This window comes from Carboxylicivirga linearis (assembly GCF_018271995.1).
Lineage (GTDB): Bacteria > Bacteroidota > Bacteroidia > Bacteroidales > Marinilabiliaceae > Carboxylicivirga > Carboxylicivirga linearis.
This window is the reverse complement of record NZ_JAGUCO010000001.1, coordinates 288,358-346,028: the sequence shown is the minus strand read 5'-3', so window position 1 is coordinate 346,028 and position 57,671 is coordinate 288,358. Positions and strand designations below refer to the sequence as shown.

Here is a 57,671-nt window from a genome sequence, read left to right as displayed (position 1 = left end):
TGATACTTATGAAATGCCTTTAGAAAGAAAAGCCCCACAGGTAATTTATCGTCAACCGGTAAAAGAACCCCTTCAAACGGGCCTAAGGGCTGTAGATGCAATGACTCCAATTGGTAGAGGTCAGCGAGAATTAATCATTGGTGACCGACAAACCGGAAAAACAGCCATTGCAATTGATACCATCATTAATCAACGCTCTTTTTACGAAGCAGACGAACCAGTATATTGTATTTATGTTGCTATCGGGCAAAAAGGAAGTACAGTAGCACAAATTGTTAACACGCTTCAGAAACATGGAGCAATGGAATATACAGTGGTTGTTTCGGCGCCAGCTGCAGATCCATCGGCTATGCAATTTTATGCTCCATTTGCAGGTACGGCAATCGGTGAGTTCTTTCGTGATACCGGCCGATCAGCTTTAATTGTATATGACGATTTGTCAAAGCAGGCAGTATCGTACCGCGAAGTTAGTTTGTTGCTTCGTCGACCACCAGGCCGAGAAGCTTATCCAGGTGATGTGTTCTATTTACATAGTCGTTTGTTAGAACGTGCTGCTAAAATCATTGAGTCAGATGAGATTGCTTCTCAGATGAACGATTTACCTGAATCATTAAAACCCATTGTAAAAGGAGGTGGTTCATTAACGGCATTACCCATTATTGAAACACAGGCAGGTGATGTATCAGCATATATTCCAACCAATGTAATTTCCATTACCGACGGACAGATTTTTCTTGAAAGCGATTTGTTCCTTTCTGGTGTACGACCTGCTATCAATGTTGGTATTTCAGTATCTCGTGTGGGTGGTAGCGCACAAATCAAACCCATGAAAAAGGTTGCCGGTACATTAAAACTTGATCAGGCTCAGTATAGGGAACTGGAAGCTTTTGCAAAATTTGGTTCTGATCTTGATCCGGCCACAATGTTAGTTTTAGACAAAGGGCGTAAAAACGTTGAACTTCTAAAACAACCACAGTATAACCCAACCAGAGTTGGTCATCAAGTAGCTATTATTTATTGTGGTACAAAAGGATTACTTAGAAATGTTCCGGCTGAAAAAATCAAAGAATGGGAAAAAGAATTCATAGAATCATTGGATTTAGGCCATGCTCAATTGATTGAAGACCTTGAGAAAGGAGCATACAGTGATGATATTACAAAAAAAATAGAAGAGATTGCTGCTGATGTAGTAGCACAGGTAATAAAGGAATAATAGCCTTTTGGTAAAACTTAAAAAATAGATAGGTACTTATGCCAAATTTAAAGGATATACGAATCAGGATAAATTCTGTTAAAACAACAAGACAGGTTACCAGTGCCATGAAAATGGTATCGGCAGCTAAGTTTAAGAAAGCACAGGATGACATTTCGCATATCCGCCCTTATGTTGATCGTTTGGCAGGAATTATATTTGATCTTAGTCAGTCGCTTGATGAAGGTGTTGAATTTGAATGGTCCTCTCAACGAGATCCTGAAAAGGTGCTGCTAGTTGTTGTATCTTCAAACCGTGGGTTATGTGGAGCATTTAACAGCAATGTTATAAAGGAAACGGAAAAGGTTATTCGAACAAAATTCGCACAACAGTTTAAGCAAGGGACCCTTGATATTTTTGCAATCGGTAAGCAGGCACAAAAACTTCTGAAGTCTCATGGTTATCCTGTAACAAAAGACTTTAATGACTTATATAGCCATTTAACATTTGAAGCTGTTAAAGATATTGCTAAAGAAGTAATGGACGCCTTCCAGAATGGCACTTATGACAATATAGTACTTATTTACAACGAGTTTAAGAATGCCGCTGTGCAAATTGTCAGATCATATCAGTTTTTGCCGTTGCAATTGCCAGAAATAAATGAAGATTACACATCTGAGGTTGATTATATTATAGAGCCAGACAATGTTTCTTTCATTAAAAAAGTTATTCCAAATGCATTACAAACGATGTTCTATAGGGTAATACTCGAGTCAATGGCATCGGAACATGGAGCCAGAATGACTTCGATGCACAAAGCTACTGATAATGCAACCGAGATGCTTTCCGATTTACAATTAGCTTACAACAAAGCCCGTCAAGGAGCTATTACAACTGAAATACTCGAAATTGTGGGCGGAGCCGAAGCTTTGAAAAAATAATTCTATAACAAAATATTTTAGGCTGCAGAGAGTATTCTTTGCAGCTTTTTTTGTTTATATAAATCTGTGGATTGAATCTAAATTAGTTAATAATTAGATAAATATTTCTTTATTAACTACTTTTAGTAAATCTGGAGTCCAGAAACCAGCTAAACGGGGCGTAACCGAAAAGCCAGATGAGTAGGAATTAACCAACCTAAGTATGAACAACAATTGTCCAAATGTTGAGAAATGCCCAATTTTTAATGGTGTCCTCAAGGACCGTAAAATGACCACAAAATCTTATCAGATGCAGTATTGCTCGGGAGGTGAGCCTCAATATTCAAAATGCAAGCGCTACCAATCAAAAGTTAAGTTTGGAGTTTGCCCATCTGATTTATTACCGAACTCTTTAATGACATTAGATCAGATTGCCTTAAAATATGGCCTGAAGTAAAAAATTAAAATTCAGAAAAACGCTCCCATTAATAGCAAACACTTCTAACGAAAGCTGCTATTAGTGGGTTCGTTCTTTTATTTAAAAGGATAACCAATACTTAAATAACCTCTTAATTTATAATCTGAGGCATTCGTTCCAACACCAAAAGTTATTGGTCCAATTACACTGTTGATAGCCAGTCCGGCACTTCCACCCAGGATAAATTCACCTGGATTCATAACATAGTTAGCTGAATTGAACTGACTATTTCCATAATCAGTGGCGTAAATAGCATTTACAGTTACATTACCAAAAAGAAACTTACCAATCTTATAGTTAAATTCTGAACGGGCCAACAAGAAATTCTCAACGATTTTTTCTCTGAAATTCAAACCGGCAAAAGAAACACCTTCCACTCCCTGATTATACATGTTACCTCCAATATAAAATTGCTCGAGAAATGGTGCATCGTGAAAGAAGCCCCCCCCTGTTAACTGTGTAGCAAAATGGATATCTTCTGACACAGGAAAATGCTGTTGAAAGGTTGCGGTTCCTGATAAATAAAATTTAGAAGGAACATTTATATACGGTTCAACTAAAACACGATTTTCTTCCAACCCTTTATATAACTCGTAACTTTTTATATTTGAATTAATGCCAATTCTAATCAAATGACCATGAGTAGCAAAAAAGCGCTTATTTAAGGTGTTAACATCTAACAGAGCCTGAGCTCTAAAAAATCCATTACCGAACCGTTCTATCCCATATTCAAAAAGTTCAGGAATACCACTTCTCTCAGTTATTCTTACTTCTTTCCAGTTCGCCTTAATGGCCAGCATCGATCTTCGCTTTAAGGTAAAGGAGGCCCCCAATGATGCGCGCGTTGTATAGTAGTTAAATGTTCCGTATTTATTAGCATCTTCTCTATAAATGGGCAAAGGAGTGCTTTCTAAATAAAAGTCGGTTAAATAGCCGACCTTTTGCTTATCTCCCAGGTACGTGATTAAGTTGGTTGAGAGTCTTGGATCCTCTGAAATATCTGTTGTCAAACTCAAACGACTGTTTTTTGAAACTAAGTTTCGTAAAGTAACATTGGCAACAATACCCGCTTTTAGCTCATTATCGTACCGAAGCGAAAACTTGGCTTTTGCCTTAGTGGCTTCTGTTGTATTGAATATTAAATGATATTCACCGTCTGCGTTATCAATCTGGTAAGTTATCTTATCATAAAAGCGTGTTCCAATTAACCGACGCATACCACTGTTAATATCATCTACTGAAATAGAGTCACCAGCACTAAAACCAAGATTACTATAGAAATAGCTTTTAGAGATATCCTTTCTATTAAGTATACTGATTTTACTAACCAGTATTTTGCTTTCTTTTTTAATCTCATTCGGAGTTGGATTTGGTGAAATTGCATTTAACGAATCGGCTAATTGTTTAAAAGCATCAAATTGAAGCCGGGCTGCAGTTTCTCCTCTTTCCATGATAGCAATACCATCAAAGAAGCTGGAAGCTGTGAATGGATCGAGCTTTGGAGTAATCAGATAATGACAGCTACCAATAGATTCCATTACTGCCTGATTACTTCCAATCATGGCCGAGTTAAGTAATACTTTTGTAATACTGTTTAAGTCTTCCATCGTTGGCAGATCCTCATTTCCCACATTTACACCAATAATAATGTCAGCACCCATATTAAGAGCAGTCTTAACTGGAAAATTATCCAAAACGCCACCATCCACAAGGTACATCGAGTCGAGTAAAACAGGAGTAAAAACAGTTGGGATAGCCATACTTGATCGCATAGCCAGCATCATATCGCCACTATCAAACACATGTGTCTGGCCTCGGATTAAATCTGCAGCCACACATCTGTAGGGGATAGGGAGATCATCAAAACTTTCGATATCTGATACATGCCAGGTAAGTTCTGAAAGAAGTTCTGATATTCGTTGTCCCCTAACCATACCAGAAGGCATTCGTAAACCGTTCCTGCTAATATCAAACTCCAATTGAAATCTATTATAGTCACCCTTTTCAATTGGCACCACATCGGTTAGGGGCACCATATCACTTAAAATAACAGACCAATCAATATTTCTTACAATGGAGTCCATTTCTTGCGGGCTATAACCACAAGCATACAAACCACCAATTATACTTCCCATACTGGTGCCACTTATATAATCAGGTTTAATTCCGGCTTCTTCCAGCACTTTAATAACGCCAATATGCGCCAAGCCTTTTGCTCCTCCTCCGCTAAGTACCAAACCTACTTTTGGGCGAGTGGCAACAGTTTCCTTTTCTTGCCCTGATAAATGAAGGCAAAACAATGTGAAAAATATAAGTAGAAAGGGTTTGGTCATTTAATTTTATTTGTTTTTAATTAATACAACTGAGCCATACATATCAGGCAATGCAATAAAACACTCAGGGATAGTGGCTTCAAATTCATCAACAGCTTTCTTAACCCCTTCCCAATTGTGGTTATAATCGTGTACAATAATACAACCTTCAGGAGTAAGACGTTGATAAAAGAAATGTAAGGCGTCGACTGTTGATTGATATAAATCGGCATCAATATGTACGAAAGCAAACTTATTATTTTCTAAACCTATTGCTGTTTCTGGGAAAACACCTTCTTTTATTTCAACATTTTGATTTCCTCCAATGTATTGAAGCACTTCACCGGGTGTTGTATTATCAAACTTTACTGTCTGAGGTCGTACTGTACCATCACAATCTTCTCTGATTACTTGTTTGGGTAACCCACTAAAACTATCAAATAAATATAGCGCCCTATCTGGCATCATATGATGAATCAACTTAGCAGTTTCGCCTTTATAAACACCTAATTCTGCTAAATCACCTTCTATATTTTTCGCTTTAATTCGCTTTAATTGTAACCAATGACTGTAAAAACGAATTTTATCTTTATCTGCTTTTTCCTGTTTTAAAGTCAGTTTAGTTAGCAAATCCTTTTTTTGATCATCTAGCCAAACAAAAGGTTTAAATAATTTATGGGTATAAAAACTCCAGAAATAACTTAATCCAAAAGAGGCAGCTAATACAATCAAAACAAGATTTAGGAACTGGATCGTATTCATTATTACTGATTTATATTGTAAAAATATTTTTTATATCTTTCTATCTTGTGAATTTATGAACGAATAGGTTAATTATAAGTTTCGAATGGAATAAACCGGAATCAATTTTTTCTTTAATCAACAGCGTAATTTACTATTTTTGATACTACCTAAAAATACAATCCTATTTTATTATGGCTAAATATTCGTTACTTCTTCTCTTTTTAACTTTGCTGTTGTCTTGCGGACCCAAAGTAGAAAAAACTAAATGGGCAATTGCAATACATGGAGGAGCTGGAAATATTACGAGAGATTTAATTGATGAAAAGCTAGTTCAAGAATATAACCATGCTTTACAAGAAGCCCTTGAAACAGGATCATCAATGCTGCAAGAAGGAGCAAAAGCAGTAGATGTAGTTGAGAAGGTAGTAACTGTACTTGAAGACAACCCTCTTTTTAATGCCGGTAAAGGAGCTGTATTTACGCACAATGGAAGAAATGAATTAGATGCAGCCATCATGGACGGTAGAAATTTGAATGCTGGAACCATTGCGGGAGTGGGAGATATTAAAAATCCTATTAGGGCTGCCCGGGCAGTAATGGATCAATCACCTCATGTTATGATGGTTGGAAAAGGAGCCTCCAAGTTTGCTGCTGAAAATGGCATTGAAATAGTTGACAGTAGTTACTTTTATACTGATAAAAGATGGAAAAGCCTGCAACGTGTTCTGCAAAAATCAGAAAAAAACGGAACAGTAGGCTGCGTGGTTATGGATGTAGAAGGAAATCTGGCTGCCGCCACATCAACTGGCGGCATGACCAACAAAAGATATGGCAGAGTTGGAGATGTGCCGATTATTGGTGCTGGAACATACGCCAATAATAAAACGTGTGCCGTTTCAGCAACCGGCCATGGTGAATATTTTATTCGTTATACGGTGGCTCACGATATTTCGGCCTTGATGGAATACAAAGAATTAAGTCTTGCCAAAGCTGCAAACCTTGTTGTAAATGGTAAACTTAACAGTAAAGCTGGTAATGGCGGAGTGATAGCAGTAGATCAAAAAGGAAATCTGGTATTGGAGATGAATTCCTCCGGTATGTTTAGAGCTTGGGCCAATTCTAAAGGTGAAAAAGGAGTAGCTATTTTTAAAGACTAATATTAAAAAATTATGAGTGTTAAAAGCAGACTTTACGATGCATTTGGTGAAATGCTTTATGTGGTGGCAATGGCAGACGGCATTATTCAACCTGAAGAAATTGAAGTTTTGCACAATGCTTTGCAAAAACATCCGGCAGGTAAAGATATAGAATGGTCGTTTGATTACGAACGGCTACATCAGAGCAATGTGGAAGATTTGTATCAAAAGGTTTTAAACATCTGCCAGGACAACGGACCTGATCCTGAATACCAAATGATGGTAGATGTGATGGAAGAAGTAGCGCATTCGAGCAACGGCATCAATGAGGATGAACAAAAAGTGATCGATCGTTTTATTCATGAATTAACAGATCGATTTAAAAAAGACATTAAACAGATTGAATAATCTGTATTTAAGTACATAAGAGTAAAGGTATTAATGCGGAAAGAAAAATTTCAACCCCGAAAACCATACTTTTACCCTTAAAACCCTTATAATAGCCGAAAAAGATCGAACTATTCATCATTTTTCCCGTAAGAGCAATTCGATACCTACATATTTTTATGTAGCAACGAACGCAATAGGTTGATATTTTGGACTTAAACCCCAAATTTCACCATTTAATCGGAAAATTATTAGCATATTTAAATGCTAATATTAGAAATGAATGATTGGGTATATATATGGTTCTTTCTATTTTTGCTTTTGAGAGGTAAAGCATAGGTAGAATTAAGAACCTTTATAGACAGTATAATACACATGTAGACATGGATAAAAAAAGTGAAAATCAAGGTTTTCTGGACTTTGCCTACCAGATGTACAAAAGCATGAAAACCAATGAGATTAATTTGGTTTACGAAGGTGAAGTGACTCAAGAAATTACGAAAACCTTCACATCATTAACAGAAAAAAATCTGGCAAAATCTGAAGAGTCGAACACTGTTCAGCGCAAAGTATTTAATGTTATGGTGGAATGCCTTCAGAACATTAGTAAACATGCCGATTCATTATCTGATGAAGATGAAGATCGAAGAGGAATCGTAATGGTTAGTCATGGTGAAGAAAGCTATAACATCATTACCGGCAACGTCATCAAAAACGAAAAAGTAGATGACTTAAAGAAAAATCTTGAGCACGTAAACAGCCTTGATAAAAAGGGGTTATCAGACCTTTACAAACAACAAATGCGTGAAGGCCGAATTTCTGAAAAAGGAGGTGCCGGTTTAGGATTTATCGATATCGCCAAGAAAACAGGTAGTAAACTTGGATTTCAGTTCAAAGAGCTGAATGAAGAAGTTAGCTTTTTTATTTTAACATCAACTATTAAACGTACTTAAATAATACATATATGGAACTTATAAACATTAAGGGGACTGATGATACCCCCAATGTAATTCTTGATAAAGACAACGCTAAATTTGAAATTTCAGGCCGATCTCTTCCAGAGGATGTAAATATGTTCTATGAACCTATTCTTGAATGGATTGATTCATATGCAGAAGCTCCATGTGAAAAAACTGAATTTAATTTTAAATTAGAATATTTCAATACAGCTTCTTCGAAAGTTATCCTTGATATACTTTTAAAATTTGAAGAAATTGTTGAAAATGGTCATGAAGTATTAATCAACTGGCATTACCACGAAGAGGAAGAAGATATGTTGGAAGCTGGTGAGGAATATGCTGACATCGTTGAAATTCCATTTGAATACATTGCTTACACCGACTAATTAAAAAACAAAACACCCCTACATTTAAACAATGAGTGAAGAAATTCTAAGAGCACTGATGCAATTGTTTGGTTTGATTGCCAAACAAGATGGCGGAGTTGAAGCGAATGAGACTGAATATGTAAAAACATTTCTAAAGCAACAGCTGAGTTCAGATGCTGTAGAGGAATATTTCTCTCTTTTTTTAAAGTTTTCAAAGGATTCGAAGTTAGGTAAGGACGAGCCAGAAGGCAAGGTCAAACTAACCTCTATGAAGGATTCTGTGAAGATTCTGGGGATATGTAAAAAGATTAATAAGAAACTAAATAAAGAACAGAAGGTAGTTGTTCTTTTACGTTTGTACGAATTGGTAAACGCCGACCGTAAGTTCACTGACCAACGGATGGCTATTATCAACACTGTTGCAGATGTTTTTAAACTACCAAAGGAAGAAATAGATGCAATTGAATCCTACACTGTCAACGACGATCTGTCAAAGCTAGATTTGGCAAATACAATGATTGTTAATGACAGTGAGCAGAATTTTACAAATGCCAAACATATTCAGTGCGGAACACTTGATGGTAATGTAATTATTCTAAGGATTAAAAGTGCTGGATTATACTTCCTAAGATATACTGGTCAGCAAGAAATATTTTTGAATAGCTTGCTGATTAGTAACCGTAGAATCTACCTATTTTCTAAAGGTAGTTTCATTAAACTTCCCAAAGGACCTCCGGTATACTATACCGATGTGGTTTCGCACTTTCTATCTGATTCTACAGGTTCTAAAATTTCATATGAAGTTAAAGATGTTAAGTATCAGTTTAAATCAGGTGGAATTGGTCTACGCGATGTTAACATCTCAGAGGAACAAGGGAAGTTAATCGGAATAATGGGAGCAAGTGGAGCTGGTAAAACCACTCTGCTTAATGTACTTTCTGGTATTGAATCTCCTACTGAAGGTGAAGTCTTGATTAACGGATACAACCTTCATAAAGACAGAGATAATGTTGAAGGTGTTATTGGTTATATTCCACAAGATGATCTTCTAATTGAAGAGTTATCTGTTTTTGATAACCTATACTACAATGCCAAACTCTGTTTTAAAGATAAAAAAGAAGATGAGATAAAGGAGTTGGTTGACAATACGCTTATCAATCTGGGTTTATATGAACGTCGCCATCTTAAGGTAGGTTCGCCCTTGAATAAAATGATAAGTGGTGGTCAACGAAAAAGGCTAAATATTGCTCTGGAATTAATTCGAGAACCGGGAATATTGTTTGTTGACGAACCAACATCCGGTCTTTCTTCACGTGACTCTGAGAATGTGATGAACCTACTTCGTGAGTTGGCACTTAAAGGCAAACTCATTTTTGTAGTTATTCATCAGCCATCATCCGACATCTATAAGATGTTTGATAAGATGTATATTCTAGACACAGGTGGCTATCCTGTATTCTATGGTAACCCAAGCGAATCGCTTATCTACTTTAAACGCCTAGATGCGCAAATCAATAGTGATCAAGGAGAATGTGCTGTTTGTGGTAATTTAAATCCAGAACAAATCTTCAATATTATTGACGCCAATGTTATTGATGAATACGGAAATTACACCAATAAGCGAAAAACAAAACCGGAAGAGTGGCATGAGCATTACAAAGAGAATATTGAGATACCAACGGTAGATCAGGTAAATTCAGCTCCTCCAAAATCATTGAATATTCCTTCATGGCTTAATCAGTTTAAGATATATACCATCAGAGACTTCTTTGCGAAGGTTAGTAACAAACAATATATTTTACTGAATTTATTGGAAGCTCCTTTATTAGGATTTATACTGGCATACCTAATTCATTACATTGTAGATCCGGAATCGAACGTTTATATCTTTCGAGAAAACGACAATATACCTCCCTATTTTTTCATGGGAATTATTGTTGCGCTGTTTTTTGGTTTGATTGTGAGTGCGGAAGAAATATTTAAGGATGCTAAAATTCTTAAGCGAGAGTCGTTCTTGAATCTAAGCCGATCGAGTTATCTGGTTTCCAAAATCTTGATCCTATTTACAATTTCGGCTATTCAAATGGTACTATTTGTGGTAGTTGGTAACTTTATTCTAGGTATCAAAGGGATGACATTTGAGTTTTGGCTGGCACTATTTTCTATCTCAGCCTTCGCTAATATTTTAGGCCTCATTTTGTCTGCTTCATTTAATTCAATTGTAACTATATACATCTTAATCCCACTGGTTATGATTCCTCAGATGGTATTGGGTGGCGCAATGTTTACTTTTGATAAATTAAATAAGGATTTTACAAGTATTGACAAAGTACCAATAGTTGCTGAAGTAATGCCTTCAAGATACATATATGAAGGTTTAATGGTACATCAATACAAGCACAACAACTACAGAAAAAATATTTTTGATACTGAATTAGTAAATAGTAAATCGGACTTTAAACAGGTTTATTACATTCCTGAATTAGAGGAAATACTAAACAATTGCAGACAGCATTTTCAATTATCATCAGACAACGAAGACAAAGCCTTTATTGCCGATTTAGACCTTTTACACAACGAAATATCCAAAGAACTAAAACGAGTTCCAACAATAGGATTTGATAAATTAGATCAAATAAATCCACAAGGCTTTACTCCTGAATTGGCATCAGAGGTAGAAACATATCTAAAAACTCTTAAAAGCCATTATAGCAGTCAGTTTTTTGAGGCCAATAATAAAATTGATTTATTCATTACTCAAAATCTGAAGAACAATAAGGAAAAATTCAATCGCATAAAAGACGATTACATGAATGAAAGTATTGCCGATATTGTTCGAAAAACCTTTGATAAGAATAAAATCTTGAGAGATGGCAATAAACTAGTACAGGTTGTGGACCCAATTTACCAAATGCCTGAACCTGAGAATATTTTAGACTTCAGAACTCACTTTTTTGCCCCACAAAAACATTTTGCAGGTAAATATTTCGATACACTATGGTTTAATATTTCCATCGTTTGGTTATTGACCATTGTTATGTATATTGCGTTATACTTTGATTGGTTAAAGAAATCTTTAGATTATCTGGGAGAATTAAAACTCTTCAAAAAGTAACCTTTTCAAGGTCTACAGTGTATAACAAACCTAAAATGAATTTAAAATTTATAAATATGTTAAAAAAATTCACTTACTTAACCCTTACACTAGCAGGTGTATTTTTAATGACTGCTTGTGGAGGATCATCGAATAAGAAATCGTCATCTGACGAATTGACTTTTAATGATTCATTAGCTAATGCAGCACCACTTGAGCTTTCAGAAGAGGTAATGAGTGATGTGATTCAAAATATCTCGTCGCCTGTTGAAATGGCCTCATTGATTAAATCAACTGGAGTAGAATTCTCACAGAAAATATTAAACAGCACTAATCAAATTGACAATTACAATACCAGCTTTAAAAGAGCTTTAAATCTAGGTGTATACAGTGCTGATTTAGGTTACATCAACACATTTGACAAAAACACCATTGTAATTGATTATTTGGTTTCAATTAAATCATTAGCTGAAGGAATTAAAGTAGGTCAGTTTTTCGATTTTAATTCGCTAAAAAGATTAGCCACTAACAGCAACAATCTTGATTCATTGATGCAGATTTCAATTTCAAGTTTCAATAAAATGGATTCATACCTACGTAGTCAGAACCGTAGTAATGTTTCTTCATTGATTGTTACCGGAGCATGGATTGAAGGCTTGTACATTGCTGGAAAAGTTGTTGAGCAAACCAACAACGAAGGCTTAATCAAGCGTATAGCCGAACAAAAAGACATTATCAATATTTTGGAGATCATTCTTCAGAACTATAACAAACAACCTAGTTTCTCTGAATTAGCTGAGCAATTAGCCAAATTAAAGGCGTCATATAAAGGTGTAACGATTACTACAGAAATTGGTGATCCAAAAACTATTGAGCAAGACGGCAAATTAGTTATCGTACAAGATGAGATTAGCCACGTTGATATTACGCCAGAACAAGTTAGTGCCATCATTGCAGAAATTAATGCTCTACGTGAATTCATTGTGTCATAATTTGAATAATCTTTAAAAAGCTTATTTTTGTCACATTAATTTTTCTGATTCACATAAATATACGAATATGAAGAAGTCATTATATAGTCTACTATTTCTTTTAACAGCTTTTGTTTTTACCAGCCATGCTCAATGTGGGGATGACTTATTGAAGCAGGCCCTTAAGGAAATGGGAAGCAGTCAGTATATCAAAGATTTTACTGTTGAGTTAATTAAAGAGAAGAAAGATGTTAAAACAGGATACGTTAAATTTTCTATCTTCTTAAACAGTAATACACAATATAAATTCAATGTTGCAAACGGTGCATCAAACATCGATAAGGTAGTGATGCAATTGAAAGATAAAGAAGCAACCAGAGTTCTTGCCAGTAACTTATACAATGGGAAAACTTTTGATGAATTTAGCTTTGTTTGTAGAAAAGCAGGTGTTTACAATCTATCATTCTCATTTAAAGGAGGACAAGAAGGTTGTGCCAAAGCTGTGATGTCGCTGGTTAAACAGATACAATAAACTTAATTGAAGATATAGAAGAAGGCCGTTGAGTTACTCAACGGTCTTTTTTTTGCCTTTTTTAATAAATTCATAGAGCTGAATATTCATTAAAACTAACAAAAAGCCATAAACACTATCTTCTATGGGAATCGTACCTATTCTCAATCCCATATTTTCAGCATTATTATACCACACAATTGGTTCATCAATCCAGGAACCTGTTAGAACCCCATTACTCGCTAAAAAAAAGGGAATTATTAACAGATAAGAAAAATAAATCCAGCTGATATCTTTCCGCTTAACAAGCAAAACTAAGAGATAAATGCCTGTTGATATTAATGTTATTGTGGTATAAAGTCTATTATAAAAATACAGGCCAATAGAAATAAATACTACAACCAACAATCCAGTTATAAAGTGAACCTTTGGTGTTAACCAATTCTTAGCAAAGAGATATTGTATTGCGAAATAGGTAAAAACAACGGCATATGGAATACATATAAAAAATAAGATCTCCTCAATGGGTAGGTTGCCCAAATATATACCCGTTAAATAGTCAGGATTAAATCCCCAAATACCAGCTTCTGTAAATAAATAATCCCAAATTAAGAAGAAAAATGCAACAGCAAGATTAGCTGGCAGAAAATATTTCCATTCTTTATAAAAAGAATGTTTAGGGTAAAAACTGGCAATAAATGGTACTAGAATACAAAATAAATCAACCAACAAATATGTATAATTCTGGAAACTCAAATCAAACTGCCTTTAAGTTCCTTATCCGTCATAGACTTTGCTTCCTTAATAAACTTGTAGGGAACATATAACATACCAAAGCACTTGCCCCCTTTATGATGACTCTTATGCGCCAGCCATAAACCTCGCATATATGGATGACTAACATTATTCAACCAATTAAACCGATGATGAATAAATACATCATGTACAAGAAAGTAAGCCATACCATAAAAGAAGATTCCTAAACCAATGAAGAACATAAAATTCAATGCTGGATTAATACCATAGTAAAACAGCAAAATACTTGGTGTGGCAAAAATAATGAAGAAGGCATCGTTTTTTTCAAAGGTAGTTTCATTAACTAAATCATGGTGATCTTCATGCAATACCCATAAAAATCCGTGCATAACATATTTGTGTGTAAACCATGTAATACCCTCCATTACAACAAACGTTGCTATTACAATTAGAATATAGAAAAGTACCATAACCATCTCTTTTTATTCATTACTTAAATTATCAAGCATCATTTTCTTAAGAGACACTCCAATATCTGCCTCATTAATATTTTCTCTTATAAAGATTTTGTCAGACACCATATCGGAAGAATACCCGAGAAAAGAAGGTGCGTTACTTTGCACCAGATAGCGTACGTATTTACCATCGATATTATTCGGATTTTTAGATATAAACACTTCAAGCATGTCTTTTCCCTTATTAAAGTATTTAAGCTTGCTATATGGCGAGAAAACATATTTAGCCATTTGCATGTATGCCGAAGCAAGATATACCTCAGATACAGGAAGGTCCGATTTTTCAATAATAGAAATAAATGTCTCCAATGATTCCTTGCTATTTACATGATGGTATTGCATTCTTATTGAGTCTTCCTCAGAGAATGAAACCAACAACAAACCAATGAAAACAAATACATTCATTTATAGTATATTAAGCTTATATCTTACGTACGATTTCAATAGTATCTCCAGCTTAAGGAAATTATTCACTCTTATGCGCTCTTTCAATATTTTTTTACTATCGGCTAATTTTAGCTCCCGTAACAAACGCATATAATATCTGTAGGCCAGATAAACCCCTAATCGACCTTCAATAGGCAGTTTAACAATACCTTTATAAGCCTCAGCAAAATCATCTTCAATGTCTTTAATTATTTCTCGCTTTACTGAATCATCCAGATTATAACTCTGAAGGTTTGGAAAATAAGATCTTCCTAGAGTTTCAGTATCATCTTTAAAATCGCGTAAGAAATTCACCTTCTGAAATGCTGAACCCAACCGCCTTGCATACGGCTCTAACTCAGTATAGCGTTTCTCATTGCCTCTAACAAACACTTTTAAACACATCAATCCAACCACATCCGCCGAACCATAAATGTAATCTTTATATTCTTCTACTGATTGATAACTATTTTTGTGTAAATCCATTTTCATGCTATGCATAAATGAATCGACTAAATCGTATAGTTTGTAACTATGCACAATCTCCTGAAAGGCATTTAAAATGGGATTTAAACTAATTTTTCGCTCCAAGGCTTTGTAATAATTCTGTTCAAATTCTTTAAGCAATTCTTCCTGATTATAAGAATGAAAAGAATCCACTATTTCATCGGCATAACGAACAAAGCCATAAATAGCATAAATAGCTGGTCTGACTGATGGAGCCAGAAGTGTTATTGCCTTTGAAAAAGACGTACTGTAGGTTTTGGTAACCAACCTGCTACAGCTATAGCTTGATGTATCAAATAACTGTTTCATGATTTATGGTATTTTTTGATTAATGAACTGACCACTTTACCGGAAATTAATGAAGGCGGAATTCCCGGTCCTGGAACGGTTAGCTGCCCGGTGAAATACAAATTTTTCACTTTCTTGCTTTGCAATTTGGGTCTCAGAACATGTGTTTGCAACAGCGTATTTGCAAGTCCATAAGCATTTCCTTTATATGAGTTGTAATCAGATATAAAGTCATTTACACCATATGACTCTTTAAATAGAACATGTTCTTTCAACTTTTGTTTAGTTAATCGTTCGGCTCTGGAAATAATTTTATCGAATATCTTCTGTCTTTGTTCTTCTGAGTCTGAAAGACCTGCAGCTAAAGGCACTAAAAAAATTCCAGCCTCCTTACCTTCAGGCGCTGCACTTGCATCAGTTATACTAGGAAAACTAGCGTAAAACAAAGGATCTTCGGGCCATTGTTTAGTTTCGTATATTTCTTTCGCATGACGCTCAAAATCTACATCGAAAAATAAGGTATGATGCGACAGATTCTTTAATTTCTTATCAAATGCCACATAAAATAACAAGGCTGATGGCGCAAACGTCTTTTTATCCCAGTATTTTTCTGAGTACTGTCGATAGCTTTCAGGTAATAATTGCTCGGTAAATTGATAATCAGCGCCACTCAATAGAACATCACATTTATATTCCTTACCATTAATAATTGCACCTCTGGATATTCCATTATTTACAACTATCTGCTCAACCCTGCTATTATGATGTATGGTAACGCCCAATTTTAAAGCCAACTTATGCAAAGCCTGAGCAACCTCATACATTCCACCTTTAGGATGCCAGGTACCCAATTTAAAATCGGCATAATTCATAAAATTATAGAATGCAGGAGTATTAGACGGCTTAGCCCCCAGGAATAAAACCGGAAACTCCATTATCTTTCTTAACTCTGCACTTTTTACGACTTTACGAACTGACTGAGAAATAGTAGTAACGAAAGAACCCAGTTTTTTAGCTGTTTGGGGAGTTATTATTTCCCAAATACTTTGCCCAGGTTGATATACCAAATCTTTAATGGCTATCTTATAATTATCCTCCGCTTCATTAATAAACTTCTGAAGGGATTTACCACTGTTAGGCTCAAGTTCTTCAAAAGTCTGTTTTATCGATTCAAAATTATTGGCAATCTTAACAGAGCTATCTGCAAAATAGACCTCATAAGCAGGGTCAAGTCTGTCGAGTTGATAGAAATTTTCTGATGAAAAATTAAAATCATTAAAAAATGATTCAAATACATTCGGCATCCAATAAAAGGTTGGCCCCATATCAAATGTAAATCCATCCTTTTTTAATTGTTGAGCTCTCCCCCCTGAATAGCTGTTTTTTTCGAATACAGTAACATCATATCCTTCTTGTGACAAATAACAGGCGGCTGAAAGGGATGAAAAACCAGCTCCAACAATAATTACTTTTTTAGATGTAGCGGACATAAATGAATGTTTAATTTTATCTTGTAATCTTTAAACATATAAATAAAAGATAAGTTCATCCTCTATTCATATTTCATCAACATCCAAAACAACATTTTGTGTTTGCTTGGAATTTAAATTTGGGTTTTGTTAATTGTCATGCTAACTATTATTTATGAAAGAATTAAACATAAACGGTTCATCAGGAAGTTATACATTTCAAGCTGAGCAGGAAAATCGCATTCATATTGGCGTACGAAATATCGATCAGCTTCCGGTATGCCTTAAAAAGATTAAACATAACAACCAAGCCTATTTAAAATCGTTTGAGAAATTCTCGTCTATTAATCATCCGGCTATTGCAAAATCATTGGAACTTATTAACGAAGACAATGAGATGTATGTTATAAGAGAATACCATTCAGGAACTAGCTTAAAATCTATAATTGAAACCAGATCTTTATACCATAAGGTAACCGAACAGTTTTTCATAAAACTTACCATTGCTCTTCTAAAGGCAGTTGATGTACTTCATCAAGCGCAAATACTTCATCTGGATCTTAAACCGGCTAATATCATCATCAGACATAAAGAAGGTGAATTACCAACACAATGGGACCCGGATAAACTCCTGCTTATCGATTTGGAACAATCACTTTGCTTCCCGGTTGAAAAGGGTTTCAGAAACCGTTTTACTCTAATTTATAGTCCTCCTGAACAATTATTAAACCGTTTACATCTGTTAAATCCATCAAGTGATATATCAGCTATTGGAATTCTCTTATACGAAATGATATCGGGAAGCGCCCCGTATTGCGATTGCAATCCTGAAATGCTATTACATCTGCAATTAACTTATCCAATCAAAAAAAGACCCACTATGCGGGATGATTTTTTCTTGATTATTCAAAAAGCATCTTATAAAGCTTCGTTTCCCAAACCACCACGCATGCTTGATTACGATACTATTGATTCAATACTTATAGAGGGTATGAATAATAGGTACCAGACCTGTGACGAAATGATTAAACCATTAAATGATTATCTTGAGATAATTAAGAATGAACCATCATGGTGGCTTAAGTTATTACGCAGAATGGGATTTTAATCGAATAATTATAAAAGTATTCCGAAGAAAACCACAATAAATCCAAGAAAAAAACCAACATGTACCTGAAGCGGAGTGTGAGCGTTCAGATATAAACGAGAAGTTCCAACTAATCCGGAAATAATCACTACCGCTGAAAAGATAAGCCAGATATCAAGACCAAACCGTTGGGACAAAGCAAACAGCGCACCTGCCAATCCGCCTATACCAATCATATGCATACTAATCTTCCAAAAGAATGTTATAAACATAGTCACTAAAATGGTAATTAAGGTAGCCAGCATAAATCCCTGAATAAAATAAGGTACCACAGGAAACCTCACCAAAAAATAATATCCCAGAAGATAAAACAAGCCGGTAAAAGCAACAGGTAAGAGTCTTTCTTTCCTTTCTTTCATATATACACTCTTAATTATTCCTAACAGTAAAAAAAGAGGAATCAAACTAAGAGGTAAGATACTCGTACTTAAAAATACGATAAGATAAACTATTCGTTTATGCTCAAAAGGCATATATGCAAAATGCCCACCTACATTAAAAATAAGTATCAGCCCTATTGTAGGAATTAATAAAGGATGAAAAACAGTTGAAATAACTTTGGAAAAGGTCTTCATTATTACCTATAGCTCTTTACGAAGTCGCGCTACCGGAATTCCCAATTGCTCTCTGTATTTAGCAACTGTACGACGTGCGATATTATATGATTTTTCTTTTAAAATATTGGCTAACTTATCATCAGTCAAAGGCTTACGCTTATCTTCATTAGCTATACATTCTTCCAATATCTTTTTAATCTCTCTGGTACTAACCTCTTCACCCGAGTCGGTCTGCATACCTTCAGAGAAAAAGTACTTAAGAGCAAAAATGCCAAAGTGTGTTTGTATATACTTACTATTCGAAACTCTTGATATCGTAGAGATATCTAAATTTGTAACATCTGCAATATCTTTCAGAATCATAGGACGCAATTTTGTTTCATCACCTTCTATGAAGTATTCTTTCTGATAATCAAGAATCGCTTCCATCACTGTCATCAATGTATTTTGACGTTGCTTTATTGCATCAATAAACCACTTTGCCGAGTCAAGCTTTTGCTTAACAAACATCACAGCATTTTTCTTTTCCTCCGTCTGATTTTTTTTGTTGGCACTGTAGTCTTCCAACATGTCGGAATAAGTGTTACTAATGCGAAGTTCAGGAACATTTCTATTGTTTAGACTCAATTGAAACTTCTCATCCTCAACATCCAAAATAAAATCAGGAATGATGTGCTGTACCGTTTTTGTCATCGTATTACTGTACGAGCTTCCTGGCTTTGGATTTAATTTTAAAACCTCAGCAAGGGCATCCTTCAACTCTTCTTCATCAATGTGAAGACGCTTCGTAATTTTATCGTAGTGTTTACGCGTAAATTCTTCGAAATGATATTTCAGTACCTGAAAGGCATTTTCTACGTCAGGTATTGTTCGGTCTTTGCGGCCAATTTGTAATAATAAGCATTCTTGTAGATCACGTGCAGCTACTCCAGCCGGATCAAAATCCTGAACAATCTCCAATACATCAAGCGCTTCCCTTTCATCCACTTCAATATTTTGCGAGAAAGCTAAATCATCAATAATCTCATCCACTTCGCGACGCAAATATCCATCTTCATCGATATTGCCAATAATATATTCTGCAATCTCATGCTGACGTTCAGTTAGTCTACGTAATCCTAATTGGGCAATCAGATGTTCGTGAAAAGTGGTTCCGTTAGAGAAAGGAATATCTTCGTGTTTATCGTCTTTCGAAAAATTACGTTGTTGTAGCTTATACGCAGGTATATCTTCATCGCTGATGTAGTCGTCTATCGACATCTCATCCCGCTCATTCTCCGGCTCTCTTGTATCCTGATCATCACTATCCGGATCAGGCTGTTCTCGATCTAACTCTAGTATGGGATTTTCTTCTATCTCTTTTTTTATACGTTGCTCAAGTTGAGCCGTAGGTATCTCAAGCAGCTTTATCACCTGAATTTGTAATGGTGATAACTTTTGAAGAAGCTTTTGTTGTAAATTCTGTTTTAACATCCCCTTAATCTTTTTTCAACACAGTTGGTACGGCTATATAGTCCGAATACAGAAGAAAGAACAATCCCTGAACAACTTTCAACAAAATTAAAATTTATTCATCAAAACCGACAGATACCCACGATATTTTAACTATTTATAGCATAAATAAAAATGCCGGTTAAAAAATAACCGGCATTTAGCTCTTTATTTTGTATTTTAAAACTCTGCTGTTTTGGGAGTTCGAGGGAAAGGAATAACATCTCTGATGTTACCCATACCTGTAACAAATAACATTAATCGCTCAAATCCTAAACCAAATCCACTGTGAACAACAGATCCAAAGCGACGAGTATCTAAATACCACCACATCTCTTCAGCAGGAATATCCATTTCCTTCATACGTGCAGTTAGTTTGTCCAAATCTTCCTCTCGCTGTGATCCTCCGATAATCTCACCAATTTGAGGGAATAACACATCCATTGCACGAACTGTCCTTCCATCATCATTTTGCTTCATATAAAAGGCTTTGATATCTTTTGGATAGTCAGTTAAAATAACTGGCTTCTTAAAATGTTTCTCTACCAAATAGCGCTCATGCTCAGATTGAAGATCGCTTCCAAAACCATCAATTGGGTATTTGAATTTCCCTTTCTTATTTGGCTTCGAATTTTTAAGAATATCAATGGCATCAGAATAAGGCAATCGAATAAAATCATTTGATAACACAAATTGAAGCTTCTCAATTAACTCCATTGTACGTTCATCAGCCTTTTTATTCTTCTCTTCCTCTTGCAAACGGCTACTTAAAAACTTCAAATCATCCATACAATTATCCAATGCATATTTGATAAGGTATTTCAAGAACTCCTCAGCCAAATCCATATTATCATCCAGGTCATAAAAGGCCATTTCAGGCTCAATCATCCAGAATTCAGCCAGGTGACGCGATGTATTTGAGTTCTCTGCCCGGAAAGTTGGACCGAAAGTATAAACCTCACCCAATGCCAGTGCAGCCAACTCTCCTTCTAACTGACCAGAAACAGTTAGGTTGGTTGCTTTTCCAAAAAAGTCTTCTTTATAATTAATTTGTCCTTCTTCGGTACGGGGAAGATTTTCATAATCAAGAGTAGTTACCTTAAACATCTCACCTGCACCTTCAGCATCTGAAGCGGTAATGATAGGCGTATGAATATTAAGAAATCCTTTCTTCGTGTAAAACTCATGAACGGCAAAGATCATCGCATGACGCACGCGTGCAATGGCACCGAAAGTATTAGTACGAAAACGTAAATGAGCTATTTCTCTAAGAAACTCAAGACTATGTTTTTTAGGCTGAAGTGGGTACTTATCCGGATCACATTCGCCCATAACAACAATTTCTTTGGCTAAAACCTCAACAGCTTGTCCACTACCGGTTGATTCGCAAACCTCACCATTAATAGATATGGCAGCACCTGTTGTGATTCGTTTTAATAACGCCTCATCAAAATTAGGTACATCAACAACTATTTGCAGATTATGGATACAAGTTCCGTCATTTAAAGCAATAAAATTTACTTGTTTATTTCCTCGCTTGGTCCTAACCCAACCTTTCACATTTACTGTATGACCTGTTTCGGTTGATTTCAACAGATCGGTAATCTTAGTTCGACGTAATTGTTCCATATTTTATTCTTAATATTTTATATCAGGAAATGCAAAATTAATGATTTGTTTTTATTGTATGTAAAGTTGATAGGTAAATGCAATAATAAACATCAATTATCTTTCAAATACTCATAAAAAAAGGTGACCATTTCAATGATCACCTCTATTTCTTGCATGTAAACCATCTACTTTTTAGTAAACTGTTCCATTTTATTATCGTAATTGATATAATATTTACCTTTTTCCAGAGAAGCCACATTTACTTCGGTTGAATAACCTTTGAACACAATTCCACCATACTCATCATATATTTCGTATAAAGTTGGTGCACTAAACGTTAATACATCATCCACTCTACTGGGCGAAAAGCTAACTTCTGGTTTAGTCGATACAATAGTAACCTCATCTGAGTAACGAGGTTTTTTACGGTAATCTACTTGTTTTAATCTAAACTTATTTTCACCAGTATGTTCCCGTACTTCTGCTTCGTATGTGTTTTCTGATGCTGTACCCTTTCCGTTAATCTCGCCTACTTTTACCCATTTATTCCAACGGTATTGTTCTATAATATAAGGTAATGCACCTGCCTCATTTTTAGCAGTCCAGCTAATTTTATCTTCTGTTAATTTTAAATCAACAACCTCAAACGAAGCTCTGGAATTGAGTACTTCAGGATTGAGTACCTTAGGGGCACAGTCTTCTTTATACTTAATACCTACCGTTATAGGTTGCCCGATAGTAAATTCAAAAACGGTTAAATCAACTTCAAAAGCACTAGAGTTAATTTCATCCGTGGTTGTTTGCCCGTTAACAGTTACCTCGTACACGCAAAAACCTACCCCTGAAGCTGCAAAAGGATTCTTTACATAGAGGTTTTCTCCCTGGAAAGTACCTCTCAGCACCATCTCACCGGCAAAAACGCTACTTAGTGAAACAACAGTGGCTAAACAAGCAAAAAGTATTTTTTTCATGTAGGCTTGATCTAGATTATTTTTTGGGAAAGCAATTTAAAAAACATAATTACCAATGCAAAATTTTCATTCTCAGAACAGGTAAAAAATCCATGATCTATGTTCTTTTTTTGACAAAATGTTTTTTTCACCCTTTGGGATCCACCCAGTCTCCGTTTTCTTTTATCAATTTTATTAACTCATCAACAGCTTTTTCACCAGGCAAATTTCTCTTAACCAACTCACGATTTTTGAATAAACTAACCGTTCCGGGTCCCGATCCAATATATCCATAGTCAGCATCAGCCATTTCTCCTACACCGTTAACAATACAACCCATCACTCCAATTTTCAATCCTTTTAAATGCGAGGTCTTACTTTTAATCATTTTAGTTGTATCCTGCAATGAGAATAGGGTACGACCACAACCAGGGCATGAGATAAATTCGGTTTTGGTAAATCGTACACGCGAAGCCTGCAAAATACCAAATGCAATATTAGTTAACTCCATCTGTTCAACTGCTCCTTTATTCCTGATTAACAAACCATCTGCAAAGCCATCAATTAACAACAAACCGCAGTCTGCTGCAGATTTAATTTGCAAGTCTTCCAGTTCATTCTCACTGTAATCATTTGAAATAATAATGGGATGAGTCAATCCAAGAGTATCGAGCTTAAAAATCAATGCTCGTTGCTCAACCGGGATGTTCTTATGGTTTGAATACACCATAATCACCACATTTTTATTTTGCTTCAGCTTCTCAATCACAGAATCATTTAATTCAGGTAACGATAACCTTACAAAAAGAGGAACATTTAAGTTACTGTTGTCTATAAATTCAGAAACTGCCATCATTGGGTAAACCTGATTACCCAAATCCTCTGTCCACTTCGAAAATGGAATAATGAAAGAGCGCGACTGATCTATTTCATTAATATTATCAATTAACAAATAATCAACTTTCTGCTCATTATCCTTTTCTCCTATTACAATCGCAATATTCTCATCACCAATATTTAATACAGAATGCGTCTTTCGCTTATTGTATTCAAAAGGTGTATAGGAACTCACTTTTACAGAAGGTATGATTTCATGTCCTACTCTATTAGTAATATAATCAACCAGCTTTTTAGCAACCGGCACCTCTTTCTCTGGATCTTCGGTTAATGAAACCCGAATGGTATCTCCCAAACCATCAGCAAGTAAAGCACCAGACCCAACAGCTGACTTTATCCTTCCTTCATCCTCACTTCCTGCCTCTGTCACCCCTAAATGAAGAGGATAGTTCATGTTTTCTTTCTTCATACTGGCTACCAACAAACGAACCGTATGCACCATAATGCGCGTATTGCTGGCTTTGATACTTAAAACAATATCGTTAAAATCTAACTCGCGACACATCCGAAGGTATTCTAAACATGATTCAACCATACCTTGTGGGGTATCTCCGAAACGACTCATTATTCGGTCGGACAAGGACCCATGATTGGTTCCTATTCTGATGGCTGTATTGTTTTCTTTACAAATACTGAGGAAGGGTTTTAATTTTGACTTTGCTCCCGCCAACTCCTTTGCATATTCTTCGTCGGTATAATCAATCAGGTTGAATTTTTTAGCTCCTCCGGCAAAATTTCCAGGATTAATACGCACCTTTTCCACCTTTTCTGCTGCTATCTCAGCAGCATTAGGATTAAAATGAATATCAGCCACAATAGGAGCCTTATAACCTTTATCGCCTATAATCTGTTTGATATTTTCAAGATTATAAGCTTCACGCCTTCCTTGCGTTGTAATTCTAACAATATCCGCTCCTTCATCCAAAATACTCATCACTTGTTCAGCCGTAGCTTCTGTATCCATGGTGTTGGTTGTTGTCATCGATTGAATACGTATGGAAGCATTTCCTCCAATGGTGGTATTTCCAACTCTCACTTCAAGTGTTGTATTTCTACGGTAATTAAACAGATCTTCGCAGTATAATGGTTCTTCCAACATGATTGATATTTTATCTCATTAATTAAAAGCAAAACAAAAGTAATACAAAGCAATTAGCATTGCTTAATGATGCTTGTTACTTTTTTATAACTTTATTGCCCATAAATAACAAAGTATGTCGATAGTAGTTAAAGGTATTGAGAAAAAATTTGGTCAGCAAAAGGCTTTAGACCAGGTTTCATTCGATATAAAAAGCGGTGAAATTGTTGGTTTTTTAGGGCCTAACGGTGCAGGAAAATCAACCATGATGAAGATCATTACCGGCTTATTAACACAATCGGAAGGCAGTGTTGATGTTTGTGGTCATAGCAATTCTGATATCACAAAAGAATATCGACGTAAAATTGGTTATTTACCTGAGCACAATCCTTTGTACCTCGATATGTATGTAAAGGAATACCTTCAAATGGTAGGTGGAATATATAAATTGCCAAACATCAAACAAAAAGTTGAGGAGATGATTACCTTGACTGGTTTGGAAAGAGAACAACATAAGGTAATTGGCAGTTTGTCAAAAGGCTATCGACAGAGAGTGGGACTGGCTCAGGCATTAATTCATGATCCTGAAGTATTAATTCTGGATGAACCTACAACAGGATTGGATCCTAATCAGATTCTGGAAATTCGAAACCTCATCACCAATATTGGTAAGGAAAAAACAGTAATGTTGAGTACGCATATTATGCAGGAAGTTGAAGCAATATGCGAGCGTGTAATCATATTGAACAGAGGTAAAATTGTAGCTGATTCGCCGGCATCTGAACTCAATGAGTTGAAAGGTGAAACTGAAGTTATTATTCAGGTTGAATTAGATAAGGAATGTAACACATCCGACCTTGAAAAAATAGAAGGAATTAAACTTGTTGAACAAATTGCAGTAAACCATTACCAAATAAAATCGGATCCAAAAAAAGATGTACGACCAGCTATATTTCAATTTGCTGTAAATAATCAACTGATCATTTTAGGCATGACCCGAAAAGAGCTTGGGTTAGAAGGATTATTTCATCAACTAACCCAATAATCAATTAGTTTCTGAAAACTTTATACGGCTATTAATTGTAGTTAAAGGAAAGTTTTCAGAATGGATCTTGGAATAAAAAATCAAACGTTTCTTGTTGGAGGATGTACAGCTGGCTTCGGGAAAGCTACGACAGAAGCTTTAATTAAAGAAGGAGCAAAGGTTATTGGAGTTGCACGCAAACAGGAAGGTTTATTTGAGCTTCAAAAAAAGTATAAAAAGTCATTTATCCCATTAGCTGGGAATATCACCTCATCAGAAACCATCAATGCAGCAGTTACCTTAGCTAAACAGCAAAATATTGATGGTGTATTGATGAATGCCGGAGGACCACCGGCCATGTCTTTTGAAGAAACCCGTTTATCGGATTGGGATGAGGCCTACCGAAACTTACTTCGCTGGAAAGTTGAGTTAACGCACAAATTACTGCCTCATTTTAAAAGCAAGCAGTATGGTAGATTTGTTTTTATTGAGAGTTCATCGGTAAAACAACCCATTGAAAATCTGGTTTTGAGTACTTCCTTGCGCCTCTCGGTGGTTGGAATGATGAAAACCATATCTCAGGAAGTAAGTGGCCAGAATATCAATTTTAATATGATTGCACCTGGGTCGCATGATACTTCAGCCATTAACCGTTTAATTGAAAAGAAAAGTCAAATAACAGGTGAAGACTTTGAGATTGTGAAACAAGGCTTTCTGGAGTCTATTCCTGCAAAACAATTTGGTAATCCCATGCATCTAGGCAGCTTGGCCTCTTGGTTATTATCTCCTATGGCAGAATTTGTAACTGGTCAGGTTTATGCACTTGAAGGTGGCGCAGTAAAATCAACCTTATAATAAGGGACTAAACAAACGGGCAAATGACTCTTTGGTTTTTGCCCACAATGGTCGCTTACGCCACTGTTCCAGAATTACTTTATGCGATTCCATTAAATCTTCCATAAAATACTCCCTCACTTCTTTAGCTGTATCTTGATTGTAGATAAAGGCATTGACCTCAAAGTTTTGTTCAAAACTCCTAAAATCCATATTTGCAGTACCAATAATACAAATCTCATCATCTATCACCAACATTTTACTATGTAAAAATCCGGGTTGATAAAAATAGAATTTGACCTCGGACTCGATCATTTCTTTGATATACGATTTGGTACACAAAGCAGTGAAATAGGCATCACTCTTTTCAGGAATTAATATGCGAACGTCTACTCCACCTAAAGCTGCAGCTTTTAAAGCAAGTAACACACTTTCGGTGGGCATAAAATAAGGTGTTGTTATGTACACATACTTCTGAGCCAATGAAATTGCCTGATACAATCCCATCATAATACCCGGCCAATCAGTATCAGGACCACTCGCTACAACTTGCATCACCTTATCTCCAATGGGCTCCTTAGGAGGAAAATAATACTGCTCAGCAATATCTTTCTGACTCACAAAAAACCAATCAATCAGAAACACAGATTGTAAAGCATTTACCGCATCACCTTGCACCTGCAGATGCATATCCCGCCAAATGCCATAATTGGGACTACCTTCAATATACCGATCGGCCACATTCAAACCTCCCACAAATCCTATTTCCCCATCCACAACCACTATCTTTCGATGGTTTCGGTAATTTACCTTTGCAGTAAAGGTTGGAAATCGAACCTGCAAAAAGCTATAAGCTTCAATTCCATCTTTCTTCAGTTTCTCAAAGAAATCTTTCTTCAACTCCCAACTTCCCACGTCATCAACCAGAAACCTGACCTCAACACCCGCCTTAGCTTTATCTTTTAGAATTTGTAATATCTGATTACCAATGTTATCTAAATCAAAAATATAAAACTCCAGATGGATAAATTTTTCAGCCTTTTTTAATGCATCAATAATAGCATCAAATGTTTGACGCCCATTATTCAGAACTTTAACTCTATTACCGATAGTAACAATCGATGATGAATTATTCAGAAGTAACTGCACCAACCTCATATTGGTTCCCAACTCAGGATGTTCATTCATTTCACCTTCTGCCAGTTTATGACTTTGTGAATGTGCAATGGCAGTGATCAGATCATGATTCTTTAACCCTTTACGGGCAATTATTTTTTCTTTTCTAAGATTCTGACCAAAAAAAATGTAAAAGATAATTCCTAATCCAGGGAGTAATAGCAAAACCAACATCCACGAAATAGCCTTTAACGGGCTTCGGTTTTCTTGCATAATTAAAACAATAATCACCAGCATTGAGAAAAAGTAAGCAACTTTTACAATGGTAATTAGTGTTGGCGATATGGAGTCGATAAAATCCATATAAAATATAGATTCGAATTAGATATTGAATTATGGAAAGCTAAAATACAATATTATTGCGATACACAAACAGGCGACTATCACCAAAAACGCTCTGTTCAACAATTTTTCCATGCACCACCGGAGCTTTTACTCCGCTTTCAAAAAAGGTATTTCCAATGTATTTGTGCGCCTCGTCCCAAAGGTTATGCATAATAAATGAATCTAATGTTGCATGTCCACCTTCTATAATAACTGATTGAATTCCTTTCTCCCAAAGTATTTGCAATATTTGTTCAGGTAGATTCTGATCAAAATCTGCTTTTATAAATTCAATCAACCACCCCTTATCATCCTTCAGGCTATTGATAACAATAGTTGGACAAGAGTTATCCATTAAATGATATTCTGAAGTAAGCTGACACTTTCTGTCAATTACAATTCGTAAAGGTTGTGGACCAACCCAATCTCTAACTGTTAAAGAAGGGTTATCTTTCAATGCGGTATAGGTTCCTACCAAAATAGCTTGTTCTGTTCTTCGCTGCTTATGCACAGCCCTGCGTGCCCAGGCATTGGTAATCCAGGTAGGCTGACCAAACAAGCTACTATCCCTGTCAATATCCAGAAATCCATCTAAGGTCTGTGCCCACTTTAAGATAACATAGGGTCTTTTTTTATTATGAAAGGTGAAAAATCGCCGGTTTAACTCACGGCTTTCTTTTTCCAGGATTCCATATTCGACCTTCACACCCGCCTTTTCCATCATTTCTACTCCCTTACCTGCTACTTCCGAGAAATCATCGATACAACCTATAACTACATGAGGTATTTTATTATCAATAATCAACTTGGAACAGGGAGGTGTTTTACCGTAATGTGCACATGGTTCTAAATTAACATATAAAGTAGATCCAGATAATAACGATTTATCTTTTACCGAAGCAACTGCATTCACCTCTGCATGAGGCTCTCCTGCTTTTCGATGATATCCCTCACCAATGATCCTTCCTTCATGAACAATTACACTTCCAACCAAAGGGTTTGAATAAGTATGTCCCTCGGCCATTTGGGCTAATTGCAAACAACGTTGCATATATTTTTCGTGTATTGAAAGTGTATTCATTGCGGTTTTGTACATTTGCGCCACAAGATACAAAAAATGGCTCTTTCAGGAATTCAACATTTTAAGACATTACTAACAACCCGGCTCAAAAACATTTACCCTGAGCACGAAATAACTCAGTTTAGCAAACTGATTTTACAGGATGTTTTAAATGTAACACCAACACAATTACTTCTTTTGAATGATGACTGTTTAAAAGAAGATCAGGCAACAAAGCTTGAAGAAATAATTAAACGGTTAGCTCAATCAGAACCATTACAATATATTTTGGGACATACTGAATTCTATGATTTGGTTTTAAATGTTTCTCCTGCCGTACTGATACCAAGATCAGAAACAGAAGAGTTGGTTCATTGGATTTTGAATGATTCACAAACAAATAAATCACGCATTCTTGATATTGGCACCGGTAGTGGATGTATTCCTCTTGCTTTAAAAAATAACCTGCCTGATTCTGATGTGGAAGCCTGGGATATTTCTGATGAAGCATTACAAATAGCAAGGCAGAATGGCAAAAACCTGCAACTTGATGTTAACTTTAAAAAGGTGGATGTATTGCAATGCTCATCAGTTAATTTACCATTTACATGCATAGTTAGCAATCCTCCGTATGTGCGTAATCTCGAGAAAAAACTGATGGAAGACAATGTTCTGAAGCACGAACCTCATCTGGCCCTATTTGTAGAAGATAATGATCCTTTAATTTTTTACCGAACCATTGCTCAACTGGGGAAAAAGGCTTTAGTTAATAAAGGCTCTCTATTTTTCGAGATCAATGAATATTTAGAGCAAGAAATGACTAATCTATTGAAAGATATGGGATACATTGACATTGAATGCCGAAAAGATTTACAGGGTAAAGCCCGAATGATGAAGGCTACGCTAGCCTAAGCAACTCTTGTTCGGCCATTTGCTTCACCTCATTAAAAAAGGCTAAAAATTCCTCATTAAACTCCTTATCAAATTGGCGCATTTGTTCTATTGCCCAATCGGCATGAGCTGGTAAAGAAGAATAATTAGACATAATCTGCAAGCTGCGATGTATTCCTTCCACCGTAGCATAGGTCTCCAACCTACGACTTTTAACCATAAAAGGAAGAAAACTTTTAACCTCCCTGGGCAACTTAAAATAATTACTTAACAAGGTTTTATGAACCCGAGAAACATATTTCGACAACTTGACATCAGAAAAAAGCATCCAGTTCTTCCCTAAATAATGATCGTAAAACACATCTATTATAATGCCTGAATAACGACCATACTTTTCATATAAACGTTTGCTACTCTGCTTTACAAGAGGATGTGTATCGGTATATGAATCAATCTTTCTATGAAGTAATATACCTTGTTGTATTTCTGATGAATACCTAAGATAATTACGTCCTTTTACATGATCACCAATAAAGTTTCCTATTTGAATTAAAGGATTATCGCCGGAAAGATATAAGTGTGCCAAAAAATTCATACAAAACTACTAAAGATAATAAAACCACATTCGATATCCAATACTAAAAACCTGTTTCTTAACACCTTCAATAAACGTGTATATTAATAACATAAGCCTTAAATTTAATATACCTTTTAAAGAAATCAGAACGATTGAACACCGATCTGTAGTATAACAAACCAATTAACAAATTGTATGGGCTATCGCCAAAGATACCCTATAATTTTTTGAGGATAGCCCCTTCATCCTAAAACAACGCGTATGAAACGAGTCATTATTATCGGAGCTGCAGGAAGAGATTTCCACAACTTCAACACTTATTTCAGGCATAATAACGAGTTTTCGGTGGTTGCCTTTACTGCGGCTCAAATACCCGATATAGATGGAAGAAAGTATCCTACTGAATTAGCCGGTCCAAATTATCCGGACGGCATTCCTATTTATGCAGAACAGGATCTGGAAAAATTGATTCAGGAATATGAAATTAACACCTGCGTATTTTCATACAGCGACGTGCCATACAAAAGGGTAATGGAAGTATCGGCCCGGGTAAATGCAGCAGGCGCTTCATTTATGTTATTAGGTCCCAATGACACCATGATAAAGAGTAACAAACCTGTTATTTCGGTTTGTGCAACCCGCACCGGATGTGGCAAGAGTCAGACTTCAAGAAAGATTATTGAACTATTAATGCAAGAAGGACTCAGAGTAGTGGCCGTTCGTCATCCCATGCCTTATGGTGATTTGGTTCGACAACGAATACAACGCTTTGCCAGCATTGAAGATTTAAGCTTTCATAAATGTACCATTGAAGAAATGGAAGAATACGAACCACATGTTGTTCGTGGCAATGTTATTTATTCAGGGGTTGATTATGAGGCTATACTTGAGGAGGCTGAAAATGATCCGGATGGATGTGATGTTATTTTATGGGATGGTGGCAACAACGATTTTTCTTTCTATCAACCAGATCTTTCGATAACAGTTACAGATCCTCATCGTGTTAACCACGAATTAAGCTATTATCCGGGCGAGGTTAATCTGCGAATGGCAGATATTATTATCATCAACAAAATAGATAGCGCATCACCTGAAAATATCAATCAACTTAGAGCCAATATTGAAATGGCTAATCCTAAGGCTGTGGTTATTGATGGAGCTTCACCAATTATGGTAGATGACATTTCAGTTATAAAAGGGAAAAAAGTACTGGTAATTGAAGACGGCCCCACTCTAACACATGGTGAGATGAAGATTGGAGCCGGAACAGTGGCAGCTAAAAAATACGGTGCCTCAGAAATTATTGATCCACGATCTTATGCTAAAGGTAAATTAGTTGAAACATATAAAACATATCCTAATATCGGAGCTCTACTTCCTGCAATGGGTTATGGCGATGAACAGATTAAAGACCTACAGGCAACGATTGATGCTGTACCATGTGATTCTGTAATAATTGGTACACCAATTGACTTGAACAGAATTATTAAAATTAATAAACCCAATACAAGGGTACATTACGATCTACAGGAAATTGGTTTCCCAACACTAAAAGAACAATTGAAAGAATTTATTATTCAGAAACATCTGACTGGAGTGAAGTTGTAATTATTTGGATTTCTGATTGACTCCCCATCCAACCAGGTATGGGGAGTTTTTAATTATTTACGTTCTGGTAACATTCTCGAATCCTACCGATTTAAGTAAACTTATCTGTTCATCATTACCTTTGTGAAGATTAACTTCAAAGGCTTTAAACTCTCTTCTAATCGGATAATTTCCTCTTTGTTTTTCAAACTCATTCGTCTTCATCCGCAACCTAATATCATCCTCCTTAATAGCGTAAGTTTGAACAAAAGTATTCGCTAGTACCTGCTCATCGCTTAAGAAAGTGCAATCAATATCAATTGCATTCTTTTTAGGAAGAGGTATATTATTTGGCTCCCAATCATCAAGTCCTAAATTAAATTCACGACTAATAGCCTGAACACTCATCATGGTTCCATTAGCTTTGCCATCTAACGAATATCCGGCAATATGAGGAGTTGCAAGCCAAACCTTATTCATTAACTCTTTATCAATTTCAGGCTCTTTTTCCCATACATCCAAAACTGCAGCAGCCATTTGTTCTTCAGCTAAGGCTTTCTTCAGAGCATTGCCATCAATTACTTCTCCTCTTGATGAATTAATTACCAATGTTGTTTCTTTCATCATCGAAAGTAGTTCATCGTTGCATAAATGATAGGTCTTATCATCGCCTTCCTTGTTTAGTGGCGTATGAAAAGTAACGATATCCATGTCACCAACTATTTCTTTTAATTCATAAAACTGCTCATCTTTTTCTGCTCGTGCCCTGGGTGGATCTACTTTATAAACATGCATACCTAACGCTTCTGAAAGTTTTGCAATTCTGCTTCCCACATTACCAACTCCAACAACTGCAATTTTTTTACCCTTCAGAATCCATCCTTTTTCAATCACCAGCATCCCAAAAACGGATGCTATATATTGTTTCACCGATTCCGCATTACAACCAGGTGCATTGGTCCATTTTATATCGTTATCCTCGCAATACTTAGTATCAATATGATCAAAGCCAATAGTTGCAGAGGCAATCATTTTCACACAGCTTCCTTGCAGACTATTTTGATTGCATTTGGTGCGTGTACGTGTGATTAATGCATCAGCATCTTTAAGAACTTCATTTGTAATTTGCGCACCAGGCAGATAGTTTATTTCACAGATATTTTCAAACACCCCATTTAAGAAGGGTATTTTATCGTCAGCTATTATTTTCATATTCTTTAGTTATGCTTACAAAGTTAATCTTTTGCTTGTCAGATGCAGAATCCCTTAAGTGAAACTTTTCCAAATACATAAAGAATCAAAAACAAGCCTCTGAAAATTTAAGTTACTCTGAAAAAAATGTATTTTTACAAACGGTTTGAAGACTGATCTATTGTTGTTTAGTTAATTCAACATTAGAAACAAGCTGATAAAATGCTCCCTTTCTCATAAGGAAGCATTTTTCAGCAAGTTCCATCTACCTGAAGGTAAGGTGAAATCATTAATCTAAAACTGTAATGGACAAAAACATTTCGAAAAAAGCAGCTGACAACATCAGAGTATTATCAGCAGCAATGGTTGAAAAAGCCAAATCAGGACACCCCGGAGGTGCCATGGGAGGAGCAGATTTTATTCATGTGCTGTTTTCTGAGTATTTAAATTATGATCCAAGCGACCGCAAATGGTTTAACCGCGATCGTTTTTTCTTAGATCCTGGTCACATGTCACCTATGCTATATTCAATATTAGCATTGACAGGTACTTATTCTATGGAAGAACTTTCCAACTTCAGACAATGGGGAAGTCCAACTCCCGGACACCCTGAAGTAGATGTTGAACGTGGAGTTGAAAACACCTCTGGCCCATTAGGCCAAGGTCATACCATGGCTTTGGGTGCTGCCATTGCTGAACGCTTCTTAACTGCTCGTTTCGGAGAATGGATGAGTCACAAAACGTATACCTTCATTTCTGATGGTGGTATTCAGGAAGAAATTTCTCAAGGTACTGGTCGTATTGCTGGTAATTTAGGTCTTAGCAATCTGGTAATGTTCTATGATTCAAACGACATTCAGTTATCAACAACAACCAACGATGTTACCATTGAGGATACCGCTGCAAAATATGAAGCCTGGGGATGGGCAACCATGACCATTGACGGCAACGACCATGATGAGATTCGAAAAGCTTTAGATGCTGCCAACGCTGAAACAGAAAAACCATTCCTTATTATTGGTAAAACCATTATGGGTAAAGGAGCTGTAAAAGAAGATGGTGCTTCTTTTGAAAAAATGGTTTCTACTCATGGGCAACCTTTAAGTGCGGCAGGTGCTTCATTTGCTGACTCAATAAAAAATCTGGGTGCTGATCCTGAAAATCCATTCCAGATATTCCCTGAAGTTGCTGAGGCCTATGCTAAAGTTAATGAAGAGAAAGCTAAAGAGGCTGCTGCTAAAAAAGCAGAACAAGCAGAGTGGGAAAAAGCAAACCCTGAATTAGCTGAAAAATTAGCCAAATATGTATCTGGTGAGGCTCCTGAAGTTGATTACGCAGCCATTGAGCAAAAAGCAAATTCAGCTACACGTGCTGCCTCAGCTGCTGCATTAGCTGCCTTTGCCGATCAGGTTGAAAATATGATTGTGATGTCGGCCGATTTAGCTAACTCAGATAAAACAGATGGATTTCTTAAGAAAACAACCATCTTTAAAAAAGGAGATTTCTCAGGAGCATTTCTTCAAATTGGAGTTGCCGAGTTAACCATGGGAGCCGTTGCTAATGGTATGGCACTTCATGGTGGTGTAATTCCTGTTTGCGGAACTTTCTTTGTATTCTCTGATTACATGAAGCCGGCTGCTCGTATGGCTGGATTAATGCAATTACCTGTTAAATACGTTTGGACTCACGATGCATTCCGTGTTGGGGAAGATGGTCCTACACACCAACCAATAGAACAGGAAGCGCAAATACGTTTGATGGAGAAGTTACAAAACCATCACGGGCAAAACAGCATGTTGGTCGTTCGTCCTGCTGATGCCGATGAAACTACAGTTGCCTGGCAGATGGCTTTGGAGAATACTCAAACACCAACTGCATTAATTCTATCTCGTCAGAACATTACTCAGCTTCCAAATGGATCTTACCAAACAGCATTGCAAGCTAAAAAAGGAGCTTATATTGTTGAAAAAGATGCCGATCAGCCTGACATTGTATTGTTAGCATCAGGTTCAGAAGTAAGTACTTTAGTTGAAGGAGCTAAATTACTTCGCGATCAAAAAGGATTGAAGGTTAATGTGGTTTCGGTTATTTCCGAGGGACTTTTCCGAACTCAGGATGAGGCTTATCAGAATGAAATATTGCCAGTCAATGTAAAACGCTTTGGTATGACAGCCGGTTTAGCTGTTACACTGGAAGGATTAGTTGGCGCTAATGGCAAAGTTTGGGGACTAAATCACTTTGGTTATTCAGCCCCTTATACTGTTCTTGATAAAGAATTCGGCTTTACAGGCGACAATGTATTTAAGCAAGTAACCGAAATACTTGGTTAGTAGATAATATAATGGCAAAAAAGGAGCTGACTTCGTTAAGTCAGCTCCTTTTTTTCTTCAGATCAATCCCGATATTAAATTGTAAAAAGCAAAGCGGCTTTAACCATCAACTTGTCAAAAGCCTCGTTGACCTGAGTTACCAATTTATTAGTAAGTAGTGGAAATGGTGTGACATGAGAATAATTAAAATTAAAATCCCACTCTTCAACATCAGTTCCAGCTAAAGATTCTTTTACATTTTCAGGCCTCATCACAGTATCTTTTTTAAGAACAACCGATGTAAACCTATCTTTTATTGATGAAAGGTACTTATCTTTCACCTTTCTTAATCCATTCATCGAAAGCATACTTTTAAAAGCCTCTCCCAATGCCGTATGATTTAAAACATCATATAAGTATGAATTGTTTTTAACCTCATTCGAAATCTGATTATTATAGAAATATTGAAGCTTATTAAACGCAGCACTATCTAAAATATATTTCGAAGTACCATGCATATCTGCAAACGTACTACCTCCGCAGAAGTTAAATATTCTCGTATTAGAAAAATATTCATCACCGTGTGCCAACATCAATATTTGTGTTAAAAATGTACCTATCGAATAGGTAAACAAATCAATATTGGTGTTACTCTGAAACAATGGATGATTACCGGACTGTATTACTGCCGTTAGTTCCATTAAATCATTCGCCGCCTGGTATCCTGAAAGAAGAAATCGTTCAGGCCGGCTAGTTAATCTTGAACTTAATGCTACATTCACAACACTAGCCTGACTTATCAACGGATCATTTGATTTTCTCTCTTTAACGAAAGGATTCATGACTCGTGGATCACGCCACTCTTTTGGTGCACGATTCATATGATATGCAATAGGAAAAAGAATAACAGGCTTGCCGGTATAAACTGCCAGGGTATATGCCCAAGGTAAATATTTATCCCAACTACGCTCATTCAAACCATGTAGCATAACAATACAACTATCGGCCTTTGCGTTTTTTTTATTTGGGTTGATAACCGGATACGAAAAATCATTATTCGGATTATGCTCCCACTGCTCTATATCAAAATTAGAATTAAACCCATAATCAACAGAGTAACCATAGGTATGTGAATGAAACTCCTCAAAACTTATTCCAAGGGCACGTTCATCAGGAGAGTGTGTGGCAGCTCCTGATGAATATTGTGCCTTTAGAGTCTGATATAGATAAGAGTAGTTCATTCGGTAATTACGGTTAATTATTTCTGATGCTCTTGTGGTTTGTAAGCATCGACAATGCAAACCAATACAAGAATTGCTAAGTATCCAATTTTATGTGATTTGCAAGGGCAAACAGGGCTTAAAATGGCTATTTAGGGGTGAAATTCACTATAGAGGGATTAAAATTTTAAGTATATTTAAGTGCATAATTCCAATCTCATCGTATTATTATTTATTATTTTTATGCGTTGTTAAAAAAAGAGCATGGATTTCAGTAAACCCATACCAGGATATTTATTAAAAAAACAGAACATAGTTCGCCTGATTTTATTCACGGCCGCCTTTGCCTTGGTTTTTATTAACATCTACTCGCCATTTGGTGTTACAACCTGGTTTAATATCTCCAAGCTTGAGTTATTATTCTATTCAAGTTTGGTAATACTTACTGGGGTATTAGTAGTAGTAATAAGTAGAATAATAATGTACCAAATATCAAAGAGGAATGTTAAAATTTCTTTGGGTAAATATTTGATATGGATTGCCATTGAGATATTAAGTATGTCTCTTTTTTACACCCTATATGAATTACTTATATTAAAAGATTTACGCCCTTTTGAAGAAGCCATCAAAGTATCTATTTTGAATACGTCATTAGTGCTTTTACTACCCTATTCTACACTTTGGCTTTACTTTGCTTGGCAAGACAACAAAGAGAAACTGGAAGAACTGAAGGCTGACACTGATGTTCCTAATGAAAAAAAGGGCATGGTTATATTTAATGATGAAAAAGGAACCATGCGCTTAACCTTAAAACTTGATGACTTGTTGTATTTAAGAGGAGCAGATAACTATGTTACCATTTATTATAATGATCATCAAAAGCAAGAAAAATTCCTTCTGCGCAACACTCTAAAGCAACTGGAAGAGTACTTGCGCCCATTAGATGTTATCAGATGCCATCGATCGTATATGGTGAACTTTAAAAAAGTAAAACTGATTGAAAGGAGTAAAGAAGGGTTGCGTATTAAACTTGATATTCAACCAGTCATCGAAGTTCCCATATCAAAAACGTATTCAACAGAAGTCTTCACTCTGTTTGAAAAGAATGGCTAAACTTTGCAACGATGTTGCAGAATTTAAATTAAGGTGATACTTTTGCAACAAAGTTGCAATTATGAAACCTGAAGATATCTTAGCAAAACATGGTTTAAGTCGTACTTCGATACGAACTAAGCTGATTCAAATATTAGCTGAGGCCCACGAGGCATTATCATCCAAGGAAATTGAACAACAGTTGGACGACAATGTGGACAGGGTAACAATCTATCGTACCATAAAATTATTTGAAGATAAAGGACTTATTCATAAAATAGTGGTAGATGAACAATCTACTAAGTATAGACTTATTAGAGAAAACAAAAGCACTGACCATCCGCATTTTCATTGTATTAAATGCGATAAAGTAGTTTGTCTTCCTGACACACCTCTCCCTTGTTGCGATTTACCTCAAGGATTTAGAGTTAGTACTCAAAACACAATTATTGAGGGCACCTGTCAAAAATGTAATAAATAAACCAATGAAATTTAGACACTTGAAATTCTTCTTCCCCATTTTGGGAATGATTATACTATTTGCATGTCAATCAGGCAAACAACACTCCACCAAACCAACGGTAACAGTTAGTATAGCACCACAAAAATTTTTTATTGAGCAACTAACAGACACCTTACTTGAAGTGAATGTTATGATACCTGCCGGAGCAAGCCATGCCACTTATTCTCCAACACCAAGTCAATTGGTAAAGTTGAGTAATTCTAAGGCCTACTTTCTAATGGGGCATCTAAGCTTTGAAAATACCTGGAAAGATAAGTTAAGAGAAGCCAATAAAGAAATGATCTGGTACAATATGTCTGAAGGTATTGCTCCCATTCAAGCTGAACATGACCACCATCATGATGAGGAATGCAGCCATGGAACTGATCCCCATACTTGGACTTCACCCAAGGAGGCTTTAATGATCATTAGCACGCTTAAATCAGCATTAATAGAATTGTTCCCTGAATATAAGAATACGATTGAAACCAACTATTCTTCATTTGCTAGTGAGATATCAAAGATGGATGAAAGGTTAGTTGAACTACAAAAAAACAATCCTGGATTAACGTTTATGATTTTTCATCCAGCCTACAGTTATTTAGCTCAAGCTTATAACTTTAACCAAATGACTATAGAATTTGAAGGAAAAACACCTACTCCTGCCAGAATGAAACAAACCATTGAAGAAGCATTAGACAAAAATATTTCAACCATTTATATACAGCAAGAATTTGACAAAACAAACGCTGAAACAATAGCCAAAGCAATTAATGCTCAAACCGTCCAGGTAAACCCTTTATCAGAGAACTGGCTGGATGAAATGAACCGTTTTATAACCCATCTCGAAAAACACTAACATGTCGAACCTGCTTCAGCTTAAAAATATATCTGCCGGATACGAGGGAAAAACCGTGTTGAGAGAAGTCAACCTAAATGTAAACCCAAACGATTTTGTTGGTATTATTGGTCCCAATGGCGGAGGTAAGACAACGCTTCTTAAAGTGCTTTTGGAATTAATTGAACCTTATCAAGGATCTGTTGTAAAAAAGGATGGTTTACGCATAGGCTATCTTCCGCAAATTAATACCATCGACAAAAAGTTTCCGATATCTGTAAAAGAAGTAATCCTTTCTGGTCGGCATGCCAACAACTGGAAGTTAGGCTCTAACAAAAAGAACGCTCAAAAGATTGATGAACTTCTTCAATTTGTAGGAATGAATCAATACAAAGACACAGCCATAGGTGACTTATCCGGAGGACAAATGCAAAGAATATTCTTGTGCAGAGCGCTCATAAGCAATCCTCATTTATTGATACTAGATGAACCCAACACCTATGTTGACAAAACGTTTGAAGAGAACCTATATAACCTGTTGAGTGAATTAAATAAAGACATGGCTATTTTGTTGGTCTCTCACGATGTTGGAACCATTTCTTCCATGGTTAAAACCATAGCGTGTGTTAATGGTGGATTACACTATCACGAATCCAATAAAATAACCAACGAGGTACTAAAATCTTATAACTGTCCTATTGAAATTATTAGTCACGGTACTGTTCCACACAGAGTTCTAAAAACCCATAAACATGAATAATTTTATTGAGTTAATATCTTTCAACTTCTTTCAGAATGCATTATGGGCAGCATTACTTACTTCGTTAATGGCAGGTATTGTAGGAACCTATATTGTGGCTAGACGAAACGTTTTTATAAGTGGAGGGATAACACATGCTTCATTTGGGGGTATGGGAATTGCCTATTTTCTGGGGTTATCACCTATACTGGGAGCGACCGTTTTTGCCATTGGATCGGCTTTGGGTATAGAATGGACCAGCAAAAAAGCAGGCCTACGAGAAGACAGTGCCATTGCTATCATCTGGTCATTAGGTATGGCCATTGGAATCATTTTTGTTTTTCTAACTCCAGGCTATACACCCAACCTAATGAGTTTTTTATTTGGTGACATACTAACTGTAAAAATGATAGACCTATTCCTACTGGCCATCCTTTCCTGTATTATCATTCTTCTAACAGTGATATTTTACCATCCAATACTATTTACTGCTTTTGATAGCGATTATGCACAAACAGTTGGCTACAAATCAACATTAATACGCTATATTATCTCAATAATTATTGCTTTATCAATTGTATTGGCCATTAAAATAATGGGAATCATACTTGTACTTTCCTTATTTACCATTCCTCCATCAACAGCCAATTTATTTTCTAAAAACTTTAAATCTATTATATACATCTCTGTAGTAATTAGCCTAACAGGAAGTATTTCAGGCCTGATACTTGCCTATATCTTTGATCTGCCATCAGGAGCTACAATCATTTTCACCCTTACAGGGATGTATGCCCTACTTCGAATTTTAAAATACGTATTTGAAAAAAGATAAAAAAGAACCATCCAAATTTGAAACATCACACTTAATTACTTTCCTAAAGTAGTCATTAAGGTTGCCAAAAATATATTAGTTCCGATTTGCAGGCCATAAATATAAAAGGCGACGCACCACCACAATGCATCGCCCTCTACCTTTTAATTGTCAAACTATTTCTTATTCTTTGGCTTTATATCCCACTTTCTCAATAATTCTGACCAGGTCTTTCCTATTCACTCTTACAGTATCAGCCTTAATAATCGTTTTACCTGTTTCATGATCGGCTTTAACCTCTGCAACACCTTCAAGTGTCAACAACCCTTTTTCAATGGTCATTTCACAACCATCACAGGTCATACCTTCCACATTCAATTCAATCTTGCCAACATTTTCTATAGAAACAGGCTGATCTTCTTTTTGTTCGCTCTTTTTAGTGTTACAGGCTCCTAAAACAAGAACCATCAGAAATAGCACACTTAAAATTTTTCTCATGATGTATATAATTAAATCCTAGATTTGATCTACATAAATCAATATCATCACCCATAAATAAAATGAGTTGAAGTACAAAAACATCTTTCTAAGATGAAGACTCTGCCCTTCTTTTTGTACTTGCAGAGTAATTCGAACCGACCATGCCATCATAAGAATAGTTGATATAGTTATAATCCAAACTACCGGTCGATTAGTAATCACATTAAAAAAAGGCAGAAACATTGCTGAAATAAAGGTTGCCAGAAACCAAACCAAATTGATTCGGTTTATTTGCTCTTCGGATAACACATCTGTAATAACCGGAAAACCAGCTTTACGATACTGATCACCATATTTTAATACTAACAACCAGAAATGTGGCATTTGTCCCAGGAAGAAAAATAATGCCAGAAAGTGAATACGCACATCCAATATTGAACCACCGGCAGCAATCCAACCAGCCACAGGTGGTATAGCGCCAACAACAGCCCCCGGAAATACAGAGAATGCACTCCATCTTTTCATAGGAGTGTAAAAAAGGTTATACCAAAGAACTCCCATCCAACCACTAATAACGGTCCAAATTCCAAACGGCAGAAGCGCAAATGTCCCTACCAAAAAAAACAAAAACGTAATAACAAAAGCGGATGAGCCATTTATAACACCTAAGGGAAGAGGGCGATTAGCTGTCCGACTCATTAATGCATCGAATTTTTGCTCCTGCATCTGATTTAATGATGACGCCCCTGCAGATAAAAAAAATATTCCTACCGCCACTAATAATCCGTAAACAGACAAAGACTCATCGTAAATGATATAACCTGTATAGGCAGTAAGGGCAACGGGCAAAGATATTGAGAGCTTACCCAATGTTTTGATATGAAGAAATGACAAACTCATTATTCAGATAATGATTGAAAATACTCTAATAAGTCCTTAATTTCCTGCTCTGTAATCTGATCTTTATAAGATAACATAAGCCCCTGATCATAGCCTTTAACCACATCAGCATTTGGATCCATTATTGAACGGCGAATATACTCTTCATCTCCAAATACTTCTCTCTCTACACCATCAGTAATCACCGTACGGGTACTACCAAGTATTCCTTTATATGAAGGTCCAACCAATTTACTTCCATCAACTGTATGACAAGCATTACATCCATACTTTCGTAGCACGCTTACACCAGCCAACCGTTTATTGGTTCCTTCATTGTTTTCATCAATAGCAACTGTATTTTCTTCCATCCATTTATCAAAGTCAACTTCTGGAATTACCTTAACAGCCGACATCATATAGGAGTGCCTTAATCCACAATACTCTGCACAAAACACCTCGTAATTCCCTTCTCTTTCTGACTCAAACCAGATATATGATTCTTTTCCAGGAACCATATCCTGCTTCACTCTAAAAGCCGGAATATACATACTATGAATAACATCCATAGCTTTCAGGTCAAGCTTAACTGGTCTATCTTTAGGTACAATTAAAGTATCTGTTACAATTCCATTCTCATACTCAAAAGCAAAACTCCACATACGTGCAATAGCCTTTATTTGCATTGCATCATCAGGCACCTCTTTTTGTGACTTCCATCCCTGCCATCCATACGAAAACATCACCAACACCAAAATGGTAGGTATTACGGTCCAGATTATTTCAAGTTTAGTACTTCCTTCAATATGAGTTGCCTTAGGGTTTTTACTTTTTCTGTATCGAAAAATATAGTACACCAAAACAGCTGTAATCGCAAAAAGGAAAAGCAACGCTACGCCAAAAATAAACAGGAAAGCAGAATCTACCTGTGAAACAAAAGTGGAGGCATCTTGTGTAGTTTTGTCTATCATATCTTATCGATAATTATAATCTAAAAATGTTACAAACATCACCAGTGCAATAAGAATAAACACCGCTGACACCAATGCTTTCAACAACTTATTGTCAAACTTAAGGTGCATAAAGTAAACCAATACCAATCCGGATTTTATGGTTGCCAGCAAAATAGCTGTAAACACTGTTAAACTTGCTAAATCAATTTGAGTAACAGCGACAGATATTAAGGTCAATACAACTAATACTGCCAAAATAATTCCGTAGGTCTTAAAGGGTACAATATGTGGTTCATTATGATTTTCCATAGTTCTGTATTTAAGCGATTAGGTAAAATAATGGAAATAAGAATATCCAGATTAAATCAACTAAATGCCAATATAAACCGGCATTGTCCAACAACACAGGATTATCGGCTGTTAGTGTATTATTATTAACCCTTACACTTACAATAGTGATTAGTATAAAACCAACTATAATATGAAGTGCATGTAACCCTGTCATAAAAAAGTATAATCCATAAAATAAGGTATCTCCCTGCCCCAGTTTCAATAAATCTTCACTCCCGGGAAATAAACCATGATGAAATTTACCTTCCCACTCGAAATATTTATTCACCAGAAACATAAAGGCAATAAATAATGTAGTGGCTAGCATTAGCATAGTCATTCCTTTATTTCGCATACGAATGGCACTACTAGCCATTGCCATACATGCACTACTTCCTAAAAGTATTATGGTATTTACCGTTCCTACTGTAACACTTAATTCTTCGGCTGCCAGATGAAAAGCTACTGGATTTAAGTAGCGATAAACACCATACACAATAAACAAACCGGCAAAAAGCAGTAGTTCGGTAAAAATAAAAAGCCACATCCCAATCTTCGACCCTTCATCGTCGCGATGGATATCATGTGATAATGCAATAGTTTGACTCATATTATTTGGATTTTATCTGTAATCGTATGGACTACGTTTAATAACAGGTATTTCTTCAAAATTTTCAAGTGTTGGAGGAGAATCCACTTCCCACTCCAAAGTTTTTCCTCCCCATGGATTCTTTGTTGCCTTTGGTCCTTTTTTAGCTCCTCTAATCAGGTTTACCAAAATGATAATTAATCCGGCAATCATAACCCATGAGCCAATAGTTGAAATGATGTTCGGTCCATGAAAACGATCAACATAATCGTAATAACGACGAGGCATGCCATCTATTCCCAGGAAAAACATTGGAAGATATAAAGTGGTAAATCCAATAAAGAACATAATCCAACCACGGGTAGCCACTTTAGTGTTATACATTCGACCCCAAATTTTAGGAAACCAATAATGGATGGCGCCCATAAAGGCAAACCCAACACCTCCAAAGACAATAAAATGGAAATGTGCTACAACAAAAGCAGTATCATGCAAATGTACATTTGTTGCTAAAGCTCCTAAAGCCAATCCGGATAAACCTCCAATCATAAAAACAAACAAGAATGAAGCTGCCCAAAAGAACGGTGGCTCTAATTGTATGGATGCTTTATGCAATGTTCCTACCCAATTAAAGACCTTAATAGCACTAGGAATGGCAACTAAAAATGTTAGAAATGAAAAAGTATACAATGCTGTTCCACTCATTCCGGAAGTAAACATATGGTGCCCCCAAACAAAATATCCAACAAAAGCAATGGCCAAGGTTGATATAACTATTGCTTTATAGCCAAATATCGATTTATTGGCAAAAGTCGGAATGATCTCAGAGATAGCTCCCATGGCAGGTAATATCATTATATATACTGCCGGATGTGAATAGATCCAGAACAAATGCTGATATAAAATAGGATCACCCCCTAAGGCAGGATCAAAGAATCCAATATGAAATAATCTTTCTCCAACAATCATTAATAAGGTGATACCTACGATTGGAGTGGCCAGAATTTGAATCCATGCTGTTCCATACAGTGTCCATGGAAATAAAGGCAGTCTGAACCAGGTCATTCCCGGAGCCCTTAAGCGATGAATAGTGACAATAAAATTAATACCTGTTAGAATGGAAGAGAATCCTAAAACGAATGCCCCAATCACAGCCGGAAGCATATTGGTATTGGTTTTAAAACTATATGGAGCATAAAATGTCCAACCCGTATCTGGCGGTCCACCTCCCATAAATAGAGCTGACAAAGCAATTACTGCTCCTACCATATAAACCCACCACGACAAGAGGTTTAATTTTGGAAAAGCCACGTCCTTAGCCCCAATCATTATCGGTAAAAAGAAGTTTCCGAAAACAGCTGGTAAACCTGGCACCACAACAAGAAAAATCATAATAACACCATGAAGTGTAAATATGGCATTGTATGCTTCAGGATTCATTATCGTTTTGCCCGGAGCAATCAATTCCAGTTTCATGGCAGCCCCTAACGAAACTCCCACTAAAAAGAAGGTAACGATGGCATACAAATACAGCAGCCCTATTCGTTTATGATCAGTTGAAAAGATCCAGGCAAAAATACCCTTGTATCTTCCTTTTTCTTCTCTAAAACTAACATGTGTTGTAGTTTCTGATATATGATTTGACATAGACTAAGGATTGATGTTAATTTTAATTAGTTACTTTTCTTTTGGGTTTAACCGTTAACACCAGAAGTACCAACGCGGCAATCACCAATATTAATATTCCGGCTACTTTTGTAATGTTTAAAACATATGATTGTCCAACAGGATCGTAACTATAACAGAATTGCAATATCCGATTGACAGTTGGTCCCGGTATTCCTTTGGATGCTTCAATAACAGCTAATTTAAATTCGAATGGTAAAAAATAAGTACCGTTTAAGTACCTTGTAATTTTTCCTTCCGGACTAATAAGAATTAAACCAGCAGTATGTATAAAATCATTACCGGTACGTTTGAAACTAAACCCAAGTGCATTGGTTAATCGTGTAACATTCAAACTATCGGCAGTATAAAACAACCACCCCTTTTCCATACCTTCCTGCTTAACCAACATCGAGTAGTTATTTCTCTTCTTCAATGCCAAATCGGATCCTTCGGTATAATCGAAGCTAACTGTTACAATCTGGTAATCTTCTCCTAAAACCATATCAGAACCATTAACCACTTCGGTAATACCATCCATTAAAGGGGTACAAATTCCAGGACAACGATAATAGACAAAGTTAAAAACAGTAGGCTTTGTAAATAAAGTACCAATTTTGACCTTATCTCCATTTATATCCACCAATTCAATATCGTCAGGAACAGTTTCATCCAGGTGTTCAATAATTCCTATTTTTTCCGGATTCTGAGCTGCGGAATCAAATAAGAATAAAACGGTACTTAAAATGATTAATATCTTCCTCATATATTCACAATTCTTGACGAGCTGCTAAAATATAAATAATACTTTTTAATCTTTTATTCTTTTTAACAATTTTGCTCTTTTTTCTACATTATATGTTTTAATGACAAACAGCGCATTACTAACACCTTAAACCATCATCCCCAAAGCACTTTTATAACAATAAAGTTGGACTATGGTTTAAGATGTGTTAAAATTCAATGAATAAACGACACAAAAAAAGGGCTGCCAAAACGGCAACCCTTCTATCTAAATAGTAGTATCTTTTTATTTTAACCAGCCAATAATTGTTTGTCGGCCCGTTACCTTTTGCTCTAGTTCAACATCAATTCTTGAATCCAAAGGCAAATACAAATCAACTCTTGAACCAAATTTAATAAAACCCATTTGCTCTGCCTGTGCCACCTTCTTTTCTTCTTCGGCATAACACACAATTCGGCGAGCCATTGCTCCGGCAACCTGACGAACTAATATCTGTGTACCTTTACTGTTCTCCAAAACAACTGTTGTACGTTCGTTTTCGGTTGATGATTTTGGCAAATAGGCAGCCATAAATCGTCCGTTATGATGTCTGAAATACTTCACTACTCCTTTTATAGGAAACCAGTTAATATGCACATTAAAAACAGACATAAATATTGAAACCTGAAGACATTTGGTTTTCAAAAACTCACCTTCTTCAACTTCTTCAATAGTAACAACTTTACCATCAGCAGGGGCAATAATTGCTCCATCCTGAATTATGGCATCTCTTTTAGGACTTCTGAAGAAATTAACAATTAAGAAATAAAATATTACCGATGCTAGCGTGGTATATTTTGTAATTTCAATACCGCCTAAAAAATAAATACCAGTATTGATGGCCAATAAAACAATAAGCACTACAAATAATGTTGAGTACCCTTCTTTATGTATAGTCATATTTAAAAATTACAATTATCCGAATAAAACAAATAGTGCAAACACCATTGGTGCCGAAAATAAAACGGCATCAAATCGATCAAGTATTCCGCCATGTCCTGGCAATATATTACCTGAATCTTTAATGTCAACATTTCTTTTCAACATTGATTCAATTAAATCACCCAATGTTCCAAACACTGATATAATGAGGCCGGCACCCATCCATACACCTAATGCAGCCAAACCGGTTAGCTTAAAAATAATATAAGCGGCTGCAAATGTAAATATAACTCCGCCAATAAATCCTTCCCAGGTCTTTTTTGGTGAAATTCTTTCATATAATTTATGCTTTCCAAGGGTAACACCCACAAGATAAGCGCCTGTATCGTTACACCAAACCATAGCAAAAAAACCCAACAGATAAAATCCATTGAATTCGCCGTCGACCCATCCTGTTAGATACAAGAAAGACATGGGTAATGATACATATATAGGTACCAATAAGGTAAGAGCAATGCGTTGAAAAGGATTTTCACCTCCTTTAAACAATTCCCGAACGAAAGGAATCCAGATAATTGGCATTAAGATCACATACCAACTTTGATTCAACAGATCCATTGTGTCGAGAAAAACCAAAAGTTGAAAAGCCAGTCCCAGCGATAGGGCTGCCAATAGATTAACTTTGTCGTATTTGCGTTCCAGCAAGCGTTTCAGCTCAAGCATTCCAACAAATGCAACCAATAAACAAACTAAAAAAAACAAAACAGGATGGTATAGGATAGACCCAACAACCGTTACTACGAAGAGGATACCTGTTAAGGTGCGCTGTATAAAATTATTCATCGATTGACATTAATGCGGTGCAAAGTTAATATATCCTTGCAAATTTGAAAATTAAGCATCAATGTCTATTAACACAATCAGTTCTTTGGGGCCATGAGCACCCATAACCAGCGTCTTCTCAATGTCGGCTGTTCGGCTGGCTCCGGTAATAATCGTCATTTGCGAAGGCAATGCACCTTCATATCTCTCTTTCATTCCTTGTATAGCTTCTTCTATAAAAGGAACCAATTGCGATGCTTTGGCCACAACTAAATGTACGGGAGGAAAAATATTCATCAACCTACCTGATGGCTGGATGGAACTAACGACAACCGAACCTGTGCGCGAGATCAGATACTCACATGTAGTTATGCCAGCCTCCATATGCTCAAAATCATCTTCATTTGAACTGGTGTTAATCTTATCATTGAAGAGATTAAATAAATATGGATCGCGAGTAAATAAATATTTCCATTGGCGCTCTTCAACCATCTGCTGAACCACTAAAATCAATTCTTCACTTCCCGAAAACTCAATTGCCTTGCCTTTTATTTTTGAGAGTTCATCTTTAAAGGTAGCCAACAAATTTTCAGGCTGAGGAAAAACACGAACGGATCGATCTCTTGCCGAGATCGATCCGTCATTTATATTCTTTGCCGATCTTAATCTGTTTAAGATTCTTTCACGGTCGTTATTTGATTGTTTATTTTGGCTCTGACTCATTTTTATCAGATGTTTCAGATGAAGCTTCCGGAGCTTCTTCTTCAGCTTTTGGAGCTTCTATTTCAGTTGAAACTTCCTCATCCGCATCACCCTCCAAATCTTCTTCGTCAATCACATGCTCAGAAAGCTTACGCTTACCAAACAATTTTTCTAAATCTTCGCTAAAGATAACCTCACGCTCCAATAGAACTTCTGCCAACTGAACATGTTTATCGTGGTTATCAATCAATATCTTTTTAGCGCGTGCATACTGCTCATCAATAATTCGGCTTACCTCTTCATCAATCAACTCAGCAGTTTTTTCGCTATATGGTTTCTGGAATGAATATTCCGACTGACCAGATGAATCGAAGAAACTCTTGTTACCTACCTTTTCACTCATACCAAAATAGGTAACCATAGCGTAGGCTTGTTTGGTAACTTTTTCCAGGTCATTTAATGCTCCGGTACTAATTTTACCAAACATGATTTCTTCAGCTGCACGTCCACCTAAAGCAGAACACATCTCATCCAATATTTGCTCAGTAGTTGTCAACTGACGCTCTTCGGGCAAATACCAGGCTGCACCTAATGCTTTTCCACGAGGAACAATAGTTACTTTCACCAACGGATGGGCATATTCAAGTAACCAACTAATGGTAGCATGACCCGCTTCGTGATAAGCAACAGCCGAACGTTCATCTTTTGATATAATTTTATTTTTCTTTTCTAATCCACCTACAATACGATCAACCGCACTTAGAAAATCTTCTTTCTCAACAATCTTTTTGTTGCCACGCGCTGCAATCAAAGCGGCCTCGTTGCAAACATTGGCAATATCGGCACCAGAGAAACCTGGTGTTTGTTTTGCCAAAAACTTACTTTCAACATCCTTGCTTAATCGTAATGGGCGTAAGTGAACATCAAAAATAGCTTTACGCTCTTTTAAATCCGGCAACTCAACATGTATCTGACGATCGAAACGCCCGGCACGCATCAAGGCTCTATCCAAAATATCGGCACGGTTAGTAGCAGCTAAAATAATAACCCCACTATTGGTTCCGAAACCATCCATCTCGGTTAACAGCTGGTTCAATGTATTCTCACGCTCATCGTTAGCTCCCATATTTGGGCTTTTACCACGAGCTCGACCAATAGCATCAATCTCGTCGATAAATACAATACAAGGTGCTTTTTCTTTGGCTTTCTTAAACAAGTCACGAACACGACTAGCTCCAACTCCCACAAACATCTCAACAAAATCGGAACCCGACATGCTAAAAAATGGGACATTAGCCTCACCAGCTACAGCCTTTGCCAAAAGTGTTTTACCAGTTCCCGGAGGGCCTACCAAAAGAGCTCCTTTAGGTATCTTACCACCCAGCTCGGTATATTTTTCCGGTTTCTTTAAGAACTCAACAATCTCTTCCAGCTCCTGCTTGGCTTCAACTAAACCAGCTACATCCTGGAAGGTAACATTAATGCTGGATTCTTTATCGAACATCTTTGCTTTTGATTTACCCACATTAAAGATGTTACCGGCTCCACCGGCACCCCCCTGGGCTCCCATCCTGCGGAAAATAAATACCCATACTGCTATTAAAAGCAATAAAGGCCACATAAATGTGAAAAATTCACCGAAGAAATCAGTACGGTTTTCGTAATCATCAGGAATTTCCATTCCCAGTTTTTCTTCAGCAAGATGTTTATCCTGGTTAAAAACTTCCATTGAAGGCAGGGTCACCTTAAAATGTGGACCTGCAGCTGGAGGTCCTGAATTAGTAATATTCTCATTAAAGAGATGTTTATACTTATCCAACTTATCTTCCTGCATGGTAATTTCCGCAATCCCTTCGTTGCGAATGACCATGATTTCTTTTATATCACCACTTTCTAGAATTTCTTTTCTGAAATCGCTATAAGAAATGCTGTGTGCGCTCTGGCCAAAATCCATGCGACTCACCAGCAACAAGGCAACGGCAATTAATCCATAGGCCCAGTACATGTTGAACTTGGGCAATTTCGATTTTTCTTTATCGTTTCCTTGACCTTTTGGTTTTTCGTTTGCCATATGTTAATGCATCTAATTTTAAAACAAATTCTCTATGTCTGTGCGTTCAGCATCAGCCCATAAATTTTCTAAGTTGTAGAACTCCCTCTGTGATCGTTGAAATACGTGAACTATTACGTCAAAGTAATCGAGTAAAATCCACTCTGCATTTGTAAATCCTTCGGTGTGATTTGGCTTTTCACCAGCATGCTTTCGCACATAATCATCAACAGAATTAGCTACGGCATCAACATGTGTGTTACTGTCGCCATCGCAAATTACAAAATACTGACAAATGGTATTATCCAACTCAGTAAGGTCGAGTATCGCAATATTTGTGCCTTTCTTTTCTTGTATTCCTTCAACAATGGTATTCACTAATTGTTTGGCAGTCATATTTTCTTCCTTCATTCCCTTTCTGATTCTTTTTTTCTTAAATCTTAGTTTCGGATTTTTGTAGCTTTTACAGTATAATGCGATACAGTGCAGCTCGTTAGGCAATATCGCAAAAAATCAATCTGTCAAAGATAGCACTTTTAGATATATATAAATGATGTATTTTTACCTTTCGGTAAAGTTAGTTTTCATAAACTGACATTTTTACATCAATACTGAAAGGATGACACATAATTTCGAAAAGACTTACATAAGATACAACGAACTGCCATCAACCAATGAAGAAATGAAGCAGGTGCTGGGCCGACATCAACTTGATGAAGGTATCATCATTACTACCAGTCATCAGGTAGCTGGTAAGGGGCAGGCCGGTAACACATGGGAAAGCGAAAAAGGGAAAAATCTTACTTTTAGTCTATTGCTTCGTCCCGATTTTCTTGAACCTCACAAGCAATTTTATATTTCTAAAATAGTTTCGCTGGGATTGATTGACACCATTCGAGAGTTTTTATGTGGTATTACTATTAAATGGCCCAACGATATTTATATTGGAGATAAGAAACTGGCAGGCATTTTAATTGAAAATTCTATCCTGGGACCTCATCTTGACTATTGTATCATTGGTATTGGTTTAAATGTTAATCAAACGAACTTTGTTTCTGATGCACCTAACCCTGTATCGTTAAAAGGCATTAGTATGACTGACTTTGATTTGGATGAATTACTTGACAAGATTATCAATCATATTCAGAAAAGATACAATCAATTGAAGCAGGGCATGGAGAAAGATATTGACCACGAATATTTTAGTTTACTCTACCGAAATATTGGTAAACACCCCTTTAAAGATGAAAATGGCTACTTCAGAGCCTCTATTAAAAGTGTGAATGAAATGGGATTGTTGACCCTTAAGGATGAAGAAGGTTCTTTACGCGAATATGCTTTTAAAGAGGTTGAATTTGTACAGGAATAGTTGCTTATAGAGCATACTATTATGCGATAGAGCATACTATTATGCGATAGAGCATACTTAATATTAATCAAAGCCTATTCAATTCCCTTCAATTGCTATTTTAATGTAAGCATAAATCATTTAATGCATATCATAAAGTAATTGTTGCAAAGCATAAACGATTTTAATAAGAACAATAACGTATTTGATTTAAACACAAACTAATTTCCATTAAGAATAAGCTAATCAATATATATCATAACATATAATGGGTATAGCATTTACGACTTATTTTAAATTACAAAGCACTTATTTTTAGTTAAAAAATACTTACTTTTAAATATTAAGTACTTTTAATCAGTAACTAAAAATCAGACCCATGTTAATCTATCGATTTGATCGCATTTTTAAGGCACGGGGTATAGCTCATCCTTTCACCTATTTGCGTAATGCAGGTTTTTCTGACACATTAGCCTCGCGCATCAAAAACAACAAAGTGAAACGTTTAGGCATGATTCATCTTGAGAAATTATGTATTTTATTAAAATGTACTCCTAATGATGTAGTTGCCTGGATTCCGGATTCGAAATCAGAACTTGAAGCCGAGCATCCTCTGAACAGTCTTCGGCAAACAGATAATGAGATAGATTTGGTAAAAACTATTAATTCAATCCCCCTTGGTAAACTCGAAAAGATAGAACAACTTATAAAAGACGAGTTGAATAAGGAGGAATAATAGCCATCAGCCAATGGCTATTAGCTATTAGCTGCCATAAGGTTCGCATCTTATTTATACTATTATATAAAGATGGAATAAAATTAGCCTAAATTCTTTACAGGCATCCCTGCGGGACTATCTGATTATCATCAACAACATTGCACTTTCGTACGATGCTATTACAGGCGTCCCTCCGGGACTACCTGTAGTAATTATTTATCGTATTGATGATTGGCAATTGCATCAGAAAGAACTTCCAGGAACTTATTAATTGGTTTGCTGGCAACCATTTTAATCATCGGATTCATATCAGCCTTGATGGTCAACTTTACGCGGGTATCGTCTTCGGCCACTTCTTTTAACTGAATCCACAAAAAGAAATTAAAAGGCGTTTTACCCTCAGCTGTAAACTTAATGGTTTTGTTTTCTTCTTTTTCAATAATTCGCAATCCCACTTCACCAACCGGATCAATGGTAAATCGACAACTATCGCCTTCCGACTTCCAATTGCTAATTTTGTCTTTAGGAATTAAATCACCAAAATGATCAAAATCGCCCAAAAAATTATAAATAGTTTCAGCTGGATACGCTGATTTTTTTACTTTGCTTTCAAACTTAGTCATAGCGTAAAATAAAAGAGCAAGCCATTACCTGACTTGCTCTGAGTTTATGCATAAATATCTTACTTCTTCCAGCTGGCAGGATCTTTTCTCCATTCCTGCAGAGTAGCCACATCGTCAGCTGATACATAACCTGACTCTTTGGCAGATGGAATCATTTGCTCATACGAGCTTAAAGTTGTTAAGTCAACATTAGCTGTTTTAAAAGCTTCTTCAGCAACACCAAAGCCATAAGTAAAAATAGCTAACATACCCATTACTTCAGCTCCGGCTTCACGAATGGCTTCAACAGCTTTTAAGCTACTTCCTCCAGTTGAAATCAAATCTTCAATCACAACCACTTTTTGCCCTGGTTGCAAATCACCTTCAATAAGGTTAGTCATACCATGCGACTTGGCCGATGAACGGATATAGATAAATGGCTTATTAATTGAATCGGCCACCAAAGCACCTTGTGCAATAGCGCCTGTTGCCACACCCGCAATAACATCCACTTCAGGATACATCTCCATCACCAGACGAGCAAATTGTAACTTAATAAAATCACGCACTTCAGGATACGAAAGTGCTTTACGGTTATCGCAATAAATTGGCGATTTCCATCCCGATGCCCATGTAAATGGGTTTGCAGGTTGCAACTTAATTGCCTTAATTTGCAACAGCTGATTGGCTATGATTTCTGCTAATTTTTCCATGTCGCAAATGTATAAAGTTTTTTTCAAGGATAGAATACTTTTTTTAACCGACTCGTTAGAACAAGACCTTATTTCTAACGACTTTGATGCATTACATAAATTTACCTCGCATCATGAGTTGAAGTTATTTATTGAGTCGTTTGAAGACAATACTGATTTACAAAAGGCTTTTTTGTACGGAAGACCCAAAGATCAGTTATTAACTGAACTGAAAAAATGCTATAAATTTATTGTGGCAGCCGGAGGGTTAGTTTCAAATGCTAATGATGATTTATTGGTAATACATCGGTTGGGTGTATATGACTTACCCAAAGGCAAGGCCGAATTAGATGAAAGCATTGAAGAAACAGCCTTACGGGAAGTTACAGAAGAATGTGGCATAACTCCGTTGCAGCTTGAATATAAACTATGCTCTACTTTTCATACATACCAACAAAAAGGTATCAATTATTTAAAGGAAACCGTTTGGTATATGATGAAATTTAATGCCATTACAGAACCTGTTCCACAGACTGAGGAAAATATTGTTAGTGCGCAATGGTTAGCTGTTACAAAATTGGATGATATCAAACAAAACACTTACCCATCCATTCTGGAAGTGCTTCAATCGGCAGGATTTTAGACTAAAATCACCAAATTAATTGAATTTAACACCTATTTAGAAACAAATCAGGGGTTTTAAGGGTAAAAAAAGAAGAATTTGTATTGAATCATAGTTTTTTAAACTATTTTAGTGCTAAATAAAACACCTGACATGTCCGAAAACGAGTTCAACGAGCAAAAAACAAGGCTTCGGATTGAAGCTATGGAAAAAGAAGTCCAGCGCTTACGTTCATCCAGCCAAAAGCAATCTTCTAAAATAGGCACACTCCGCAGGAGTTTATATTTTCAACTTGTATTTTTCGTGTCCTTACTTTCAATTCTATTGTTTAAAGGATTGATTATGCTTCCCGGAATAGGTAGTTCTATAGAGAAAGCACCTCTACAAGCTGAAGTGGTCACTCCTAAAGATACAGTACCTGAGCAACCGGTAGAAGAGGACACTGTAAGTCACATAATTTACAATACACATAAAGGAGCCATACCTAAAGAAGATTATGACGGCATTATCTTTGCTATTCAAATTGGTGCCTACACAGGTATTGATCTTGATAAATATGAAGATAATCTACTCGGCATTAAACAGGATACTTATGAAGGAATTAACCAGTTTACTTTAGGTGAATTTATAGATTATAAAGAGGCTGATGAATTTCTTGATGTGGTTAGAGACATGGGCTTCGAAGATGCATTTATCATGTCGTTTAAAAACGGGCGTAGAATCAATATCCAAAATGCTCTTGCTATGCGTGTACAGGAATCTAATAAAGAAGATAAAGTAAAAGAAGCCTATCAGGAAGAAGGCACAACGAATAATAATTTGGCTTCAACAACTCATCAGGAGGCAAATGAAAGTGTGGTTGTACCTGTTTCTTCAGAAGGTATCAGATTATAAGAAATATCATATATAATAAGAAGCCACCATTGCTAATTGCTCTGGTGGCTTCTTTATTATTAACAAACTATTATTGATGCAGTTCTTGCCGAATATAACTTATGATCTTCCATCGGTCATCGGGAATTACCTGAGCCGCATGTGATCCCATCATCCCAAATCCAACGGTAATTACATGAAATATTTCTCCATCGGGATTATCTTTAATCTTATCGGATAATAAGGTAGCCGGAGGATATGGATATTTACCGGAAGTGTATAAAAACCCTTTCCCATCCCCATTATCACCATGACAATTGATACAATAAATACCATATAGTTCTTTACCTCTCTCTACTATTTCAGCTTCGCCATGGTATGGATTTTCCAACTCTTGTCCAGCCCATGTACGATTAACGTCAGTTTTTTCGAAATCGAAAGGAATCATCTCACGAGGCACTGTTCCTTCAGGAGGCAACTGATTGGTTTTACCGTCTTCCCAAACCGGACTCTCAGCATACGTTTCATAGGCTTGCGAATTTTCCATATCAGGAAAATAGCTATATCCCGGATGATTACGATTTTTATCGCACGAAGCCATCAAAGCAATTAAGGCCACTCCCAAACTGAATATCTTTATTGGTTTCTTCATATCGTTAGCGAATATTGTCATAGTCAAAACTCTCTTTAAAGTACGGGTGATTCTCAGGCACAACGGGTGCCTTTGCAAACTGTTTAAAAAACAGGAATAGAAAAATACCAGCCACTAAAATAGTCATCCCAATTTCAAGAACCCCAAATTCGGCATGCCCAATAGCTCCGGGCCAAATGGCTACATACATATCAATCCAGTGCCCCACAAAAACAATGATGGCAGCAATCAACAACCAGTTCATCTTACGCTTGGTTCCTCGAGGCATAAGAATTAAAAATGGTGCTAAGAAATTAATGATCACATTAGCCCAGAAAATCAGTTCAAAATCATTCTGACGCGTTACATAATAAATTGTCTCTTCCGGTATGTTACTGTACCATATCAATAAGTATTGCGAAATCCACAGGTACATCCAAAAAATACTAAAGCCGAACAAATATTTTCCCAAGTCATGCATATGCTCATCATTCACATGATCCATATATCCCATTCGACGCAATACAAACAGCAGAATGATGATAACAGACACTGCTGCCACAAAAGTGCTGACAAAAATATACCAACCGAATAAAGTACTATACCAATGTGAGTCGATAGACATGATCCAATCCCAGGCCGAAGTAGAACTGGTTATGGCAAATAACACTATAAAGATACCTGCCCAATTACGACTGCGGGTAAATAACTTTATATCGGTTGATTCGTCGGATGCCAATGAAAGCTTGCGTATTTTACGAACTAATAATGTCCAAACTAATATATAAACAACCGTTCTGACACTAAAGAAAAGAGGATTCAGAAAAGGAGCTTTTCCCAGCAGTACGGTATCATCAGGATCGATATGCGTCCAATGGTAAATATCGTGCATACCCACTAATACCAGCAACATAATCACTCCGCCAAATGGAACATATTGTCCCATGGCTTCGGGAATACGCTGAATAGTAGTATGCCAACCCGATTCTCCTAATATATGCACCACCACAAAAAAGAATGCACTCATTGCAATGGCTGTAAAGTAAAACCCATTCAATAACACATTGGCCCATATTCGATGAGTATGGTCCAGATTGAGAAACACCCCGG

The 57,671-nt window shown here is 36.3% G+C and carries 58 protein-coding genes (2 of these 58 only partly in view); 25 read left to right on the top strand and 33 right to left on the bottom strand.

What is annotated here, in order from left to right:
• The 3 genes from atpA to KEM10_RS01490 form a co-directional block, all read left to right on the top strand.
• Positions 1–1,213, top strand: partial view of a F0F1 ATP synthase subunit alpha gene (gene atpA / locus KEM10_RS01500; protein WP_212212552.1) — the 3' portion only. The gene continues 368 nt to the left of window position 1, outside the view; 1,213 of the gene's 1,581 nt are visible here — the last part of the coding sequence; the start codon falls outside the window, past its left edge; it ends in the stop codon at positions 1,211–1,213.
• 38 nt (positions 1,214–1,251) lie between these two features.
• Positions 1,252–2,133, top strand: coding sequence for an ATP synthase F1 subunit gamma (gene atpG / locus KEM10_RS01495; protein ID WP_212212549.1), 882 nt, complete (start codon positions 1,252–1,254; stop codon positions 2,131–2,133).
• 268 nt (positions 2,134–2,401) lie between these two features.
• Positions 2,402–2,569, top strand: coding sequence for a hypothetical protein (locus KEM10_RS01490; RefSeq protein WP_212212546.1), 168 nt, complete (start codon positions 2,402–2,404; stop codon positions 2,567–2,569).
• A 77-nt stretch (positions 2,570–2,646) separates the two neighbouring features.
• Here the strand turns inward: KEM10_RS01490 and KEM10_RS01485 are convergent, their stop codons facing one another.
• Both KEM10_RS01485 and KEM10_RS01480 read right to left on the bottom strand, forming a co-directional pair.
• Complete coding sequence (locus tag KEM10_RS01485) at positions 2,647–4,923, bottom strand: patatin-like phospholipase family protein (protein WP_212212543.1); 2,277 nt, start codon at positions 4,921–4,923, stop codon at positions 2,647–2,649.
• A 6-nt stretch (positions 4,924–4,929) separates the two neighbouring features.
• Complete coding sequence (locus KEM10_RS01480) at positions 4,930–5,664, bottom strand: TylF/MycF/NovP-related O-methyltransferase (protein WP_212212540.1); 735 nt, start codon at positions 5,662–5,664, stop codon at positions 4,930–4,932.
• 173 nt (positions 5,665–5,837) lie between these two features.
• Between KEM10_RS01480 and KEM10_RS01475 the strand changes: the two genes are divergently transcribed.
• From KEM10_RS01475 to KEM10_RS01445, 7 genes are all read left to right on the top strand, one after another.
• Positions 5,838–6,803, top strand: a complete 966-nt coding sequence (locus KEM10_RS01475) for an isoaspartyl peptidase/L-asparaginase family protein (protein ID WP_212212537.1) — start codon at positions 5,838–5,840, stop codon at positions 6,801–6,803.
• Positions 6,804–6,815: 12 nt separating this feature from the next.
• Positions 6,816–7,190 carry a tellurite resistance TerB family protein gene (locus KEM10_RS01470; protein ID WP_212212535.1) on the top strand — a complete coding sequence of 125 codons (375 nt, stop codon included), beginning with the start codon at positions 6,816–6,818 and terminating at the stop codon, positions 7,188–7,190.
• Between the two features lie 362 nt (positions 7,191–7,552).
• Entirely contained in the window at positions 7,553–8,122 is a 570-nt protein-coding gene (locus KEM10_RS01465; protein ID WP_212212533.1) for a SiaB family protein kinase, read from the top strand.
• An 11-nt stretch (positions 8,123–8,133) separates the two neighbouring features.
• Positions 8,134–8,514 (top strand): DUF1987 domain-containing protein, encoded by a 381-nt coding sequence (locus tag KEM10_RS01460; protein ID WP_212212530.1) that lies wholly within the window; start codon positions 8,134–8,136, stop codon positions 8,512–8,514.
• A gap of 31 nt (positions 8,515–8,545) precedes the next feature.
• Positions 8,546–11,611 carry an ATP-binding cassette domain-containing protein gene (locus KEM10_RS01455; protein WP_244825457.1) on the top strand — a complete coding sequence of 1,022 codons (3,066 nt, stop codon included), beginning with the start codon at positions 8,546–8,548 and terminating at the stop codon, positions 11,609–11,611.
• Positions 11,612–11,667: 56 nt separating this feature from the next.
• Positions 11,668–12,582, top strand: a complete 915-nt coding sequence (locus tag KEM10_RS01450) for a hypothetical protein (RefSeq protein ID WP_212212528.1) — start codon at positions 11,668–11,670, stop codon at positions 12,580–12,582.
• Between the two features lie 67 nt (positions 12,583–12,649).
• Complete coding sequence (locus tag KEM10_RS01445) at positions 12,650–13,093, top strand: hypothetical protein (RefSeq protein ID WP_212212526.1); 444 nt, start codon at positions 12,650–12,652, stop codon at positions 13,091–13,093.
• Between the two features lie 33 nt (positions 13,094–13,126).
• Here the strand turns inward: KEM10_RS01445 and KEM10_RS01440 are convergent, their stop codons facing one another.
• From KEM10_RS01440 to KEM10_RS01420, 5 genes are read right to left on the bottom strand one after another with little or no spacing between them, the layout of a single operon-like run.
• Positions 13,127–13,804 carry a lycopene cyclase domain-containing protein gene (locus KEM10_RS01440; RefSeq protein WP_262897908.1) on the bottom strand — a complete coding sequence of 226 codons (678 nt, stop codon included), beginning with the start codon at positions 13,802–13,804 and terminating at the stop codon, positions 13,127–13,129.
• A 20-nt stretch (positions 13,805–13,824) separates the two neighbouring features.
• The gene (locus tag KEM10_RS01435; RefSeq protein ID WP_212212522.1) at positions 13,825–14,298 is read right to left on the bottom strand and encodes a sterol desaturase family protein; all 474 of its coding nucleotides are present in this window, start codon (positions 14,296–14,298) and stop codon (positions 13,825–13,827) included.
• Between the two features lie 12 nt (positions 14,299–14,310).
• Positions 14,311–14,748: a hypothetical protein gene (locus KEM10_RS01430; RefSeq protein WP_212212519.1), complete on the bottom strand. Its 438-nt coding sequence runs from the start codon at positions 14,746–14,748 to the stop codon at positions 14,311–14,313.
• Positions 14,749–15,585 (bottom strand): phytoene/squalene synthase family protein, encoded by an 837-nt coding sequence (locus KEM10_RS01425; protein ID WP_212212516.1) that lies wholly within the window; start codon positions 15,583–15,585, stop codon positions 14,749–14,751. It abuts the gene before it with no gap.
• A complete protein-coding gene (locus KEM10_RS01420) occupies positions 15,582–17,054 on the bottom strand; it encodes a phytoene desaturase family protein (RefSeq protein ID WP_212212513.1) in 1,473 nt (490 codons plus the stop codon). Before KEM10_RS01420 ends, KEM10_RS01425 begins: the two co-directional genes overlap by 4 nt.
• Before the next feature lie 154 nt (positions 17,055–17,208).
• On the opposite strand from KEM10_RS01420, the gene KEM10_RS01415 reads away from it, so the two are divergent.
• Entirely contained in the window at positions 17,209–18,141 is a 933-nt protein-coding gene (locus KEM10_RS01415) for a protein kinase domain-containing protein (RefSeq protein WP_212212510.1), read from the top strand.
• An 8-nt stretch (positions 18,142–18,149) separates the two neighbouring features.
• Here KEM10_RS01415 and KEM10_RS24210 read toward each other — a convergent pair whose 3' ends face one another.
• The 5 genes from KEM10_RS24210 to ispG all read right to left on the bottom strand — a co-directional run bounded on the left by KEM10_RS24210 (position 18,150) and on the right by ispG (position 24,785).
• Positions 18,150–18,539 (bottom strand): hypothetical protein, encoded by a 390-nt coding sequence (locus KEM10_RS24210; protein ID WP_244825455.1) that lies wholly within the window; start codon positions 18,537–18,539, stop codon positions 18,150–18,152.
• Between the two features lie 222 nt (positions 18,540–18,761).
• The gene (gene rpoN / locus KEM10_RS01405; protein WP_212212504.1) at positions 18,762–20,210 is read right to left on the bottom strand and encodes an RNA polymerase factor sigma-54; all 1,449 of its coding nucleotides are present in this window, start codon (positions 20,208–20,210) and stop codon (positions 18,762–18,764) included.
• Between the two features lie 198 nt (positions 20,211–20,408).
• Complete coding sequence (gene asnS, locus KEM10_RS01400; RefSeq protein WP_212212501.1) at positions 20,409–21,857, bottom strand: asparagine--tRNA ligase; 1,449 nt, start codon at positions 21,855–21,857, stop codon at positions 20,409–20,411.
• 167 nt (positions 21,858–22,024) lie between these two features.
• Positions 22,025–22,810: a hypothetical protein gene (locus KEM10_RS01395; protein ID WP_212212497.1), complete on the bottom strand. Its 786-nt coding sequence runs from the start codon at positions 22,808–22,810 to the stop codon at positions 22,025–22,027.
• A gap of 127 nt (positions 22,811–22,937) precedes the next feature.
• Complete coding sequence (ispG, locus tag KEM10_RS01390) at positions 22,938–24,785, bottom strand: (E)-4-hydroxy-3-methylbut-2-enyl-diphosphate synthase (RefSeq protein ID WP_212212493.1); 1,848 nt, start codon at positions 24,783–24,785, stop codon at positions 22,938–22,940.
• Positions 24,786–24,900: 115 nt separating this feature from the next.
• On the opposite strand from ispG, the gene gldA reads away from it, so the two are divergent.
• The gene (gldA, locus tag KEM10_RS01385) at positions 24,901–25,809 is read left to right on the top strand and encodes a gliding motility-associated ABC transporter ATP-binding subunit GldA (protein ID WP_212212490.1); all 909 of its coding nucleotides are present in this window, start codon (positions 24,901–24,903) and stop codon (positions 25,807–25,809) included.
• A gap of 60 nt (positions 25,810–25,869) precedes the next feature.
• Entirely contained in the window at positions 25,870–26,643 is a 774-nt protein-coding gene (locus KEM10_RS01380; protein WP_212212487.1) for an SDR family oxidoreductase, read from the top strand.
• Here KEM10_RS01380 and cls read toward each other — a convergent pair.
• Together cls and ribD are read right to left on the bottom strand one after the other, a co-directional pair.
• Complete coding sequence (cls, locus tag KEM10_RS01375; protein ID WP_212212484.1) at positions 26,638–28,101, bottom strand: cardiolipin synthase; 1,464 nt, start codon at positions 28,099–28,101, stop codon at positions 26,638–26,640. The two genes, KEM10_RS01380 and cls, sit on opposite strands and share 6 nt — an antisense overlap.
• 40 nt (positions 28,102–28,141) lie before the next feature.
• Complete coding sequence (gene ribD / locus KEM10_RS01370) at positions 28,142–29,203, bottom strand: bifunctional diaminohydroxyphosphoribosylaminopyrimidine deaminase/5-amino-6-(5-phosphoribosylamino)uracil reductase RibD (RefSeq protein ID WP_212212481.1); 1,062 nt, start codon at positions 29,201–29,203, stop codon at positions 28,142–28,144.
• 36 nt (positions 29,204–29,239) lie between these two features.
• On the opposite strand from ribD, the gene prmC reads away from it, so the two are divergent.
• The gene (gene prmC / locus KEM10_RS01365; RefSeq protein ID WP_212212477.1) at positions 29,240–30,094 is read left to right on the top strand and encodes a peptide chain release factor N(5)-glutamine methyltransferase; all 855 of its coding nucleotides are present in this window, start codon (positions 29,240–29,242) and stop codon (positions 30,092–30,094) included.
• Here prmC and KEM10_RS01360 read toward each other — a convergent pair.
• On the bottom strand, positions 30,081–30,668 hold the full coding sequence (locus KEM10_RS01360) for an acyl carrier protein phosphodiesterase (RefSeq protein WP_212212475.1): 588 nt from the start codon (positions 30,666–30,668) through the stop codon (positions 30,081–30,083). The genes prmC and KEM10_RS01360 overlap by 14 nt on opposite strands.
• Before the next feature lie 243 nt (positions 30,669–30,911).
• Here KEM10_RS01360 and KEM10_RS01355 point away from each other — a divergent pair, with 243 nt between their 5' ends.
• A complete protein-coding gene (locus KEM10_RS01355; protein ID WP_212212472.1) occupies positions 30,912–32,258 on the top strand; it encodes a cyclic 2,3-diphosphoglycerate synthase in 1,347 nt (448 codons plus the stop codon).
• Between the two features lie 57 nt (positions 32,259–32,315).
• Here KEM10_RS01355 and KEM10_RS01350 read toward each other — a convergent pair whose 3' ends face one another.
• On the bottom strand, positions 32,316–33,449 hold the full coding sequence (locus KEM10_RS01350; protein WP_212212469.1) for a 4-phosphoerythronate dehydrogenase: 1,134 nt from the start codon (positions 33,447–33,449) through the stop codon (positions 32,316–32,318).
• 284 nt (positions 33,450–33,733) lie between these two features.
• Between KEM10_RS01350 and KEM10_RS01345 the strand changes: the two genes are divergently transcribed.
• Positions 33,734–35,758, top strand: coding sequence for a transketolase family protein (locus KEM10_RS01345; RefSeq protein WP_212212466.1), 2,025 nt, complete (start codon positions 33,734–33,736; stop codon positions 35,756–35,758).
• Positions 35,759–35,832: 74 nt separating this feature from the next.
• Here KEM10_RS01345 and KEM10_RS01340 read toward each other — a convergent pair whose 3' ends face one another.
• Positions 35,833–36,978, bottom strand: a complete 1,146-nt coding sequence (locus KEM10_RS01340; RefSeq protein WP_212212463.1) for a DUF6051 family protein — start codon at positions 36,976–36,978, stop codon at positions 35,833–35,835.
• Positions 36,979–37,221: 243 nt separating this feature from the next.
• Between KEM10_RS01340 and KEM10_RS01335 the strand changes: the two genes are divergently transcribed.
• The 5 genes from KEM10_RS01335 (at position 37,222) to KEM10_RS01315 (ending at position 40,960) form a co-directional block, all read left to right on the top strand.
• The gene (locus KEM10_RS01335) at positions 37,222–38,070 is read left to right on the top strand and encodes a LytR/AlgR family response regulator transcription factor (RefSeq protein WP_212212460.1); all 849 of its coding nucleotides are present in this window, start codon (positions 37,222–37,224) and stop codon (positions 38,068–38,070) included.
• 61 nt (positions 38,071–38,131) lie between these two features.
• Positions 38,132–38,530, top strand: coding sequence for a Fur family transcriptional regulator (locus KEM10_RS01330; RefSeq protein ID WP_212212457.1), 399 nt, complete (start codon positions 38,132–38,134; stop codon positions 38,528–38,530).
• A gap of 4 nt (positions 38,531–38,534) precedes the next feature.
• The gene (locus KEM10_RS01325) at positions 38,535–39,410 is read left to right on the top strand and encodes a metal ABC transporter solute-binding protein, Zn/Mn family (RefSeq protein WP_212212455.1); all 876 of its coding nucleotides are present in this window, start codon (positions 38,535–38,537) and stop codon (positions 39,408–39,410) included.
• Position 39,411: 1 nt separating this feature from the next.
• Entirely contained in the window at positions 39,412–40,149 is a 738-nt protein-coding gene (locus KEM10_RS01320; protein WP_212212453.1) for a metal ABC transporter ATP-binding protein, read from the top strand.
• On the top strand, positions 40,142–40,960 hold the full coding sequence (locus KEM10_RS01315; protein ID WP_212212451.1) for a metal ABC transporter permease: 819 nt from the start codon (positions 40,142–40,144) through the stop codon (positions 40,958–40,960). The genes KEM10_RS01320 and KEM10_RS01315 overlap by 8 nt, the downstream gene beginning before the upstream one ends.
• 162 nt (positions 40,961–41,122) lie before the next feature.
• Here the strand turns inward: KEM10_RS01315 and KEM10_RS01310 are convergent, their stop codons facing one another.
• The 12 genes from KEM10_RS01310 to rsfS all read right to left on the bottom strand — a co-directional run bounded on the left by KEM10_RS01310 (position 41,123) and on the right by rsfS (position 51,486).
• Positions 41,123–41,437, bottom strand: coding sequence for a cation transporter (locus KEM10_RS01310; protein WP_212212449.1), 315 nt, complete (start codon positions 41,435–41,437; stop codon positions 41,123–41,125).
• Between the two features lie 18 nt (positions 41,438–41,455).
• Positions 41,456–42,319: a protoheme IX farnesyltransferase gene (locus KEM10_RS01305; RefSeq protein WP_212212447.1), complete on the bottom strand. Its 864-nt coding sequence runs from the start codon at positions 42,317–42,319 to the stop codon at positions 41,456–41,458.
• Entirely contained in the window at positions 42,319–43,269 is a 951-nt protein-coding gene (coxB, locus tag KEM10_RS01300; RefSeq protein ID WP_212212445.1) for a cytochrome c oxidase subunit II, read from the bottom strand. The genes KEM10_RS01305 and coxB overlap by 1 nt, the downstream gene beginning before the upstream one ends.
• Before the next feature lie 3 nt (positions 43,270–43,272).
• Positions 43,273–43,560, bottom strand: coding sequence for a cytochrome C oxidase subunit IV family protein (locus KEM10_RS01295; RefSeq protein WP_212212443.1), 288 nt, complete (start codon positions 43,558–43,560; stop codon positions 43,273–43,275).
• Positions 43,561–43,570: 10 nt separating this feature from the next.
• Complete coding sequence (locus KEM10_RS01290; protein ID WP_212212441.1) at positions 43,571–44,191, bottom strand: cytochrome c oxidase subunit 3 family protein; 621 nt, start codon at positions 44,189–44,191, stop codon at positions 43,571–43,573.
• Between the two features lie 12 nt (positions 44,192–44,203).
• Complete coding sequence (locus tag KEM10_RS01285; RefSeq protein WP_212212440.1) at positions 44,204–45,817, bottom strand: cytochrome c oxidase subunit I; 1,614 nt, start codon at positions 45,815–45,817, stop codon at positions 44,204–44,206.
• A gap of 22 nt (positions 45,818–45,839) precedes the next feature.
• Complete coding sequence (locus KEM10_RS01280; protein ID WP_212212439.1) at positions 45,840–46,601, bottom strand: SCO family protein; 762 nt, start codon at positions 46,599–46,601, stop codon at positions 45,840–45,842.
• A gap of 264 nt (positions 46,602–46,865) precedes the next feature.
• Positions 46,866–47,519 (bottom strand): phosphatidylserine decarboxylase family protein, encoded by a 654-nt coding sequence (locus KEM10_RS01275; RefSeq protein WP_212212438.1) that lies wholly within the window; start codon positions 47,517–47,519, stop codon positions 46,866–46,868.
• Between the two features lie 15 nt (positions 47,520–47,534).
• Entirely contained in the window at positions 47,535–48,344 is an 810-nt protein-coding gene (locus tag KEM10_RS01270; protein WP_212212437.1) for a phosphatidate cytidylyltransferase, read from the bottom strand.
• A 51-nt stretch (positions 48,345–48,395) separates the two neighbouring features.
• Positions 48,396–49,046 carry a LutC/YkgG family protein gene (locus KEM10_RS01265; RefSeq protein ID WP_212212436.1) on the bottom strand — a complete coding sequence of 217 codons (651 nt, stop codon included), beginning with the start codon at positions 49,044–49,046 and terminating at the stop codon, positions 48,396–48,398.
• Positions 49,027–51,096, bottom strand: coding sequence for an ATP-dependent zinc metalloprotease FtsH (ftsH, locus tag KEM10_RS01260; protein ID WP_212212435.1), 2,070 nt, complete (start codon positions 51,094–51,096; stop codon positions 49,027–49,029). The genes KEM10_RS01265 and ftsH overlap by 20 nt, the downstream gene beginning before the upstream one ends.
• Before the next feature lie 18 nt (positions 51,097–51,114).
• Positions 51,115–51,486, bottom strand: coding sequence for a ribosome silencing factor (gene rsfS / locus KEM10_RS01255; RefSeq protein ID WP_212212434.1), 372 nt, complete (start codon positions 51,484–51,486; stop codon positions 51,115–51,117).
• Positions 51,487–51,694: 208 nt separating this feature from the next.
• On the opposite strand from rsfS, the gene KEM10_RS01250 reads away from it, so the two are divergent.
• Together KEM10_RS01250 and KEM10_RS01245 are read left to right on the top strand one after the other, a co-directional pair.
• Positions 51,695–52,444 (top strand): biotin--[acetyl-CoA-carboxylase] ligase, encoded by a 750-nt coding sequence (locus KEM10_RS01250; RefSeq protein WP_212212432.1) that lies wholly within the window; start codon positions 51,695–51,697, stop codon positions 52,442–52,444.
• A 358-nt stretch (positions 52,445–52,802) separates the two neighbouring features.
• Positions 52,803–53,159 carry a helix-turn-helix domain-containing protein gene (locus KEM10_RS01245; protein ID WP_212212430.1) on the top strand — a complete coding sequence of 119 codons (357 nt, stop codon included), beginning with the start codon at positions 52,803–52,805 and terminating at the stop codon, positions 53,157–53,159.
• 194 nt (positions 53,160–53,353) lie between these two features.
• Here the strand turns inward: KEM10_RS01245 and KEM10_RS01240 are convergent, their stop codons facing one another.
• Positions 53,354–53,764 carry an SRPBCC family protein gene (locus tag KEM10_RS01240; protein WP_212212428.1) on the bottom strand — a complete coding sequence of 137 codons (411 nt, stop codon included), beginning with the start codon at positions 53,762–53,764 and terminating at the stop codon, positions 53,354–53,356.
• A gap of 59 nt (positions 53,765–53,823) precedes the next feature.
• Positions 53,824–54,456, bottom strand: a complete 633-nt coding sequence (gene pyrE / locus KEM10_RS01235; protein ID WP_212212426.1) for an orotate phosphoribosyltransferase — start codon at positions 54,454–54,456, stop codon at positions 53,824–53,826.
• A 7-nt stretch (positions 54,457–54,463) separates the two neighbouring features.
• On the opposite strand from pyrE, the gene KEM10_RS01230 reads away from it, so the two are divergent.
• Entirely contained in the window at positions 54,464–55,078 is a 615-nt protein-coding gene (locus KEM10_RS01230) for an NUDIX hydrolase (protein WP_212212424.1), read from the top strand.
• Positions 55,079–55,210: 132 nt separating this feature from the next.
• On the top strand, positions 55,211–55,951 hold the full coding sequence (locus tag KEM10_RS01225; RefSeq protein WP_212212421.1) for a hypothetical protein: 741 nt from the start codon (positions 55,211–55,213) through the stop codon (positions 55,949–55,951).
• Between the two features lie 70 nt (positions 55,952–56,021).
• On the opposite strand, the gene KEM10_RS01220 is transcribed toward KEM10_RS01225, so the two are convergent.
• Positions 56,022–56,582, bottom strand: a complete 561-nt coding sequence (locus KEM10_RS01220) for a c-type cytochrome (protein WP_212212419.1) — start codon at positions 56,580–56,582, stop codon at positions 56,022–56,024.
• 4 nt (positions 56,583–56,586) lie between these two features.
• A protein-coding gene (locus tag KEM10_RS01215) for a hypothetical protein (RefSeq protein WP_212212416.1) crosses the window boundary here: on the bottom strand, positions 56,587–57,671 show its 3' portion. The gene runs 82 nt beyond the window's last position; the window shows 1,085 of its 1,167 coding nt (coding positions 83–1,167); its start codon lies beyond the right edge, outside the window; it ends in the stop codon at positions 56,587–56,589.

What these genes read in the sequence shown, in the direction of transcription:
- KEM10_RS01480 (WP_212212540.1), bottom strand. Translation starts at nt 5,664, where the DNA reads ATGAATACGATCCAGTTCCTAAATCTTGTTTTGATTGTATTAGCTGCC.
- KEM10_RS01315 (WP_212212451.1), top strand. Translation starts at nt 40,142, where the DNA reads ATGAATAATTTTATTGAGTTAATATCTTTCAACTTCTTTCAGAATGCA.
- KEM10_RS01265 (WP_212212436.1), bottom strand. Translation starts at nt 49,046, where the DNA reads ATGAGTCAGAGCCAAAATAAACAATCAAATAACGACCGTGAAAGAATC.
- KEM10_RS01240 (WP_212212428.1), bottom strand. Translation starts at nt 53,764, where the DNA reads ATGACTAAGTTTGAAAGCAAAGTAAAAAAATCAGCGTATCCAGCTGAA.
- rpoN (WP_212212504.1), bottom strand. Translation starts at nt 20,210, where the DNA reads ATGTTAAAACAGAATTTACAACAAAAGCTTCTTCAAAAGTTATCACCA.
- KEM10_RS01395 (WP_212212497.1), bottom strand. Translation starts at nt 22,810, where the DNA reads ATGAAAAAAATACTTTTTGCTTGTTTAGCCACTGTTGTTTCACTAAGT.
- ribD (WP_212212481.1), bottom strand. Translation starts at nt 29,203, where the DNA reads ATGAATACACTTTCAATACACGAAAAATATATGCAACGTTGTTTGCAA.
- KEM10_RS01355 (WP_212212472.1), top strand. Translation starts at nt 30,912, where the DNA reads ATGAAACGAGTCATTATTATCGGAGCTGCAGGAAGAGATTTCCACAAC.
- KEM10_RS01435 (WP_212212522.1), bottom strand. Translation starts at nt 14,298, where the DNA reads ATGGTACTTTTCTATATTCTAATTGTAATAGCAACGTTTGTTGTAATG.
- KEM10_RS01225 (WP_212212421.1), top strand. Translation starts at nt 55,211, where the DNA reads ATGTCCGAAAACGAGTTCAACGAGCAAAAAACAAGGCTTCGGATTGAA.
- KEM10_RS01465 (WP_212212533.1), top strand. Translation starts at nt 7,553, where the DNA reads ATGGATAAAAAAAGTGAAAATCAAGGTTTTCTGGACTTTGCCTACCAG.
- KEM10_RS01335 (WP_212212460.1), top strand. Translation starts at nt 37,222, where the DNA reads ATGGATTTCAGTAAACCCATACCAGGATATTTATTAAAAAAACAGAAC.
- KEM10_RS01275 (WP_212212438.1), bottom strand. Translation starts at nt 47,519, where the DNA reads ATGACTATACATAAAGAAGGGTACTCAACATTATTTGTAGTGCTTATT.
- KEM10_RS01330 (WP_212212457.1), top strand. Translation starts at nt 38,132, where the DNA reads ATGAAACCTGAAGATATCTTAGCAAAACATGGTTTAAGTCGTACTTCG.
- KEM10_RS01455 (WP_244825457.1), top strand. Translation starts at nt 8,546, where the DNA reads ATGAGTGAAGAAATTCTAAGAGCACTGATGCAATTGTTTGGTTTGATT.
- KEM10_RS01340 (WP_212212463.1), bottom strand. Translation starts at nt 36,978, where the DNA reads ATGAACTACTCTTATCTATATCAGACTCTAAAGGCACAATATTCATCA.
- KEM10_RS01290 (WP_212212441.1), bottom strand. Translation starts at nt 44,191, where the DNA reads ATGAGTCAAACTATTGCATTATCACATGATATCCATCGCGACGATGAA.
- prmC (WP_212212477.1), top strand. Translation starts at nt 29,240, where the DNA reads ATGGCTCTTTCAGGAATTCAACATTTTAAGACATTACTAACAACCCGG.
- KEM10_RS01270 (WP_212212437.1), bottom strand. Translation starts at nt 48,344, where the DNA reads ATGAATAATTTTATACAGCGCACCTTAACAGGTATCCTCTTCGTAGTA.
- KEM10_RS01345 (WP_212212466.1), top strand. Translation starts at nt 33,734, where the DNA reads ATGGACAAAAACATTTCGAAAAAAGCAGCTGACAACATCAGAGTATTA.
- KEM10_RS01230 (WP_212212424.1), top strand. Translation starts at nt 54,464, where the DNA reads ATGTATAAAGTTTTTTTCAAGGATAGAATACTTTTTTTAACCGACTCG.
- KEM10_RS01245 (WP_212212430.1), top strand. Translation starts at nt 52,803, where the DNA reads ATGTTAATCTATCGATTTGATCGCATTTTTAAGGCACGGGGTATAGCT.
- KEM10_RS01470 (WP_212212535.1), top strand. Translation starts at nt 6,816, where the DNA reads ATGAGTGTTAAAAGCAGACTTTACGATGCATTTGGTGAAATGCTTTAT.
- KEM10_RS01490 (WP_212212546.1), top strand. Translation starts at nt 2,402, where the DNA reads ATGACCACAAAATCTTATCAGATGCAGTATTGCTCGGGAGGTGAGCCT.
- KEM10_RS01420 (WP_212212513.1), bottom strand. Translation starts at nt 17,054, where the DNA reads ATGTCCGCTACATCTAAAAAAGTAATTATTGTTGGAGCTGGTTTTTCA.
- KEM10_RS01485 (WP_212212543.1), bottom strand. Translation starts at nt 4,923, where the DNA reads ATGACCAAACCCTTTCTACTTATATTTTTCACATTGTTTTGCCTTCAT.
- ispG (WP_212212493.1), bottom strand. Translation starts at nt 24,785, where the DNA reads ATGTTGGAAGAACCATTATACTGCGAAGATCTGTTTAATTACCGTAGA.
- KEM10_RS01425 (WP_212212516.1), bottom strand. Translation starts at nt 15,585, where the DNA reads ATGAAACAGTTATTTGATACATCAAGCTATAGCTGTAGCAGGTTGGTT.
- KEM10_RS01350 (WP_212212469.1), bottom strand. Translation starts at nt 33,449, where the DNA reads ATGAAAATAATAGCTGACGATAAAATACCCTTCTTAAATGGGGTGTTT.
- KEM10_RS01285 (WP_212212440.1), bottom strand. Translation starts at nt 45,817, where the DNA reads ATGTCAAATCATATATCAGAAACTACAACACATGTTAGTTTTAGAGAA.
- KEM10_RS01445 (WP_212212526.1), top strand. Translation starts at nt 12,650, where the DNA reads ATGAAGAAGTCATTATATAGTCTACTATTTCTTTTAACAGCTTTTGTT.
- rsfS (WP_212212434.1), bottom strand. Translation starts at nt 51,486, where the DNA reads ATGAAGGAAGAAAATATGACTGCCAAACAATTAGTGAATACCATTGTT.
- KEM10_RS01320 (WP_212212453.1), top strand. Translation starts at nt 39,412, where the DNA reads ATGTCGAACCTGCTTCAGCTTAAAAATATATCTGCCGGATACGAGGGA.
- asnS (WP_212212501.1), bottom strand. Translation starts at nt 21,857, where the DNA reads ATGGAACAATTACGTCGAACTAAGATTACCGATCTGTTGAAATCAACC.
- KEM10_RS01450 (WP_212212528.1), top strand. Translation starts at nt 11,668, where the DNA reads ATGTTAAAAAAATTCACTTACTTAACCCTTACACTAGCAGGTGTATTT.
- pyrE (WP_212212426.1), bottom strand. Translation starts at nt 54,456, where the DNA reads ATGGAAAAATTAGCAGAAATCATAGCCAATCAGCTGTTGCAAATTAAG.
- KEM10_RS01360 (WP_212212475.1), bottom strand. Translation starts at nt 30,668, where the DNA reads ATGAATTTTTTGGCACACTTATATCTTTCCGGCGATAATCCTTTAATT.
- KEM10_RS01305 (WP_212212447.1), bottom strand. Translation starts at nt 42,319, where the DNA reads ATGAGTTTGTCATTTCTTCATATCAAAACATTGGGTAAGCTCTCAATA.
- KEM10_RS01220 (WP_212212419.1), bottom strand. Translation starts at nt 56,582, where the DNA reads ATGAAGAAACCAATAAAGATATTCAGTTTGGGAGTGGCCTTAATTGCT.
- gldA (WP_212212490.1), top strand. Translation starts at nt 24,901, where the DNA reads ATGTCGATAGTAGTTAAAGGTATTGAGAAAAAATTTGGTCAGCAAAAG.
- KEM10_RS01415 (WP_212212510.1), top strand. Translation starts at nt 17,209, where the DNA reads ATGAAAGAATTAAACATAAACGGTTCATCAGGAAGTTATACATTTCAA.
- KEM10_RS01295 (WP_212212443.1), bottom strand. Translation starts at nt 43,560, where the DNA reads ATGGAAAATCATAATGAACCACATATTGTACCCTTTAAGACCTACGGA.
- KEM10_RS01310 (WP_212212449.1), bottom strand. Translation starts at nt 41,437, where the DNA reads ATGAGAAAAATTTTAAGTGTGCTATTTCTGATGGTTCTTGTTTTAGGA.
- atpG (WP_212212549.1), top strand. Translation starts at nt 1,252, where the DNA reads ATGCCAAATTTAAAGGATATACGAATCAGGATAAATTCTGTTAAAACA.
- KEM10_RS01250 (WP_212212432.1), top strand. Translation starts at nt 51,695, where the DNA reads ATGACACATAATTTCGAAAAGACTTACATAAGATACAACGAACTGCCA.
- KEM10_RS01280 (WP_212212439.1), bottom strand. Translation starts at nt 46,601, where the DNA reads ATGAGGAAGATATTAATCATTTTAAGTACCGTTTTATTCTTATTTGAT.
- KEM10_RS01475 (WP_212212537.1), top strand. Translation starts at nt 5,838, where the DNA reads ATGGCTAAATATTCGTTACTTCTTCTCTTTTTAACTTTGCTGTTGTCT.
- KEM10_RS01380 (WP_212212487.1), top strand. Translation starts at nt 25,870, where the DNA reads ATGGATCTTGGAATAAAAAATCAAACGTTTCTTGTTGGAGGATGTACA.
- coxB (WP_212212445.1), bottom strand. Translation starts at nt 43,269, where the DNA reads ATGATAGACAAAACTACACAAGATGCCTCCACTTTTGTTTCACAGGTA.
- KEM10_RS01430 (WP_212212519.1), bottom strand. Translation starts at nt 14,748, where the DNA reads ATGAATGTATTTGTTTTCATTGGTTTGTTGTTGGTTTCATTCTCTGAG.
- KEM10_RS24210 (WP_244825455.1), bottom strand. Translation starts at nt 18,539, where the DNA reads ATGAAAGAAAGGAAAGAAAGACTCTTACCTGTTGCTTTTACCGGCTTG.
- cls (WP_212212484.1), bottom strand. Translation starts at nt 28,101, where the DNA reads ATGGATTTTATCGACTCCATATCGCCAACACTAATTACCATTGTAAAA.
- KEM10_RS01325 (WP_212212455.1), top strand. Translation starts at nt 38,535, where the DNA reads ATGAAATTTAGACACTTGAAATTCTTCTTCCCCATTTTGGGAATGATT.
- ftsH (WP_212212435.1), bottom strand. Translation starts at nt 51,096, where the DNA reads ATGGCAAACGAAAAACCAAAAGGTCAAGGAAACGATAAAGAAAAATCG.
- KEM10_RS01460 (WP_212212530.1), top strand. Translation starts at nt 8,134, where the DNA reads ATGGAACTTATAAACATTAAGGGGACTGATGATACCCCCAATGTAATT.